The organism is Collinsella sp. LCP19S3_B11, from assembly GCF_052121915.1.
Classification (GTDB): domain Bacteria; phylum Actinomycetota; class Coriobacteriia; order Coriobacteriales; family Coriobacteriaceae; genus Collinsella.
The window spans coordinates 1-56,199 of the sequence record NZ_JBQKDI010000014.1 but is presented as its reverse complement, the minus strand read 5'-3'; the positions used below and the strand labels follow the sequence as shown (position 1 = coordinate 56,199).

Genomic DNA, 56,199 nt, shown 5'->3' with positions numbered 1-56,199 from the left:
GGCTACCGCACGGGCCGATACTCAAAGCCCATTGTGGCATCCCGAGCCCGCGAAAAGAAGCTGCGCCGCGGGGGAGGCGACCCAAATGGCTTTCTCATATCGTCTTGCTTCGTACGCTGCTTGAGTGCCTCGGTAAGTCCGATAAGCGCCGTGAGGAGCGAGACCAAAGAGGTCAGGAGCTTCACGAAATCAATCAGATCGGTCATGGGCATCACCTCCCGTCGCATGGAGGGCGCTGCCCGGCACATGGAACTGCCGTCAACAATAACCAGTCTATCAAACTGCAGTCATAAATACGAATATATGTTCGATAATAACAGCGATCTGACCATCTCAAAACGCAGCTTTACGCAAGGGTGCCGGGTGGCCGCGCTGGGCGCTTTCATGTCCGCACGAGCGCCTATCCTTACGGCAATGTAGCCGCCTATGTAGCAAGCGGCAGGCAACGGAGAGAGGCCATAACCGTGTCAGCTGAAAAGACGCCGGGTATCTCGGCTATCGATACGACGAACTTTGCGCGCCAGATTGTGCTGGACTTTGAGTTTGCGCCGGTGCCAAAGCAACGCCAGCGCCGTGGGCTGCGCAACGAGATTATCGAGGTCGGCGCCGTCAAGCTCGATTACCACGGCAACGTTATGGGCGAGTTCTCGCAGTTTGTGCAGACGGAATTTACCGAAGGCGTTGCGTATCCCGTCCGCGAGCTCACGGGGATATCGGCCGTGGACACCGCGATGGCCGATCCGCTCTATGTGGTGATCAAAAGGCTCAGCGATTGGATTGGTCGCTACTCCGCCCAGGTGGTTTGCTGGAGCGGGACGGACCGTCAACAGCTTTTGACCGAGTGCCAGGCAAAGCACATCGACCTTTCCGCATTTCCTACGGACTGGGCCGACCTGCAGGCGTTTTACACCTCGATTATGGACGTGGGCAGCCATGGGCGCGTCTCGTTGGGTGACGCGGCGATGTGGTTTGGCATCGAGTTCGACGAGTCGACGGGTCACGCCCACAGCGCCCTTGCCGATGCGCGTGTGACCGCCAAGCTGCTCAAGCAGGTGATGGACGGGGACTATCACGTGAGTCCGCGCGCCCAGGAGATCCGCCAGCGGTGGGGGATGGGCGAGCGAGCCCAGACGCGCCTCTCCAGCAAGTGCCCCGAGCTGGGCGACCTGCTGCTGAAACTGAAGGCGGAGGGGAGGTAGGCAGGGCTCCGGAATGAACTCTGACTCAAGTCATCGAGCCCAAATTCTTTTTACACGCCATTTTCATGGGCTGAATAGTGCCGAGATTCAATCGTCGAAGGCGCTGTTAGTGGGCTTGCGGGGCCAGTTATCTTATTTGCCCGCCATTTTCATGCTGCCCTACCTGTAGGCTTAATTAGCTTTGGTCCCTCTCCGTCATCAAGATGGGCTTAACTCTGGTGTCAGGTATGGACACCGCTCTCGTTTGTTTGACCTTCGCCGCGCGCTCTGCCGCTACGAGAGCCGATGCGTTCTCCCGCCTTCTGGCCTCGGCGGCGGTGGGATAATAACCGCAACTACATCCGTCCCATTAGGAGCTGCCTCATGTCTTTCCTAGACCGCCTCTTCGGTACCGAAGAGGCCGATGAATCCGCCAATGACGTTGCCGCCATCGAGCTCGCACAGGAGCAAGCTCTTTCGAGGATATCCGAAAATGAGTTGGCGGCTCTCAAGGATTCTGCAGTGAGGACCGTTAGTCTTCCTGTAGGAAGCAAGGCTGCTATCGCGGCAGATGCTCTCATACCGTTTGGCGCCAACGTCGCACAGGGCGTTAACGAGATCGGCATGGCGATGGTCAGGTTCCCAGAGGGCGTGGGCTGGGCGGACCTCTGCTCACGCAAGGCACCCGAATGGGATGGTTATAAGCTCCTTTCCAGTTTTGACAGTGACGGTAAGTTCAACGAGATGGCTGGTATCAAGCAGGCTGGTCTTCAACCCGCTGCGGTGGCAAACCTTGCGCTTCAGGGTGCCGCGGTGGCGGTGGGCATGGCGTATATGAACCAGATAAACGAGAAACTTGACGGTCTTCAGTCCGGCATCGAGGCGATTCAGCGAGATATGCAGCGCGAGCGCGATGCCGAGCTCAAAGCGGCATATGACGCCCTTGATCGCCTTATTCTCAAGTGCCAGGAGTACGGCGCCAGCACCGAGAAGCGTCAAGTCGCGCTGCAGATTATTGAGGACGCACAGCGTGAGGCAAACAAGGCGTGGAACTATGAGCTCAAGTGCATGAAGGACTTTTCAGCCGAGGTGCGGGCAAGGAAGCGCCTCTCGGCGGAAAAGATAGCCGAGGAGGCGGAGAAGCTCTCCGCGATGGAAACGCGAGCCGCCGTGGCATTCCAGCTTTTCGTTATGGCTCAGCAGATAGGCATGCGTTTCGAGGGCGACTACACGAGGCAGAGAATTGAAACCGACGGGCAAATAACAAGACGGATGGCGGACGGGTTTTCTTCCGTTCGAGGGGAAGCGAGGCTCGCCCTTTCGGAGAAAATCTCCAAAGTGGGAGGAAAACCGCTCGCTATCGCTGAGCGCTCGGAAGACGACCGTGAGGTCGAGAATGTTGTCCTGGGGCTGCTCCGCGAAGCGGGGAAAACGTGAACCGCCTCAACCCGATGCGCATGCGCGCTAAGGCGAAGGCGGACATCTCTGAGAAGCGCGCAAAGCTGCAGGATGTGGTCTCAAACGAAAACGTTGTCCGAGAAATTGCCGATCGAAATGAGGAGGAGCTCGAAACGATAAACTTCGCCTTCAATGAGGCTGACACGATTGTCATCGGACCCGACAACGTCACAATTTTCAAGGTGTTAGAGGAGAACGCCGAGACGGGCGATGGTTCTGAGGAAGTGATTGTGTAGATATCTTCGAGATGGGACGCAGGTAGGGCCTAGCGCCAGACCTCCAACGCCTTGTCCGCAAGCCATTCGGCGCGCTCTGCGATGTCGCCCTCGTCCCAAGTCTTCTTCTCCAAGGCATCGGCCATGGTCGCAAGGCCGGCGGCGCAGAGGGCCAAGCCGTCCTTGTATCCCTTTCCCTGCTTCTTGGTGGTCCAATCGGCATCGCGGATGGAGGCGTTGAGCGAATGCGTGATGATGGCGAGGTTGCCGAGCGTGAGGAGCTTCCGGTCCCTTCGCGTGGCGGCTTCGTCGTCGAGGGTTCCCCATTTGTTTCGCCACTTCTTGGGCATCATGTGCTCGAGGGTGTACTGGTTGAATCCGAGCAGGGCTGTGCTGCTCATGCCTGGGCGAATGGCGCTTTCCAGCAGATAGAGGACGCCCTTGGACTGGAGGTTGTACAGACACGATTCCTCGAATGCCGCTCGAACCTCGGCGTCGCCGGGCATGTATGTCGTCGCCTCGTCATTGGCTTCGAGAGCCTTCCTCAGCGCCTCCGCGTCCTTCACCTCGTTCAGGATCAGCGAGGTGAACAGCCTGTTGTAGTTCTTCGTGGTCGCCTGAACCAGCGTTCGGCGGATGATGTAGGTCTCAAGCAGGGCGAAGACCTCGGATTCCTCGCCCGAAGACTCCGCGTTCTTGCGAACGTAGAGCACGTACGGGATGAGCGTCGAGTTCTTGAGGCCGAATATGAGCACGTTCAGGCGCTCGATGCCGGGGGCGGAGGGGATGTCCGCGTCGCAGCAGCTTGGGTCAAACGTGGACTCGAACACCTTGGCATACGCCTTCATGCTGCTGAGGATCTCGTCCTTGTCTCCGTTGCAGTACCTGCCGATAAAGTCCTTGTAGGACTGGAAGAGGTTGGACGTGCGCGAATAGAAGAGCTTGTCCTCGGTCGTGACGCCACGCCTCTTGTCCTGAACCAGGATCTGGAGGAACGCGTCGAAGAACAGGTCGACGAGCGTGCGCTTGATGCGCCCGGTCACGACCTCCTGCTCCCAATACTCCCTCTTCTCAGCCGTGGGCTCGAAGACGTCTTCCCAGCACTCCTTGAACGCCTGCTCGTTCTCGCGGTTGAAGAAGTAGTTCTTGAGGAGCTCCGCCGTCGTCAGGCGCACCCCGAGCGAGTTGATGGTGTCGAATATCTGCTGCTCGTCCTCGCCCTCGGTAAGGTCGATGCAGACGAACTGGACGTTCGACTTGATCGTGTTCCTGTCGACCCTCTCTGGGTCGATATTCTTGAGGAAGTAGTTGTAGGCGCGGATGATGGCCGAGGTGCCCTTGATGGGCTCGCAGTCCGTGGCGCTGACGACCCTCTCGAAATCCTGCCGGTCGTACTTGCCGTGCCTTAGGGCGATTTGGCCGGTCTCCAGGACGAAATCTCGCTCAAACAAATTGTTTGTGACGTTTTTCGCACAGAGTGCCTTGAAGAAGATGACCATGGTCGTGAGTCGCTGCTGGCCGTCGATGACGGTGCGAACCTCGGACACCTCGGACCAGGTGTTACCGGAGGAGGCCTGCTTCAGGATGATGGAACCAAGGAAATAAGGTCGCTTAGAGGCCGTGACGAATTCCATGTCGCCAAGGAAGCGCTCCCATTGCTCTTCTCCCCAGACGTACGCCCTTTGGTAGAAAGGTATTTCGAGCAGGCGCGATCCGTTGAACACGCCGCTTATCGTAGATTTTCCTGCATCCATCCTTAATGACCTATCTATCCTTCGCGGTTATTGCTGGTGAGCCGATTTCGGTAGTGTCGAGAAAGTTGGTGTAAGGGCCTTGCGGCCCCTGTGTCCGATATCCGGAATCAGTTGATATCCTAGGCCGCCTCCACGCTGTCGGCAAGTTCCAGGCTGGATTCGATCATCTTCCTGGCCGCCTTCTCCAGCTCCGCCCAGTCGTGCTCGCCCGCGGCACCCATTCTGAACGCGGCGTCATGTATCTCGGCCATCCTCCTCTCCGAGAAGTAGCGCGAGCCGGACCATGTCTCGGCCTGGTCGCACATGACGGCGCCCACGAGCCTGAGCAGCGAACTCTCCGACGGGAAGACCTGCACCACGCGCGAGCGGCGCTTGATTTCCCTGTTGGCGCGCTCCTGCACGCTGTTGGTGCGCAGGCGCTTCCAGCGCGACGGCGGGAAGTCCAGGTACGCGAGCGCGTCGGGCTCCGCCTCCTCGAGCACCCTCGCCGCCCTCGGGCAGCACCCCTCCAGCATCTCGCATGCCGCGTGGTACATGGCCACGGCGGTGGCGGCGTCCCCGGCGCGGAAGACCGAGGAGACGATGCGCCCCACGCGGCGCCCCAGCTGCCGGGAGCCGGCCTCGCGCATGCAGTCGCGCACCAGGTGCACGGCGCATCGCTGCCAGGCCGCCCCCCCGGAAGACCTCGCCTATGGCCCTGACCAGGCCCCCGTGGGCATCGGATACGACGAGCTCGGTGCCGGTCGCGCCGCGGTCGCGCAGCTTCCGCGGGAAACCGAGCCACGAGTCGAAGGACTCCGTGCCCGCCACGGATACCCCCAGCACCCGCCTCCAGCCGGACTCGTCGCAGCCTATCGCCGTGGCCACCGCGGTCGAAGCCACGCGGCCCCCGCGGCGGCACTTGACGCAGGTCGCGTCGAGCCAGATGCAGGGTATCGCGCGCGCATCGGGCGGCCCCTCCGCGAGGTCGGCTATCTCGGCGTCGAGGGTCGCGGCGATCGCGCCCACTCGGTCCCTGCCGAGCCTCTCGATGCCCATCTTCTCGGCTATCCTCTGCACCTTCCTGGTGCCGGTGCCGGTGGCGTACATCTCGGCCACCGGCGCGACGAGCGCGCGGTCGACGCGCCGGCGGCGCTCGAGGACGTCCTCGGGGAAGAAGCTGCCCGTCCTGAGCTCGGGGGTTCTCAGGTTGGGCGTGCCCGCGCACGTCTCGAGCGTGCGGTTGCGGTAGCCGTTCCTGCTGTTGGCCCCGTCGCCGCAGAGCTGGTCGGCCTCCTAGTCCATGATGGCGTTGACCACCTGCTCGGCGAGCAGCCTGAGCAGCGACGGGATGTCGACCATCCCGTCGGTCGACCTCGGGATGGCGGCCTTCTCCGGCATCGCGTCCGCTTATATCTCCATAGCGGTCCCTGTCCTTTCCCAGAACCTGTGTTATGTAGCGATTCCAGATTCTGGGACAGGGGCCGCTTGCGTTTAGCGGTCAGCCGTCGGCGCGCTTACACCAACATTCCCGACACGATCCAGCCTTTTGACACCGTGTGATCAAAGACTGCGCGCCACCATGATGCCGCCTGTGTCTGCCTACATCCCCGCAATCCCGCGGGCAGCACTCAGCAGCTCATACTCCCTCTGGCTCCACTGGTGCAGTTCGGCCGCGCGCACGGCGTCGCGGCACAGGTCCAGGAATACCTCGGCCCCCTCGCAGAAGCACTCGTGGGCAAAGGCGCCGGATCCGTCCGCAACGCACATGCCGTCTGCAAACAACTTCCAACTCGACGGCTCGCGCGAGTCGTCTCCGAACAGCTTGATCTGCAACACATGCGGGTCGCCGGCGGCGCAGAGCTCTTCCTCGAGTACCTGCACCGTAAAGCGCATCTGGTGGGAGAGACTGCTCTTGACCATGGCCGAGGCATAGCCGTTCGGCTCGTCTAGAAGATGCATTCGTTTTGGCTTGGCTGCCAGATTGTGGAAGTTGCGCTCGCTGCGCACGGAGAAGTTGTCCATACGGACTCCTTTCATCGATGTTGGCAGGGCCACCGTGCCTCTTGGCCGGTTGGCGTCGGGATCGTGGAGCCAACTCTCTACCCCGACTCTGGATAAAACACGCCCGCTCCTTGCGGGCACGATGGAGTCTACCAGCGCGCGCGGACACAAATCAAGCGTTGACTGCGAAATGATGTGCAGACGGCGCTTGATTACGCGGCAATTATTCGGCCAACATTCGGAAAAGTGTCGAAATCAGCCTTATAAAAGTACGGAAAAGTGTCAAATTCGAGACACTAAAATTACCGAAAAATGTCGATTCGACCGTCATTCAACTACGGAAAAGTGTATCCTAGTGCTAAAACAGCACGTAATAAGGGGTGCGCTTATGCTGCAGAGAAAAGCGAAAGCACAGTTTGAATCTTGGCTTGCCTCGTCGCCTAACAAGGCTCTTTTGGTCAAGGGTGCCCGACAGGTAGGAAAGTCATATCTGGTCAACGTCTTTGCAAACGAATCGTTCGAAAAAGTCGTGACGTTCGACCTTATCGCCGACGCGTCCGTGCGCGATTCGTTTTTGGCGGCGAAAAGTGCGGACGACCTGCTTATGCGCATGTCTATCGCTGCGACGCAGCCGATGGTTGCGAACAAGACCGTCGTGGTTATCGATGAGGTGCAGCGATGCCCCAACGTGGTGACGTTTATCAAATACCTGGTCCAGCGCGGCGACTTTCGATACATCCTTACCGGATCGCTCCTTGGCGTTGAGCTCGAGGGCATCGATTCCCTGCCGGTGGGCTATGTCGAGCAGGTCCAGATGTATCCGCTCGACTTTGAGGAGTTTTGCTGGGCAAATGGCGTTGGTGCCAGCGTCTTTGACATGCTCAGGGGCTGTCTAAAGGATGAGGAGGAGCTCCCCGGCTACCTGTATGACCGCTTGCTCGATCTGTTCCATCAGTATGTGGTGGTGGGAGGCATGCCCGACGCGGTCAATTCCTTCTTGGCGACGCGCAATGTCGACGAGGTTCGAAACATCCACCGCGATCTTCACGCCCTGTATCGCGATGACATCGCAAAGTACGCTCCGCCCGAGCTACGCTTGGTTATTCGCGATATCTACGATTTGATTCCCAGCGAGGCTGGCTCCAAAAACAAGCGATTCAAGCTGTCGTCGATTAACGGCGTCAAACGTTTTTCGCAGGTGACAGATCATTTTCTCTGGTTGTCGGAGGCAGGAGTTGCGCTTCCCGTGTTTAACGTAACGGCGCCCGTGGCACCCCTTTTATTGGGGGAGCAGCGAAATCTGTTTAAGCTGTTTTACTTGGACACCGGAATGCTCATGTCGTCGTATTCCAAGAAGGTTGCCCAAGGGGTATTTGATGGAGAGGCAGAAGGCCCCTTTGGCATGAATATGGGGGCGGCGTTTGAGGGCTTTGTCGCGCAAGAGCTCAAAGCCCACGGATTCAGATTGCGCTACTTTACGTCTAAAAAGGTCGGCGAGCTCGATTTTGTGGAGGAGACGCTCGATGGGGAAGTGCTTGCTATCGAGGTCAAATCGGGCAAGAGCTTTAAGTCCCACGCGGCACTCGACAACGCGCTCGCGACGAAGGGCTACGGCATCGATCGCGCCCTGGTACTTGCGGAATGTAATCTTCACCGCGATGGTAACGTGCTGTATCTACCCATCTTTATGGCAGGGCTTTTGGAGCCGTAACGTGCCGCCGGCTCTTCCGGCCCTCCCTCAGCCCTCGCTACTCGTCCCCGTCGTTGGGGTCGCCCTTGAGGTTGTTGACGTCGAGGTAGTCGTTGCTCTCGTCCTCTTTTTGCTGCGTTGCCGATTCGGACTCGACAGGGCTGCGGAACAGCTGGAATCCCTCAAACGCAATGACGCCAAGCAGCACTACGACGATCGCTATAAAGATAATCTTTGCTACTGGATTGAAATCCAAAAAGCGCGGCGCCTCTTCTGCGGCGTAGTAGTCGCCATAATAATCGTCGTTATCAGTGTGGCTATCGGTGTATGAGGATGTGGGTATAGCTTGCGCATGGTCGTCCGGCTCGTATTCGGAAGCGGACGCGGCGACAAGCGGATTTACCGGCTCGCCGAGCGTCGGCGCGCCGGAAGATGTTTCGTCCAGATCGGCATCAGCCCAGGAATCGAAGGCAAACTGACGGGTCGCAAAGTCGTCGAGATCTGCAACGGGCGGTTCGGGCGCAAGATGCTGCGCCGCGGCGATAAACGATGCCGTCTCGGAAGGATCGCCTGCCGAATGGGTTCCGTCGCCCATGAGCTCGTCGGCGGTCCAGGGGCGGTCGCTCATCACGTCGTCGAGGCTCAACGCAAACAGATCGTCTTCGCCCTCGTCAAACGCGCGTTTCGCATGCCTGGCGCCAGAAGCGAAGCCTCTGCGGTCGTTGCGTAATGCGCTGTTCGACCCCATCTTGCTCCATCCTTTCGAACTGTCTCGTCCTTCGATTATATGGAACTTGCCTTGCGGCCGAGTCTTGGATTCGTGCATTCCAGAACTCACGCCCAAAAGGGGAGGGCGATCCGGCCGAGTTGCCTACTTGTCGCCGGCGGCAGCCTTTGCCTCGTTGAGGTAGCTATAGAAGCTGTACTTAGAGATGCCAAAGAACTCGCAGGCACGCTCGCTCGACTTGGAAATGAGGAAGGCGCCGCGACGGTCGAGGTAGCCAATGGCGCGAATGCGCTCATCTTTGGTCATAAGGGCTGCGGGCTTGCCCACGTATTGCTCGCACTCGCGCAGCAGATCTTCGAGCAGGTCGCCGATGGTTTTGGTAATGGGCTCGGGCTCGGTGTAGCCCGTGCCGTCGGTGCCGGTAAAGGCATCGAGCGAGCGCTCAAAAGCTTTCATGAGCGTAATGTCAAAGTTAATGCCCAAAATGCCGACAGGCTTGCCCTCGTCGTTGCGGATAAAGATGGTCGAGGACTTAAGCAGCTTGCCATCGGCGGTTTTGGTGAGGTATGGCTCGCGGTCGTGCACGTCGGTGGTGTCCTCGTGCATGGACTCAAACACAATATGGCTGGGACCGTCACCCAGCTTGCGCCCGCTTACATGGCCGTTTTCGATTACCACGATGGAGTGGTCCACGTCCTCGGTCTCCAGATCGTGGACGACGATTTCGCAGTTGGGGCCAAACTGGAGCGCCAGGCCGTGTGCAAGGCGCTTAAAAAACTCAATCTGTGCGGGGGTCATGGGTGCCTTCCTAAAAATTAGTTTGGGCACACTTTGCCATAAACCCCACTTGTTCGCAAATAACGAAAGTGCCGCTGCGTTATGTAACCGTTCGTCGGCGAAAAGGTACCGATTACGGCAACAAACAATTTGTTAGGTTTACCAATCAAAAAGTGTGATAGAACATTGCTAACAAACTTTTTGTTTGGCATCCACATAAAAGTTCAGTCTCATGAATGGGAATGGGCTGAAACGCGTATGCGGGGGCCGGCAAGAGAGGACTTAAGGAGTTCACCGTATGGCCGATAAGATCCAGTGGGCGGGCAACACGATGCCCAAGAGCGATGACAAGCACTTGGGAATCATGAGCCTCGACCACGTGAAGAAGGCCCGCGCCTTCCACCAGTCGTTCCCCCAGTACACCGTCACTCCGCTTGCCCGCCTGGACGGCCAGGCCGCGCGCCTGGGCCTGTCCAATCTGTGCGTCAAGGACGAGAGCTATCGCTTTGGCCTTAATGCCTTTAAGGTCCTGGGTGGTTCGTTTGCCATGGCCAACTACATTGCCGACGAGACCGGCAAGGACGTTGCCGAGTGCACCTTCGATTACCTGACCTCCGATCAGCTTGCCAAGGACTTTGGCCAGGCCACATTCTTTACCGCCACCGACGGCAACCATGGCCGCGGCGTGGCATGGGCTGCCAACAAGTTGGGCCAGAAGGCTGTCGTGCACATGCCCAAGGGTTCCACCAAGCCCCGCTTCGATAACATCGCCGCCGAGGGAGCCACGGTGACCATCGAAGAGGTCAACTACGATGAGTGCGTGCGCATGGCCGCCGCCGAGGCCGATGCCTGCGAGCGCGGCGTCATCGTCCAGGACACCGCCTGGGAGGGCTACGAGAAGATTCCGTCCTGGATTATGGAGGGCTACGGCACCATGGCTTCCGAGGCTGCCGAGCAGCTGCGCGAGATGGCCATCAACCGCCCGACGCACGTCTTTGTCCAGGCTGGCGTAGGCTCGCTGGCCGGCGCCGTGGTGGGCTACTTCACCAACCTGTATCCCGATAACCCGCCCACCTTCGTCGTGGTCGAGTGCGCGCCTGCCGCCTGCCTGTACAAGGGCGCTGCCGCCGGCGACGGCGACCCGCGCATCGTGGACGGCGACATGCCCTCCATCATGGCCGGTCTGTGCTGCGGCGAGCCCAACATTCTGGGCTGGGATATCCTGCGCAACCACGCCACCGCCTTCGTGTCCTGCCCCGACTGGGTTACCGCTCGCGGCATGCGCATCCTGGGCGCTCCCGAGAAGGGCGACCCGCGCGTCATCTCCGGCGAGTCCGGCGCTGTGACCACCGGCCTGGTCGAGACTCTCATGCTCGACCCCGAGTACACCGAGCTCAAGGAGCTCATCGGCCTGGATAAGACGAGCTCCGTGCTCTGCTTCTCCACCGAGGGCGACACGGATCCGGATCAGTACCGTCGCATCGTCTGGGAGGGCGAGTATCCCACCTGTTAGCGAGCCTAACCTGTCCGGGTGGCGGAGCATATGTTTACTCCCTGCTCGAACAGTCCTGCGCAAGACGGAAAGCACATTAAGTGCTTTCCTTTGCGTGCGGAACTCGCGACGGAGCAAACATATGCTCCGCCACCCTACGTTTACTTGCTTGCCGGGTACTCGACCTCACGCTGCTTGGCACAAGTGATCTATCTGAAAGAAATCCACCTGTAGGTAAACCCTTGTAGAAAGGTTGACTGTTATGGCTAAAGAACTCGATTTTGACGCTATCAAGGCTGCTGCTGAGTCCCATCGTGCTGATATGACTCGCTTCCTGCGCGCTATGATCTCCCATCCCTCTGAGTCTTGCGAGGAGGGCGAGGTTGTTGCCTGCATCAAGGCCGAGATGGAGAACCTCGGCTATGACGAGGTCAAGGTCGACGGCCTGGGCAACGTCATGGGCTTTATGGGCGAGGGCGACAAGATCATCGCCATCGACTCCCACATCGACACCGTCGGCATCGGCAACATCGAGAACTGGGACGCCGATCCCTATGAGGGCTACGAGACCGACGAGATCATCTACGGCCGCGGCGGCTCCGACCAGGAGGGCGGCATGGCCTCCGCTACCTACGCTGCCAAGATGATGAAGGACATGGGCCTTATCCCCGAGGGCTATAAGATCATGGTCGTCGGTACCGTCCAGGAAGAGGACTGCGATGGCATGTGCTGGCAGTACATCTACAACAAGGACGGCATTAAGCCCGAGTTCGTCATTTCCACCGAGCCCACCGACGGCGGCATCTATCGCGGTCACCGCGGCCGCATGGAGATCCGCGTCGACGTTCACGGCACTTCCTGCCACGGCTCCGCTCCCGACCGCGGCGACAACGCCATCTACAAGATGGCCGACATCATCGCCGACGTCCGTGCCCTCAACAACAACGGCTGCGACGAGTCGACCGACATCAAGGGTCTCGTCAAGATGCTCGACCCCAAGTACAACCCCGAGCACTACGAGGATGCTCGCTTCCTGGGCCGCGGCACCTGCACCGTCAGCCAGATTTTCTACACCAGCCCCAGCCGCTGCGCCGTGGCCGACTCCTGCGCCATCTCCATCGACCGTCGCATGACCGCCGGTGAGACCTGGGAGTCCTGCCTGGACGAGATCCGCAACCTGCCGGCCGCCAAGAAGTACGGCGACGACGTGAAGGTCTCCATGTACATGTACGACCGTCCGTCCTGGACCGGCGAGGTCTACGAGACCGAGGCTTATTTCCCCACGTGGATCAACAAGGAGACCGCTCCGCACGTCAAGGCCCTCGTCGACGCCCACAAGGCCATGTTTGGTGACGAGCGTATCGGCTGCGAGCCCAGCATGGACAAGCGCACCGGTCGCCCGCTGTGCGACAAGTGGACCTTCTCCACGAACTGCGTCTCCATCCAGGGCCGTTACGGCATCCCCTGCGTGGGCTTTGGCCCGGGTGCCGAGTCTCAGGCTCACGCTCCCAACGAGGTCACCTACAAGGACGACCTGGTCACCGCTGCCGCCATGTACGTTGCTGCCCTGAACCTCTACGATCCGAGCCAGGCCGATGGCGACGCCACCGTGTTCCGCGCCGGTCTGACCAACAACAAGATCGATTAGTCCCATTCCTCGATTTTGTTGAGCCGGGGGCCGCTCGTGTCCCCGGCACCCCCTGTTGACTTGGGGCCCGCGGTCGTTATCTCCCATGCTTCCTCAACGGTGGCGGGTCCTCGTCATGGTGCTCTGCATGTTCTAGCCACACGCGCATGCCGGAGCACATCTACTCATTGCGATCGCTTCACCTTTAGAAAGGATATTTACATGGACGCTAAGTTTACCGAGCTCGTCGAGCAGCTGAACGGCCTCGATTTTAAGGGTATGTACGGCAGCGACTTCCTGCACACCTGGGACAAGACCACCGATGAGCTCAAGGCTCTCTACATCGTCGCCGACGCCCTGCGCGAGCTGCGTGAGAACAACGTTTCGTCTAAGATCTTCGACTCCGGTCTTGCTGTCTCGCTGTTCCGCGACAACTCCACCCGTACACGCTTCTCCTTCTCTAAGGCCGCCAACCTGCTTGGCCTTGAGCTGCAGGACCTTGACGAGAAGAAGTCCCAGATCGCCCACGGCGAGACCGTCCGCGAGACCGCTACCATGATCTCCTTCATGGCCGATGTCATCGGCATCCGCGACGACATGTACATCGGCAAGGGCGATGCCTACATGGCCGAGGTCTCCGAGTCTGTCCAACAGGCCTACGAGGACGGCGTTCTGGATCACCGTCCCACGCTCATCTCCCTGCAGTCCGATTCCGACCACCCCACGCAGTCCTCTGCCGACATGCTCTACCTCATCAACGAGTTTGGCGGCCTTGAGAACCTCAAGGGCAAGAAGGTTGCCGTCACTTGGGCCTATTCGCCCTCTTACGGCAAGCCGCTGTCCTGCCCGCAGTCGCTGATCAGCCTGCTGCCCCGCTTTGGTATGGACGTCACCCTGGCTCACCCCGAGGGCTACGACCTCATGCCCGAGGTCGTCGAGCGCGCTCGCGGCTATGCCGCCGAGTCCGGCACCACCTTTAAGCAGGTCAACACCATGGCCGAGGCCTTCGAGGGTGCCGACATCGTGATCCCCAAGAGCTGGGCTCCGTTTGCCGCCATGGAGAAGCGCACCAACCTGTACGCCGAGGGCGACGACGCCGGCATCGCAGCGCTCGAGAAGGAGCTGCTCGCTCAGAACGCCACCCATCAGGATTGGTGCTCCACGACCGAGCTCATGGAGAAGACTGCCAACGGCCAGGACACCATCTTTATGCACCCGCTGCCCGCCGACATCTCCGGTGTCTCCTGCGAGCACGGCGAGGTTAACGCCGACGTCTTCGACATGCACCGCGTGGGCATGTACAAGGAGGCCAGCTACAAGCCGTATGCCATCGCTGCCATGATGTTCCTGCAGAAGGTTGCCGATCCCGCCGCCACCCTCAAGGCCCTCGACGAGCGAAACACCGCCCGTTGGTTCCAGGCCTAAAGCCGGGCTGAGAAATGGCTAAGCGTATTGTTGTCGCCTTGGGCGGAAACGCCCTCGGCGCCAACCTTCCCGAACAGATGGAGGCCGTCAAGACGACTTCCAAGGCCATTGTCGACCTGATCGAGGAGGGCAACGAGGTCGTCGTCGTGCATGGCAACGGCCCCCAGGTGGGCATGATCGCCAATGCGATGGCCGAGCTCACGCGCTCTAACCCTCAGAAGTACATTCCCTGCCCGTTGTCCGTTTGCGGCGCCATGAGCCAGGGCTACATTGGCTATGACCTGCAAAACGCCTTGCGCGAGGAAATGCTCGACCGCAATATCGACAAGGGTGTCGCCACCGTGCTCACCCAGGTCGAGGTTGCGGCGGACGACCCGGCCTTTGCCGACCCGGTCAAGCCGATCGGTCCGTGGATGAGCGAGGCCGAGGCCAAGGAGCTGGAGGCCGACCGCGGCTATCAGTTCATCCACGACGAGAAGCAGGGCTTCCGTCGCGTGGTTGCCTCGCCCAAGCCCGTGAACATCGTCGAGCTCGACACCATCAAGTCGCTCGTCGAGTCCAACCATGTGGTGATCTCCTGCGGCGGTGGCGGCATTCCCGTCACCAAGTCCCAGGGCAACCACCTTAAGGGCGCTGCCGCCGTCATCGATAAGGACTTTGCGGCCGAGAAGCTCGCTGAGCAGCTCGACGCCGATGCCCTGATCATCCTGACGGCTGTGGAGAAGGTTGCCATTGGCTTTGGCACCGACCACGAGCAGTGGCTCGACACGCTGACCGCTGCCGACGTTAAGCGTCTGTCCGAGGCCAACGAGTTCGGTCGCGGCTCCATGCTGCCCAAGGTTCAGGCCGCCTCGACGTTTGCCGAGAGCAAGCCGGGCCGCACGGCGCTCATCACGCTGCTCGAGAAGGCGCGCGATGGCCTTGCCGGCAAGACCGGTACCACGTTTACTGGCAACGCCGAGTAGGCATATCGTACTGATGTAGAGGAGGGTGTCCTGCGCTGCGGGATGCCCTCCTTTGTGTTACAGAGAGCCGAGGGGCGCTCGCTGGAAAAACGAGCGTGCGCCTGTTCCGACGGAGTGCGAGCTTGGTATGGTGGGTATAGCAACTATGGTGTCCAAGGCAACCAGGGGAGGTTTGCGAAGATGAAACTTGGTTGCGTCATTATGGCTTCGGGCGAGGGCAAGCGGTTTGGCTCTAACAAGATGCTTGCCGATATCTATGGCGAGCCGCTGATTGCCCGGACCATCGATTCGGTTCCCCGGGGCTTTGACGTTGTGGTTTCGACGCGTTGGCCCGAGGTTGCTCAGATTTGCGAGGACAAGCATTGCCCGTGCGCGCTGCACGATGGCGAGCTGCGCAGCGAAAGCGTCCGTGCGGGCCTTTCGTGGGGAGTCGATCACAACTGGAAAGGTTGCCTCTTTTTGCCGGGCGACCAGCCGCTTGTGAGCGCGGATTCTTTTGAGGCCATGGTTCGCGCGTTTGACGAGCGCGGCCGCAAGCACCCGGTACGTCTTGCGTGCAACGGTGAGCCTTCGAGCCCGGTGCTCTTTCCGACGGAACTGTTCGATGCGCTTATGTGTCTTGAGGGCAAGGACGGCGGCGGTTCGATCCTCAAGGACCGCACCGACGTGGTGCTGGTCGAGGCGCGTGCCTACGAGCTGTGGGACGTCGATACCGCCAAGGGACAGCGACGCATAACGGAGCATATCGCGGCCTGCTCGTATTTTGATCGCGTGGCCAACTGTATGAATCAATAAGGAGCAACATGATCATCATCAAAAACGGCGCGCTCGTGACGCCCCAGGGGCTTCGCCGCGCCGATCTTGCCATGGAGGGCGACAAGATTGTGCGGATTGCCGCATCAATCGAGCCGGCCGAGGGCGATACCGTCCAGGACGCCACCGACTGCTGGGTGTTCCCCGGCTTTATCGACGGCCACACGCACATGCAGTGCTGGACTGGCATGGATTGGACGGCCGATAGCTTTGAGACCGGTACGCGCGCGGCTGCCTGCGGCGGTACGACGACCATCGTGGACTACGCGACGGCCGATCGCGGCGTGACCATGCCCGATGCCTTTGCCGAGTGGCATCGCCGCGCCGACGGCACCTGCACGGCAAACTACGCTTTTCATATGGCACTCGCCGAGTGGAATGAGCGCAATCGCGCCGACCTTTCGGCCATGCGCGAGGCGGGTGTATCGTCGTTCAAGACCTACTTTGCCTACGACCACCTGCGCTTGGACGATGTCGAGACGCTCGAGGTGCTCGAGGAGCTCAAGCGCGTGGGCGGTATCCTGTGCGTGCATTGCGAGAACGGCACGTTGGTGAATGAACTGCAGAAGCGCGTGTACGAGCAGGGGATTCATGGGCCCGAGGGGCATGCGCTCAGCCGGCCGGACGTGTGCGAGGCCGAGGCCGTGAGCCGTCTGCTGTATCTGGCGCACTTGGCAGGGGACGCTCCGGTCAACGTGGTGCATCTTTCGACCAAGCTGGGGCTCGAGGCCATTCGCGCTGCCAAGGCGCGCGGGCAGAAGAACATCTATGTCGAGACCTGTCCTCAGTATCTGATGCTCGACGACACCTGCTATCTGGAGCAGGGAGAGGACGGCTTTGCGGGTGCCAAGTATGTGATGAGTCCGCCACTGCGCCATGCCGGCGACCGTGCGGCTCTGCGCGAGGCACTTGTGGCCGGCGAGATCGATACTATCGCCACCGACCACTGCAGCTTTAATCTGCACGGGCAAAAGGACCGCGGGCGCGACGACTTCCGCGCGATTCCCAACGGCGGGCCCGGCGTGGAGCATCGTCCCGTCGCGATTGCCACGAGCTTTGAGGGACAGCTGGGCCCCGAGGACCTCTGCCGCCTGATGAGCGAGAAGCCGGCGCGCGTGTTTGGCATGTATCCGCGCAAGGGATGTCTTGCCGAGGGCTCCGATGCCGATGTGTGCGTGTGGGATCCCCGGGCGCGCTGGACCATTAGCGCGGCGACGCAGCATCAGGCTGTGGACTACACGCCGCTCGAGGGCTTTGAGGCGCATGGTCGCGCCAAGGCCGTTTACGTCAACGGCGTGCTGGTGGCGCGCGATGGCGAGCCCACCGGAGCCCAGCCCGGTCGCTACGTGCCCCGCTAGCAGGGGGTGCCGCCAGGGTAGCTAATTTGGGACGGGGCTCTTTTAGCTACCCTGCCTACCTGATGATTTTTCTCTCAACATGGGGTAGCTAAAAGAGCCCCGTCCCAAATTAGCTACCCCTGGAGGCTGGTGGCGATGATGGAGCGGTCGAGAGCTGCTTCGAAGCGGGCGGCCATAGCCGGGTCGCTGAGCGTGTCGACTTGGTTGAGCATGACGCGTGCGGTGCAGAGTCCCAGCGCCTGCATCTCGGCATTGAGCACCTGGGCGACGCGCTCGGGCGTGGCGATGTCGGTGGTCTCGCAGCCGCAACGCTCGCAAAAGAGCTCGGGGCGGTGGACGGCTTCGTTGATGGGCTTGCCGAGCCCCGAGGCGCCAACGATCCAGACGATGTTGGCCGTGCCAGAGGGAATCACCGGCTCCCAGGCGGCGTGGGCTTTGAGCGGGAGCCGCTTGCTGCCGTCCGCCTCGGCCAAGACGTAGTTAAAGCGCTGTGCCAGCTCGCCGAGCGGCTCGGCGGGGGCGGAGAGCTTGCCCGTCTCGGGGTCCAAGACACCTGCTTGGCAGATGCTTCCCCGCGCAAGGCCCTCGCAGGCCTCGCAGGTGCAACCGGGGACATGTGCGGCGCCCGGCTTCCAAGGTACGGCGTCCAGGCGACGACCCGTCCCGTCCCATGGCACGCCGGCGACGGGAAACATATGCGTGGTGGTGCAGAGGAGCACGCGGCCGCCCGCGCGCATAAGCTCAAGGCCGAGCGCCTTTAGCAAGGTCGACTTGCCGCCACTGCCGATAATTGCGGTGATGCCCGGCTCGATCCTGAGCGACGAGGCAAGATTGCCGCTAACCGTTTCCATCTGTTCACCGCCGTATAATACTGTGATAATAAATAATCATCAGAGTAGCGGTCGAACCGCTTTTGCTCTGCTCAAACCGTAGCACAGGGAGGTGCCCCGGAAATGCTCGTTTATGTTCGCGGCGCCGGCGATATCGCCACGGGCGTCGCCGCCCGTTTGGTGCGCGCCGGCGTGTCGGTTGTCATGGCCGATATCGCGGTTCCCACGTGTATCCGTCGCACGATCAGTTTTTGCGAGGCCATTCGCCTGGGCGAGGTTCAGGTCGAGGGCATTCGCGCTCGCTTGGCACAGACGCCGGCAGAGGCGCTTGCAATTACCCAGGCCGGAGATGTTGCCGTCGTGGTGGATCCCCAGGCCAAGATGCTCGACGAACTTAAGCCCGCTGCCGTGGTCGACGCGATCCTGGCCAAGCGCAATTTGGGCACCACGCGCGATATGGCGCCTGTCGTCATCGCCGTAGGACCGGGCTTTACCGCGCCGGTCGATTGCGATGCTGTGGTCGAGACCATGCGTGGGCATTTCCTCGGCCGCGTCATCACCCAAGGCTCGCCTCAGCCCAATACGGGCGTGCCGGGTGTCATCGCCGGCTATGGCAAGGAGCGCGTTATCCACAGCCCCGCCGCCGGTGTGTTTAGGTCCGACCGCGCGATCGGCGACATCGTGAGTGCCGGCGATGTGATCGGGTATGCGGGCGACACTCCCATGGTCACGCAGATTGACGGCTGCTTGCGCGGGCTTTTGGCCGACGGCGTTCTGGTGACCGAGGGCTTTAAATGTGCCGATGTCGATCCACGCGGCGATGCCAGCTATATCAACTATATTTCGGACAAGGCGACGTCGGTCGGCGGCGGCGTGCTCGAGGCGCTCGCCATGTTCACAGACGTTTTTAGGGGATAGGAAGCGACGATGGAAAAGCTCGATGTGGTGAATGCTGCGCTTGGCGCTCTGAAGGCTGGTAAGACGTGCGAGCTGGTGGTAGTGGCCGGCACGGCAGGGTCGTCACCGCGCGGTGTGGGTGCCTGGATGGCCGTCTTTGCCGATGGCAGCCAAGCGGGCACCATCGGCGGCGGTAAGATCGAGCTCTTTGCGCTGGACGAGGCGCGCGAGCTCCTGAGCGCGGGGCAGTCGCGCCTGGTCCGCTACACCATGGGCGGCGAGAACTCCGATACCGGCATGATCTGCGGCGGAGCCATCTGCCTGTGCTATCTGCACCTGGATGCATCGCAGGCGCCGTTGTTCCAGTCGGTTGCCGACGTCTTGGCGTATCGACGCATCGGCGACTTCGTCATCGACTTTGAACCGTTTATCGCAAGCGCGCTCGAAAGCGACGCCGCCGAATACCATGGCGAGGAGTCGCGCCGCACCATTGCCGGCTGCCCCGGGCTTTCGCTGACGGAAGAGGGGAGTAAGGTCACCTACACCAACGCCGCCTCCGAGATTCCCCCGGCGCACATCGAGACGCTTTGCCCCGAGGGCCTGACATACATCTTTGGCTGCGGTCACGTGGGCGCCGCGACGGCGCGCGTGCTCACGGCGGCGGGCTTTGCCGTCGTGGCGTGCGATGACCGCCCCGGCACGTTGACGCCCGAATGGGTACCCGGCGTCTACGACCGTCGTCTGGTCGACTACAAGAACCTGGACGAGTTATGCCCCATCGGTCCGCGCGATCTGGTAGTCGTCGCCACGGCGGGCCACAAGTCCGATATCGATGTGGTGATTCAGGCCTTGCGCGCCAAGCCCGCCTATTTGGGATGCCTGGGTTCGCGCCGCAAGACGGCCTTTGTGCGGGCTCGCTTGGAGCAGGAGGGCTTTACGCAGGACCAGATCGACGAGCTGCACCTGCCGATCGGCGTTGCCATTCAGGCCGAGGACCCCGAAGAGATCGCCATCTCCATCGCCGCCGAGATGATCCATCTGCGTCGCACCAAGCTCGTCCCCCGCAAGCGCTAGTCGCATCCCAGGGGTAGCTAATTTGGGACGGGGCTCTTTTAGCTACCCTGCCTGCTCGATGATTTTTCTGGGACGGGGATTTAAAAATCATTAGGTACGCAATGATTTTTAAATCACCGTCCCAGAAAAATCATCTCGAGGCGTTCGCTCACTGTTGGGTAGCTAAAAGAGCCCCGTCCCAAATTAGCTACCCCAGCCCTCTGCCGCATGCGGGTCAAAATGCTACCTGTGCCATATGCCCTATAATGTCCGCCCGTTGGGCGGCATAGGGCCGCTGCCTAGGGTATGGGAGGCGCAAATGGCAGAGTCGGTGGCAGGGGACGCCCTGTTCGAGCGTACGGGAAAAGTTTCGTTTGTGCAGGTATTGCCCCATGCACTGCAGCATGTGCTGGCGGCATTCGCGGGTATCGTTACGCCCGCTATCATCATCGCGTCGGTCTGCGGCTTTACCCCTCAAGAGGAAGCCGCCGTCATTCAGGCGTCGCTGGTCCTCTCGGCGCTTGACATTTTCCTTCAACAGTTCCCCATAAAAGGCATCGTCGGCTCGGGCTTGCCCATTGTGATGGGTGCGAGCTTTACCTTCGTGCCGGCACTTAAAGCGGTCGGTCTTGAGCTTGGTTTCGAGGCCGTGCTGGGCGCTCAAGTTATCGGCGGCGCGCTCGTCGTACTCTTCGGTCTTTTGTTTAAGCGCGTGAGCTTTCTGTTCCCAGCTCCGGTGCTCGGTACCGTCATCTTTGTCATTGGCCTGTCGCTGTGCCCGGTTGCCGTGGCGTCCATGGCAGGCGGGGAGGGCGCGGCCGATTTTGGCAGCGTCACCAACTGGACCGTCGCGCTCGTGACGTTTGTCGTCACCTTTATGGTTGGTAACTACGGCAAGGGCGCGCTCAAGCTGGGCAGCATCCTGGCCGGTATCTGCGCAGGTTTTGTCGTTGCGGCGGTGTTGGGCATGGTCGACTTATCGGCTGTCGCGACTGCAAGTTGGTTTGCCCCACCGGCGTTTGGCGCCCATCGTCTGGTGTTCGATCCAGCGGCGTGCGCCGTGGTGGGCGTTGTGGCCATCGTGAACGCCGTGCAGGTTATGGGAGAGTTTGCCGCCGTGTCCTCTGCGGCGCTCGATACCCCCGCGACCGATAGTCAGATCTCGGGCGGATTGATCGCCAATGGTCTCGTCGGTATGCTCTCGGGCTTTTTGGGCGGCGTCCCCACGGCAACCTTTGGCCAGAATGTGGGCATCATCGCCGAGAACAAGGTCGTCAACCGTATGGTCTTTACGCTCGCAGCCGCCATTCTGCTCGTCGCGGGCCTGCTGCCCAAGTGCGCGGCAGTGCTCACGTCCATTCCGCAACCGGTGATTGGCGGCGCCACGATCGGCGTGTTCGCAACCATCGGCATGAACGGTGTGGTCATGTTTTCCCGCCACGGCCTGTCTCAGCGCGATACCACGCTCATGGGTCTCTCTATCGCCTTTGGCACGGGCATTGAGCGCACGGCCGGCGCGCTTGCCGGCGCTGGATTCCCCGCATGGGTCGACACCGTCTTTGGCGGATCCTCCATTGCCGTCGCCGCACTTGTCGCCGTCGTCCTCAACCTGGTCCTGCCTCGCCAAAAATAACGCCCCATATATGAGTTGCGGTGAAATACGGATTGTTTAAGCCGGTTAAGCCGTCAAACAGTCCCTATTTCACCGCAACGGCTTTTTGGGACCCATTTGTGCGGGGGAGTTGTGGAGTTGTGCAGGCAGACGATGTTTTTCTGGAAATACGCACCCAATGCGCGTATAGTACCGATTGTTTTGTCGGCTCCTGCTGCGTCGAGTCCAAACCGCGAAATGCCATGAGCGGCGCGGATGCAGTCAGGAGGCACGAGGACAACCCACCGTGGCCACGCCCCGTGCTTAAAACCCCAAGAAGGAGTGAACAATGGCAGAAGAGAAGTATGTGCCGCGTCTGAAGGCCAAGTACAACAACGAGGTCAAGCAGCAGCTTCAGGACAAGTTCCAGTACGAGAACGTCATGATGATCCCCAAGTTTGAGAAGATCGTCGTGAACATGGGTGTCGGCGAGGCCGCTACCGATTCCAAGGCCATCGACGGTGCCGTGCGCGACCTGCGCGCCATCACCGGCCAGCAGCCAATGATCACCCGCGCCCGCAAGTCCATCGCTACCTTCCGCCTGCGCGCTGGTATGCCGATCGGCTGCAAGGTTACCCTGCGTGGCGACCGTATGTGGGAGTTCTTCGATCGTCTGACCTCCGTCGCTATCCCCCGTATCCGCGACTTCCGCGGCATCTCCGCCAAGAGCTTCGACGGCCGTGGTAACTTCTCCATGGGCGTCACCGAGCAGCTCATCTTCCCCGAGATCGACTTTGACTCCGTCGATCACCAGCGTGGTATGGACATCACTTTCGTGACCACCGCCAACACCGATGAGGAGGCCAAGGCCCTTCTGGACGCCTTTGGTTTCCCGTTCAAGAAATAGGTTCACCTGCCCTATAAGCGCCGTTCCCACAAGGGGGCGGCGCTTGGGGCGAACAATACTCTATGTGAGGAGGATATAAGTGGCTAAGACATCGATGATCGTCAAGTGCAATCGCAAGCAGAAGTTCTCTACTCGTGAGTACACGCGCTGCCAGCGCTGCGGCCGTCCGCACTCTGTGTACCGCAAGTTCGGCCTGTGCCGTGTCTGCTTCCGCGAGCTTGCACTCAAGGGCGAGCTTCCCGGCGTTAAGAAGGCCAGCTGGTAAGTCACTACCAGCGTTTCAAGCATCCGTTTGGAACAGGGAAAACGTGCTAGTTAGGCTTTGCCGTTAAGGGCGGCGAAGAACCAAGAGCACGTGTTCATCAAGAACGAAGGAGAATCTGTATGAACCTTACAGACCCGATCGCAGATATGCTTACGCGCATTCGTAACGCTAACTCTGTGAACAAGGCCACGGTCTCCATGCCGAGCAGCAAGAAGCTCGTCGAGATCGCTCGTGTTCTGCACGAGGAGGGCTACATCGAGGGCTACGATGTCGAGGACACCGTTCCCCAGAAGACTCTGCACATCACGCTTAAGTATGGTCCCAAGAAGGCTAAGGTCATCAACGGCATCCGCCGCATTTCCAAGCCGGGCCTGCGTAAGTACACCGGCGTTGCCGACATGCCCCGCGTCCGCGGTGGCCTTGGTACCGCCATTATTTCCACCAGCCATGGCGTCATGACCGACCGCGATGCTCGCAAGCACAACGTCGGCGGCGAGATCATCGCTTACGTCTGGTAATTCGCTCGGTAGGTAGAAGGAAAGGAGATCACCGTGTCTCGTATCGGTAATAAGCCTGTCCAGATTCCCGCCGGAGTCGAAGTGGCAGTCAACGGCAACAACGTTGTCGTCAAGGGCCCCAAGGGCCAGCTCGAGCTCGATGTCTATGAGAAGCTCGCTATCAACATCGAGGACAACGTCCTCACCGTTTCCCGTCCCGACGACGAGCGTGAGACCCGTGCCCGCCACGGCCTCACCCGCGCCCTCATCCACAACATGGTTGTTGGCGTTTCCGAGGGCTTCGAGAAGAAGCTCGAGCTCGCCGGCGTCGGTTACCGCGTGCAGCAGAAGGGCAAGAACCTCGAGTTCTCCCTGGGCTTCTCGCACCCCGTGATCGTCGAGGCTCCCGAGGGTATCACCTTCGAGGTTCCCGACAACACCCACGTGAACGTCAAGGGTATCAACAAGCAGCAGGTCGGTCAGATCGCCGCTGAGATCCGCGGCCATCGTCCTCCCGAGCCTTACAAGGGCAAGGGTATCCACTACGTTGGCGAGCACATCCGCCGCAAGCTGGGTAAGGCCGCCAAGTAGTCGTAACCGACTCACTCGCATAAGACCAGCACCCCGTTAGGTGCTGGCAAGATCAACCTTTTTAGGAGTTTACGTATGAACAAGCATAAGGCGAAGCTGGAAGGCCTCAAGCGTCGTCAGCGTCGTGTTCGCGGCAAGATCTCGGGTACCGCCGAGCGTCCGCGTCTTCGCGTGACCCGTACTAACGCCAACATCTATGCCCAGATTATCGACGACAGCAAGGGCTCCAGCCTGACGCTCGTCTCTGCCTCGACCCTCGAGGCCGAGTTCAAGGGCACCCACACCTCGAACAAGGAGGCTGCGGAGAAGGTCGGTCAGCTCGTTGGCAAGCGTGCCATCGAGGCCGGCATCACCAAGGTCGCCTTCGATCGCGGTGGCCGTATCTACCATGGCCGCGTCAAGGCCCTCGCCGACGGTGCTCGTGCCGCCGGTCTCGAGTTCTAGGAGGTATGTAGCACATGGCTCGTAATCAGAAGCAGCAGCGCGAGGCCTCCGAGTTCGAGGAGCGCGTCGTTTACATCAACCGCGTGTCGAAGACCGTCAAGGGCGGTCGTCGCATGAGCCTCGTCGCTCTCGTCGTCGTTGGCGATGGCAAGGGCAACGTCGGCGTTGGCATGGGCAAGTCCGCTGAGGTGCCCATGGCCATCTCCAAGGCGTCTCTCGATGCCAAGAAGAACATGTTCCACGTGCCGGTGACCGAAGAGGGCACCATTCCGCACGAGGTTATCGGCCACTTTGGTGCCGGTCGCATCATCATCAAGCCCGCTGTCGAGGGTACCGGCGTTATCGCCGGCGGCGCTGTGCGTCCCCTCTTTGAGCTTGCTGGCATCAAGAACGTCCTGTCCAAGTCCCTCGGTACCGACAACGGCCTCAACATCATCAAGGCTGCCGTCGAGGGCCTCAAGGAGCTCTCCAGCCCTGAGGACGTCGCGGCTCGCCGTGGCCTGACGGTCTCCGAGATGTTCGTCGGTAAGGAGAACTAAGCATGGCTGACACCATCAAGATCAAGCAGGTCCGCAGCACCAACGGTTGCAAGCAGGACCAGGTCCGTACTGTCCGTGCCCTCGGTCTCCACAGGATCCGCGAGGTTCGCGAGATTACTGACAACGAGTCCGTCCGCGGCATGATCTTCAAGGTCAAGCACCTTGTCGAGATTGTAGAGGAGTAGCAAATGCAGCTTCACGATCTTACTCCCGCGCCCGGTTCCACCAAGAACCGCAAGCGCGTTGGCCGTGGCAATTCTTCGGGTCACGGCACCACTTCTGGCCGCGGCCAGAAGGGCCAGGGCTCTCGCTCTGGCGGCACCAAGGGTGCCGGCTTCGAGGGTGGCCAGACTCCGCTGGCTATGCGCCTGCCCAAGCTTCCGGGCTTCCGCAACCCCCGTCGTATCGAGTACACCGCTGTTAACGTTGAGCGTCTCGAGCGTAAGTTCGAGGATGGCGCTGTGATCGACGGTGCCGCTCTTAAGGCCGCTCGCATCACCAAGAGCGAGTTCGAGCCCGTCAAGGTGCTCGGCAATGGTGAGCTTACCAAGAAGTTCACGGTCAAGGTCGACAAGGTCAGCGCTTCTGCGCAGGCCAAGATCGAGGCCGCCGGCGGAAAGGTCGAGCTGCCGTGCTAAATGGTCTTAAGAATGCTTTCCGCATCAAAGAACTGCGCGAAAAGATTCTTTTTACCATAGCTATGCTCGTCGTGTACCGCATTGGTGCGCACGTTCCTGTGCCCGGCATTCCCTTCCAGGGGATGCTGGGCCTTTTCTCGACCGATAACAATTCGGTCGCCGCAGGTGCTATGGCCCTCCTGAATCTTTTCTCTGGCGGCGCGTTGAGCTATGTGTCGGTGTTTTCGCTGGGCATCATGCCTTACATCACCAGCTCGATCATCCTCCAGATGCTCCAGGCCGTTGTGCCTTCCCTGCATGAGCTTGCCCGCGAGGGCGAGGTCGGTCAGACCAAGATTACGCAGTATTCGCGTTACCTCACCCTGGCTCTGGCAATCCTCAACTCCGTGGGTTACCTCTTCCTCTTTAAGAGCTTCGGCATCAGCTTTAATGGCGCCGCCGCTCCCGAGATCATCTTCGACCTCATGATCGTCGGCACGCTCACCGCGGGCGCCATGCTGATCATGTGGATTGGTGAGCTCATTACCCAGCGCGGTATCGGCAATGGCATGTCGCTGATCATCTTTGCGAACATCATGGCCGGTCTGCCGCAGGCGATCTTCTCCAGCACCGAGGGCAATGGCGGTGGCATCATCACTATGGTGATCATCTGCGCCATCATCCTGCTGGTTATCCCGCTGATCGTTTTCCTTGAGCGCGGCCAGCGCCGCATTCCGGTCTCCTACGCTAAGCGCGTCGTGGGCCGTCGCATGATGGGTGGCCAGACCACTTACCTGCCCATCAAGGTCAACACCGCGGGTGTCGTGCCGATCATCTTCGCTTCGGCGCTGCTGTACTTCCCGGCTCAGGTTGCCGTGTTCTTCCCCGGCATCGGCTGGATTCAGGCAGTTGCCTCTGCGCTTTCGACCGGTTGGCTCAACTGGGTGCTTAACGTTGTCCTCATCGTGTTCTTCGCGTACTTCTACACCTCCATGGTGTTCAATCCCGATGACACGGCCGACAACCTTAAGAAGCAGGGCGGCTTTATTCCGGGCGTTCGTCCGGGTAGGGCTACCGCGGCCTACATCAAGAACGCGCTCAACAAGATTACGCTTCCCAGCGCTGTCTTTTTGGCGCTCATCGCCATCGTGCCTTCGATCATCTTCTCCTTCACGGGCAATCAGCTGATCCAGGCATTTGGCGGCACGTCCATCCTCATCATGGTCGGCGTCGTGCTCGACACGGTCGACAAGCTCGAAGGCCAGATCAAGATGTATGATTACGATGGATTCTTTAAATAGGCTAGAGGAGGATTGCTCATGAACCTCGTATTGCTCGGAGCTCCGGGTGCCGGTAAGGGTACCGTTGCACAGGAGCTCGTCGCCGAGTTTGGCGTCGCCCACATCTCCACGGGCGACCTGCTGCGTGCTGCCGTCAAGGGTGGCACCGAGCTTGGTATTCAGGCTAAGAAGTACATGGACGCTGGCGAGCTCGTTCCCGACCAGCTCGTGATCGACCTTGTCAAGGAGCGCCTTGCCGCCGATGACGCCCAGCAGGGCTTCATCCTCGACGGCTTCCCGCGCAACACCGCCCAGGCTGTGACGCTCGATTCCGAGCTCTCCACCATGGGTCGCGAGATCGACTGCGCCCTTCTGGTCGACGTTGCCCCCGAGGTCATCATCGATCGTCTGTCTTCGCGTCGCACCTGCCGTGCCTGCGGTTACACCGGCACTGCCGCCGATGTTACCTGCCCCAAATGCGGCGGCGAGATGTATCAGCGCGACGACGATAAGCCCGAGACCATCAAGAACCGTCTCGACGTCTACGAGAAGTCCACGAGCCCGCTTGTCGATTACTATCGTGGCCAGGGTCTGCTCAAGTCGGTCAACGGTGACCAGGCTCGCGAGACCGTATACGGGGATGTCAAAGAGGCCCTCGGTCTATGATTAAGATTAAGTCTGCAACGCAAATCGAGCAGATGAAGAAGGCAGGAGCGCTATCTAAGATGGCGCTCCGCCACGTTGGAGCCATGGTGCGTCCCGGCGTTTCGACTTTTGAGCTCGATCAGCTCGCGGAGCAGATTATCCGCATGCATGGCGGCACCCCGGCCTTTAAGGGTTACGGCGGGTTCCCGGGGACCATTTGCGCATCGATCAACGATGCCGTGGTCCACGGTATTCCCAACCCCGATATGATCCTGCGCGATGGCGATATCATCTCTATCGATACGGGAGCCGTTGTCGACGGTTGGGTTGGCGATAACGCATGGACGTTTTTCGTCGGAACCCCTACGCCCGAGGCCAAGGCCCTGTGCGAGGTTACGCGCGATTGCCTTAAGGCTGCCATTGAGCAGGCTGTTCCCGGTAACCATATCGGGGATGTTGGTTATGCCGTCCAGTCTCTCGCCGAGTCTCACGGTTATGGCGTGCTTCGTGACTATGTGGGCCATGGCATTGGCCGCGTGATGCACGAGGACCCCAACGTTCCTAACTATGGAAAGAAGGGGAGGGGCGTTCGCCTCCAGGCTGGTATGGTCATTGCCATCGAGCCGATGGTAACGATGGGTTCCAACCATGTGAGTACGGGCTCCGACGGTTGGATCGTCACTACCAACGACCACCTGCCCGCCGCGCACTACGAGAACACCGTCGCCATCACCAATGACGGTCCGGTGATTCTCACCGCCGATGCGCAAGGATCCTGGTGTTCGCTCCAAGGCGGAGAAATGTAAAAGTCGCCGCCCCCTGATGCCCAACCTCGCCTTTCAATTTCGAAGGCATGACCCCAAGGTCTATGCCTTCTCATTTCAAGGCGATCTTGGGCATCAGGGAACGGCTTTGTTTTACATTTCAAATGTAACAAGTTCCACGTAGTTGTGGAGCCATTACGAAGTTATTACGATGCGTGTATACGTGTTGTAGAATACTCAATCGCTGTCGTTTTCTAGAGAAAGATGATTGCTTGTGAAGAAGGAAGACGCAATTGAGCTCGAGGGTACGGTAAAGGAACCGTTGCCTAATGCCATGTTTAAGGTCGAGCTCGAGAACGGTCATTCGGTTCTGTGCAACATTTCTGGCAAGATTCGAATGAATTACATCCGTATTCTCCCCGGTGACAGGGTTGTCGTGGAGCTTTCCCCGTACGACCTGACCCGCGGCCGCATCACCTATCGCTACAAATAGCGGCACGCATACACGCACTCTATTTCCGACTGCAGGCTTAGCTCAACCTACGGTCGGATTGTGTGTGAAGACCAGCCATAGTTTTAAACGCCTGCGGCTGGGCGAGTAGATAGTAGGGAAGTAGTTTGAGCGCTACCGAAAGGAAGAACGATGAAGGTACGTCCTTCGGTCAAGAAGATGTGCGATAAGTGCAAAATCATTAGGCGCCATGGCAAGGTCCTCGTCATTTGCGAGAACCCCCGTCATAAGCAGCGTCAGGGTTAAGAGAGGAGACTACGTTGGCCCGTATTAATGGTGTCGACCTCCCGCGTGAGAAGCGCGTTGAGATCGGTCTGACCTACATTTACGGCATCGGCCGCACCACTGCGACGAAGATTTGCGTCGAGTGCAACGTTAACGTGGATACGCGCGTTAAGGACCTCACCGAGGATGAGGTTAACGCCATCCGCGAGTATATCGACAAGAACCAGATCATGGTTGAGGGCGACCTCCGCCGTGAGCGCAACCAGAACGTCAAGCGCCTTATGGACATCGGCTGCAACCGCGGCCTTCGTCACCGCAAGGGCCTCCCGGTCCGCGGCCAGCGCACCCACACTAACGCTCGTACCCGCAAGGGCCCGAAGCGTCAGATCGGTGCTAAGAAGAAGAAATAAGGAGCGCTAGATAGATGGCTACTGCTAAGAAGAACGTTCGCGCTGCCCGTCTGAAGCGCGCGGACCGTAAGAACATTTCCGTGGGCCAGGCTCACATCCGTTCTACGTTCAATAACACGATCGTTTCGATCACCGATCCCCAGGGCAACGTCATTTCCTGGAAGTCGGCTGGCCAGGTGGGCTTCAAGGGCTCCCGTAAGTCCACGCCGTTCGCTGCCCAGATGGCTGCCGAGGCTGCTGCCAAGCAGGCCATGGAGCACGGTATGAAGAAGGTTTCCGTCTTCGTCAAGGGCCCCGGCTCCGGTCGTGAGACCGCCATCCGCTCCCTCCAGGCTGCTGGCCTCGAGGTCTCGAGCATTCAGGACAAGACCCCCATCCCGCACAACGGCTGCCGCCCCAAGAAGCGTCGCCGCGTGTAACTGAAAGGATCGTATCAATATGGCAATCGACAGGACTCCTGTTCTTAAGCGCTGCCGTCAGCTCGGGATCGATCCCGCTGAGCTCGGTTACAGCAGCAAGAAGGAATCTATCCGTCAGCCCAAGCGCCGTCGCAAGGAATCTGAGTACGGCATGCAGCTGCGCGAGAAGCAGAAGGTCAAGTTCATCTATGGCGTTCTGGAGAAGCAGTTCCACGGCTACTTCAACAAGGCCCGTAAGATGAACGGCGTCACCGGTGAGAACCTCATGATCATCCTTGAGTCTCGCCTCGACAACGTTGTTTTCCGTCTTGGCTTCGCTCGCACCCGTAAAGAGGCTCGTCAGTCCGTCCGCCACGGTCACTTCACCGTGAACGGCAAGCGCGTAGACATCCCGTCCTACCGCGTCAAGGCCGGCGACGTCGTCGCTGTCGGCGAGAAGTTCCGTGACCTCCTCCCCATCAAGGAGGCTCTGATTTCCTCCGAGCGCTTTGAGGTCCCTGGCTGGCTTGAGGTCGATATCGAGAAGCTGTCTGGTAACGTGCTCGCTCTGCCGACGCGTGAGCAGATCAGCGGTGATATCAACGAGCAGCTCATCGTCGAGCTCTACTCTAAGTAGTCCATCCGGGCTGCTGAGGCTGGAGGTAATACATGTCAGAATTCATTAGGCCTCAGGTTCAGGTCGAAGAGATCAACGAGACGTCTGCTCGTGTCTCCGTCGAGCCGCTCGAGCGCGGTTACGGTGATACGCTGGGCAACTCCCTGCGTCGCGTTCTTCTGTCCTCGCTCGAGGGTGCCGCCGTCGAGGCTATTCAGATCGATGGTGCGCAGCACGAGTTCATGACCATCCCTAACATGGTCGAGGATGTCACTGACATCGTCCTGAATGTCAAGGGTCTTGTCTTCAGGGCTCTCGGCACGACCGACGAGGCGACCGCCACCATCTCGGTTGACGGCCCCTGCGAGGTCACCGGTGCGGACTTCTTTATTCCGTCCGAGTTTGAGTTGGTCAACCCCGAGCAGCACATCGCTACGCTCACCGAGGGTGGCCATCTCACCATGAGCATGCGCATCGGCTATGGCCGCGGCTATGTCTCTGGCGAGGCCAACAAGCGCGACAACGATCCCATCGGTGTGATCCACGTCGACTCGCTGTACTCGCCGGTATCCCGTTGCGCCAAGCTCGTTGAGGCTTGCCGTGTCGGTCAGCACACCGACTACGACCGCCTTGTCCTCGAGATCGAGACCAACGGCTCCATCGCCCCGCGCGACGCCGTGGTCCAGGCTGCCAATATCATCAACCAGCATATGGCTGCCTTTATGAACCTTGCCGAGACCCCCGAGGTCGAGGAGGAGGTTTCGATCTTCGCTCCCGAGGTCACCAACGACAACGCCGAGCTGGACAAGCAGATCGAGGATCTGGACCTTTCTGTCCGTTCCTACAACTGCCTTAAGCGTGCCAGCATTCACTCGGTCCGTCAGCTCGTTGAGTTCTCGGAGAACGATCTTCTGAACATCCGCAACTTCGGTGTTAAGTCGATCGAGGAAGTGAAGGACAAGCTTGAGTCCATGGGCCTGAGCCTGAAGGCTTAATGCTTCGCATATTTGAGGAGAAACTAGACCATGCGTCACAACGTTAAGAAGGGCCTGAAGCTCGGCACCGATGCGAGCCACACCAAGGCCATGAAGAAGAGCCTGGCCAAGGCCCTCTTCGAGAACGACCGCATCAAGACCACCGAGACCCGCGCCAAGGCGCTGCGTTCGGTTGTCGAGCCGATCATCACCTGGGCCAAGAAGGGCGACCTGCACTCTCGTCGTCTGGCTATCGCCAAGCTCGGCGATAAGCAGCTCGTTGCCGAGATCTTCGACAAGGCTGCTCAGGGCATGTGGCAGGATCGCAACGGCGGTTACACCCGCATCATGAAGCTCGGTAACCGTAAGGGCGACAACGCTCCCATCGTTATCATGGAGCTCGTCACCGAGCCTTGCACGCCCAAGGCCAAGAAGGCTGCTCCGGCCCCCAAGAAGGCCGCTGCTCCCAAGAAGGTCGAGGCTGTCGAGGAGACCGCTGCCGAGGAGGCTCCTGCTGAGGAGACCGCTGAGTAGACAATTCGTCTGCATAGGCTATATTCGAGGGGTACGTTCGCGTACCCCTCTTTTTTTGTCGCGATATCGTTGTTTGTTTGTTGGGAGCGCCCATGACCGCGCCGTCTGATTTCAATTTGACTCCAGAGCTCGATGCCACGTTGGTGTTTCGTGTTGCCTATGACGGCTCGTCCTATAGCGGATTTGCCGAGCAGCCGGGGCAGACGACGGTTGCCGGAGAGCTGCGTCTTGCCATAGAGACGCTCTTGCGCCGCTCAGTCGATTTGACGTGTGCCGGGCGCACCGATGCAGGGGTGCATGCGGTGGCCCAATACATCAGCGTGCCCGTTACGGACGCAGAGCTCGCTTTAACGCGCCGCAGGTGGCTGCGAGCTATGGATGCGCTGCTGCCCAAAGATATCGCCGTTAATGAGGTCTACAAGGCCCGTAAGGGCTTTTCTGCGCGTTTTGACGCACGTTCTCGTACCTATACCTACCGCATTGCCGATCGCGATGCGCGTCCGGTGCTATCGCGTGGTGCGGTATGGTGGCATCGTTATCCTTTGGACGTGGATGCGATGGCAGCCGCCTGCCCAGCGCTTTTGGGCGAACAGGACTTTAAGAGCTTTTGTAAGGTCGCTTCTGCCGTGGGCAAGCCAACGCATCGTTGCGTGATGCGTGCCGAGTTTGGCCACGAGGTCGCCTTTGGCGAGGATATCCTCACGTTTACCATCGAGGGCAATGCGTTTTTGCATTCGATGGTGCGCACCATCGTGGGAACGCTCGTCGAGATCGGCATGCATCGCCGCGATCCCGAGTGGATGCGCGAGGTGATTGACGCTTGCGATCGTACTGCTGCGGGTCCCACGGCGCCGGCGTGCGGCCTTACCTTTATGGGCGTAGATTATGACCCCACCGAGCTCGTCGCGCTCGAATAGGAGAGAAGCGAGAGCCATCTAAGTATGCTGCTCGTGTGGGCGAGCCGTGTGCAACATCTGTTCTTGGCGTGCAGCGCATCAGGCGACTCATTGCGTTTATTGCCGGGGTGTACCATGAACGGCAGTTGATTATTGCTGTCGAGAGGATGGACAACTTGCTTCGACGTGGCTCGCTTCCGCGACTTTCGGTGATCCTTGTTGTGGAGGGTTCACCCAGCTACGCGATGCGTGCACTCGAAAGCGTCCAAAACCAAGACCTCTACGATATGCAGATTGTCGTTGCATGTCGCAACGCTGCGCCGGGCGTTCGTCATTCGCTCGATGTTGCCGCGGGCAGAGATATTCACATCGATTTGATAGACGTTGACGATCCGTCGAGCGGAGCTTGCCTTCGCGAGGGTTTTGCCGCTTCGCGCGGGGCCCACATTATCGCAATGAGCGCCGACGAGTGGTTTGCGCCGCACGCGTTTTTGGCAATGCTCGATGTCGCTTGTGAGACCTCGGCAGATATCGTATTTCCCTCGGTGTCGCTCGATCGCTACGATACGCATCGGGAACGCCATTCTCGTATGTTGGATGCGCAATCCATTGCCCTTGCCGACGATGGAGACCGGGCTTCAGGCCTGGCCAAGCTGGTCGAGAGCGGTCTGGTTTGTCAACATTCCGGTGTGATGTATGAACGCGCCCTGTTTGAGTTGTGTCTGCAGCATGCCGAGTCGTATCGTGCGATCGCCTTTTTGGCGCCTGCCCTTTCGCATGCGGAACGCGTATTTGGGTGCGCCGAAGCTTGTTTCCATACGGCCGCGCCATCGGTTGCGGATTCATTCGACCCCACCATGTTCTCGCGACTTTCCGATGACGCCAAGGCGCTTGAAGAGCTTTGCGTGCCATTTGACGCAATAGATGACGATAACCATCTAAAGCTGGCCTGCCAACGGTTTTACTATGGCCGCTTGGTTGCTTGTATCGAGAATTTGTGCCTGAGCCCCCATGGGGTGTCTTCAATTGAGCGCACGGCACGATTGCGTGATATGCTCAACGACGTGCGGACCCGCCAGATGGCGGTGGCCCTTAAGGGAGAGCGCCGAGGCCTTGGGCTTTTGTTTGGGCCGATTGCCAACGTTAAGCCTATGCGCTGCGTTATGTATGCGCATCTGGCTGCTTTTTTGAACAGAACGGGCGCAAGGATAGCCTAGCTGTGTCATATTCGAAAATAATTTGCATATAATTGTTTCGAAATGCGTTCTTATTCACAAATAGCCTCAAATAGCGCTAAACTATTCAATCACTGATAGATTGTCTTCGCCATCTATGGAGTGAGGTTTTATATGGCTAAAAAACGCAACGGGCGCCAGGATGCCATCAGAGATATCGTGCGCAATAAAGACGTGCGTACGCAGCGCGTGCTGGTGGACGAACTCCGCGCCATGGGCTTTGATTGCACGCAGGCGACGGTTTCGCGTGACATCGCCGATATGGGGCTGCGCAAACTGCCCGAGGGCATCTATGTTCTGGCTGAGGACCTGCACCTGCAGCGCATGGTCTCCGAGCTGGTTACCGGTGTGTTGCGTACCGACAACCTGGTTATGATTAAGGCTCAGCCCGGCACCGCCTCGGGCATTGCCGCGGCTGTCGATGCGGCCGAGCTGCCCGATGTGCTCGGATCGCTTGCCGGCAATGACACGATTTTGGTTATCGCTCAGACTGCCGAGGATGGCGAACGCCTCGAAGCGCTGATTAACAAGCTCAGTGCCGCGCGTAAATAGCTTTACGCACGTAAACAACGCCAGCTAAGACGGTAGAAATACAGGGGCGTCGGTTTTGAGCTGACGCCCTTTTTGTGACAGTCCTGTCGTGGCATCTCGATTGCGCGCGATATGCCATGTATGTCCCAACAAAAAGCGCCCGAGCATTTGAGCTGCTCGGGCGCTTTGCTATCTACTGACCTGTGGAGGGATCGGGGGTCGGGCTAGGGCTGGGATCGGGGGTCGGGCTAGGGTCGGGGCTGGGGCTGGGGCTGGGGTCGGGGCTGGGGCTGGGGTCGGGGTTGGGAGTAGGGGTGGTACCGCCGCCATCGCCTTCGCCGCCGGTGTTACCGCCCTCGCTGCCGCTCCCGCCGGTGGTCTCCTCCTCTTCTTCCTCGTCTTCGTCCTTATCCTCGCCCTCTTCCTTCTTCTTGTTGTTTGTGCCGTAGAACTTCCAGACGTTATTGTTCTTGTACGTGGGAGCCGTTCCGGTCGGGAACTCCTCGCGCACGGCGCCCGCAAGAACGGTGTTCATGAACTTCTTAAAGACGGGCAGGTTGGTGCTGTCGCCCAGCAGGTCCGAACCGTACTTTTGGATGGGAATCTCGCCTGCGGAATAACCGGTCCACAGGGCGCATGCCAGTTGCGGCGTGTAGCCGCAGAACCACAGGTTGGTGGTGTTGTCAGTGGTGCCCGTTTTGCCGGCATAGGGCTGGTTGACGTTCAGCGCGCCGGCGGCACCCGTGCCGCTGCCCTGCATGACGCCGGATAGAACGTCGGTAACCGCGGCAGCCTCGCCTTCGGTGAGCACCCGCGTGGGATTGTCGGTGTGCTGGTACAGAACCGAGCCGGTACGCGAGTCGATCTCGGTGATGGCGATCGGCTGGCGATAATAGCCGCCGTTGGCAAAAGCGGCGTAGGCCGATGCCATCTCGAGCGGTGAGATGGACCCGGTGCCGAGCGTCATGACGGGAACGTCCTCGATATTGTCCTTGGCGGGATCGATGCCGAGCTTTTTGACGAGCGACATGATCTTGTCATTGCCGATGGCTTCGGCCACCTGAATGTAGCCGGTGTTGGATGAGTATGCCGTTGCCTGCTTAAGCGTGATGTTGCCATAGCTCTGGTTGCCATAGTTTTGCACCTCGGTCGTGGTGCCCTTGGCCTTGAGTGGCGAGTTGCAGTTGAGACTGACGTTGGGGTTCATGCCGTTTTGGATGGCAGTTGCCAGCGTAAAGGCCTTAAACGTGGAGCCCACGGGGCGCTTTGCCGTAGCGTGGTTCACGTGATTCTCGTCGGCGTTGTAGTCGTAGCCGCCCACCATGCACTTGATGTAGCCGGTCTTGGGGTCAACGACAACCATGCCCATGTCCAGGCCATCGAGCGAAAGCGTGTCGAGCTGTGAGCGCACAGCCTCCTCGGCTACCTGCTGCATGGTGGGGTCGATGGTGGTCTTAACAGTCAGGCCACCCTTAAAGAGCACGTCGGTGGAGAACTCCTGCTCGAGCAGCTGCTTGACATAGGAGACAAAGTAGGGCTGTGAGTACACATCGACGCCGCTGCCCGAGATCTCGGTCACGTTGAGGGTGATGGGCTCAGCCTGCGCGGCATCGTGCTCTTCCTGCGTGATGTGGCCCAGGCGCAGCATGTTGTCGAGCACCTTATTGCGGCGGGAAAGCGCCAGGTCGGGATTGACCGTGGGGTCGTACTGCGAAGGCGAGTTGGGCAGACCGATGAGCAGCGCGGCCTCGCTCAGGGTGAGGTCGGAAGCACTCTTGGAGAGGTAGGTCTCGGCGGCGGCCTCGATGCCATAGGCGCCGTGGCCATAGTAAATGGTGTTGAGGTACATCATGAGGATCTCGTCTTTGGAGTACATGTCCTCCATCTTGATGGCGATATAGGCCTCGCGCACCTTACGCTCGATGGTCGAGTCGAACTGCTCCTCCTGCAGGATGGTGTTGCGCACCAGCTGCTGGGTGATGGTCGAGGCTCCTTCGTGGCCGCCGGCAAGGGTTGCCACCGAGGCACGCGCGATGCCCAAGAGGTCGATTCCGCCGTGCTCGTAGAAACGCTCGTCCTCGACGTCGATCGTGCCCTGCAGGACGTACGGGGAGACCTGGTCCTTGGTGATGGACTTGCGGTTTTGGGTATAGAAGCTGGCGATCTTGTTGCCGTTGCAGTCAACAATCTCGGTAGGCTCGCTGACCAGATAGGCGTTGGCGTCGGTGTAGTCGGGCAGGTCGGACAGCCAGCGGTTGACGTTGCCGATCATGCCGATGCCAAATGCTACGCCCGCGATGAGCAAAAAGCCCAAAAGCGAAAGCAGGATGACGGGCAGGACGTGCGTCTTAGAGCGACCGTGTCCCTGTCGTTGGCGAGGACCCATATGTTGACCTCCAAGTATGTCGTGCCAGGCGGCGGGTGTGCGTCGGGCAGGATGGACATAAGTTATTACACGATAAACCAATCGAGCCGCGCGAAGCCTCGTGTATGCTGGTTGACGGCAATTAACAGAGCGATTGCATACCTTGGTAAGGAGTTTGCCGATGGCGATTTGGGCGACTGAGCCTAGCAGACAATGCGGGAATGGGACGCCAACATCGGGGCTGGCACTGCCCGAGCTGTTGGCTCCGGCTGGCGGGCTCAATCAGATGCTCGCCGCGATCGCGGCAGGTGCCGATGCCATTTATGCCGGGTTGAGCGGATTTAACGCCCGCGTGAGTGCGCACGGGTTTAGTGATGACGAATTTGCGCGCGGGTGTGCCGTGGCGCACGCCCATGGTGCGCGCGTGTACGTGACGCTCAACGTATTCGTGTTCGACGATGAGCTGTCCGAAGCCGTGGCACTGGGGGCACATGCGCATGCGCTGGGCGCCGATGCATTGATCGTGGCAGATGCGGGCCTAGCCCGCGCGCTGCATGCGGCAATTCCGGGGGTCGAGATTCATCTGTCCACCCAAGCGGGCGTCCATAGCAAGGGGGCCGTGCGTTTGGCGGCTGACGAGCTGGGGGTCGAGCGCGTGACGACGGCGCGCGAGCTGACCGTGGCAGAGATTGTGACGCTCTGCGCTACCGGTGTGCCCATCGAGGTGTTCTGCCATGGCGCCATATGCATTGGCTATTCGGGCGCGTGCGAGTTTTCGGCTCTGCGGCGCGGACGGTCGGCGATGCGTGGCGACTGCACGCAGCCGTGCCGCCTGGCATACGATTTGGTGGATGAGGCTGGGGAGAGCGTCGTTGCCGTCGAAGGCGATCGTCTGCTCTGCCCGCGTGACTATCTGGGCATTGCTCATTTACCCGAGCTTGTTGCTGCCGGGGTGGCGTCGCTCAAGATTGAGGGTCGTATGAAGAACCCCGACTACGTCTACAACGTGGTGCGGGCGTGGCGCCGGGCGCTCGATATGCTGCGTGATGGCGCGTGGGATCCCGATGCCGTGCAGGCGCTCGAACGTGAGCTGGGAAGGTCGTTTAACCGCGGGTTTACCGACGCGTATCTGCGAGGCCTCTCGGGCGCGGAGCTTATGAGTTTTGAACGCGCGATCAACCAGGGCGTGCGTGTGGGCCGTTTGGTTGCCGTGGGACACGAGGAAGTGACCGTCGAGCTCGATGCCGCCGTGGCGGCGGGCGATACGCTCGAGATCAGGTTTTACCCGGGCGCCGACGCGCGTCCCGATGTACCTAAACGCTGGCCGCAAGTTCCCTGTCCGGTGGATGCCGAGGCGGGGGAGCGCATCGTTGTCCATTGCAAGCGCAAGGTCGACGCGGGCTGCGAAGTGTATCTGATTCGCAGTGCTGGTGTGCTTGAGCAAACGGCGGCGGCACTGGAGCGCATGCGGGCCGAGGCCGATGCGGTCGTGCTTGCGAAACGCGCTGTCGAGACGCTGCCGTTTGCGGGCGTTCTGATGGATAGCGGAACGCAGCCGGAAGAACCTGCAGAGTCTGTCGCCGCTCGCTTGGTCTTTGCCTGGCAGCTGATGGACCAGGACCCAAACGAAGAGCTCGACCTGTCCGATGCGACTGTTGTGCTCGACGAGGTCTGCCGTGTGGGCGATATCGAGCGGACTCGGTCGCTCATGCAGCGCGCCGGCCGCATCGTCTGTCGTAATCTGGGACAAGTGGCGATAGCTCGCGAACTGCGCGTCGTCTTTGACGTGGCAGCGCCGGTGTTCTGTGCGAACCGGGCAACGCTCGCCTGGTTGCGAGGGCTTGGGGCGCAGCGCGTGTTTTTGCCTGCCGAACTTGTCGCTCACGATGCGAAACGCGTTGCCGAGCTTGCCGCCTGTCCTGGCGTCCTGGGCCCCGTCGATACCGATCGTCCCGAGCTCATGGTGTGCGAGCACTGCCTGCTGACCGCCGAGGGCGTCTGTGCCACCGATGCGACGGGACAGGCCTGTTGCCGCGACTGCTTGCGTCGCCGGCAGACGCGCTATCTGGTCGATCGTGACGGTACACGTTTGCCAGTTGCCATCGACGCATGCGGCAGGACGAGGATTTTCCTGTCGTAGGTGCTGCGTCGCGTCAGTTTGTTATCATATGAGAGTTTATGGACTTCCAGCACCGCCGTTTTCGGCGAGGGTGCTATAGCAAAAGGAGGATACCCAATGCTGTCTGTTGACGAGCAAATGCGTATCATCACCTCGGGCGCCGCGAAGATCGTCCCCGAGGCCGACCTTCGTAAGAAGCTTGAGAAGGGTGAGCCCCTCAACATCAAGCTCGGCGTCGATCCCACCAGCCCCGACCTGCACCTGGGACACGCCGTGCCCCTGCGCAAGATGCGCCAGTTCCAGGACCTGGGCCATAACGTCACCCTGATCATCGGCAACGGTACCGCGCTGATCGGCGATCCTTCGGGCAAGAACTCCACCCGCCCGCAGCTTTCTCAGGAGCAGATCGAGGCCAACGCCGAGACCTACGTGAGCCAGGCCATGAAGATCTTGGACCCCGAGAAGACCACCATCGTGCACAACGGCGACTGGATCTTGTCGATGGACCTGGCCGGTCTGCTGCAGGTGTGCTCCAAGTTCACCGTCGCCCGCATTCTTGAGCGCGATGACTTTACCAAGCGCTATCAGTCACAGACGCCGATCGCCCTGCACGAGTTCCTGTATCCCGTGATGCAGGCATACGATTCGGTCATGATCAAGGCTGACGTGGAGATGGGCGGCACCGACCAGCTTTTCAACCTGCTCGCCGGCCGTGAGCTCATGGAGAAGATGGGCATGGAGCCGCAGATCGCGCTCACCATGCCGCTGCTCGAGGGCACCGATGGCGTCCGTAAGATGTCCAAGTCCTATGGCAACTACATCGGTCTGACCGACGCGCCCAAGGATATGTTCGGCAAGACTATGTCCATCCCCGACGAGATGATCGGCAAGTACTACCGCCTGGCGAGCTCGCTCACCCCGGCCGAGGTCGACAAGATCGACGCTGCCCTGGCCGATGGCTCTGCCGATCCCTATGAGCTCAAGCGCGCTCTGGGCCGCGACCTGTGCGACACCTACCACGGCGCCGGTGCCGGCGACGAGGCTCAGGCCGAGTTCGACCGCGTGTTCAAGGAGGGCCAGCTCGCCGACTTCCCCGAGAAGCATATTGAGCTGACTGTAAACGACGAGGGCCAGATTTACCTTGCCGGCCTGCTCAAGGACCTGGGTCTTTCGGCCAGCGCCGGCCAGGCTCGTCGCGACATTGACGGCGGCGGTGTCAAGATCAACGGCAAGGCCGTGGCTCCCAAGAGCTACAACATCGACCCCAGTGCCCTCAAGCTGGGCGACACCCTCTCCGTGGGCAAGCGCAAGGGCTTCAAGTTGGTCTAACGAGCAAGTTGACCTCACAAGTGCAACAAGGCCGCAGCCGGGATTTCCGACTGCGGCCTTTTTGGCACTTAGGGACGATCCTTTTGTGCCGGCACTTTGGGACACTCCTTGTCAGTGGTGCAAAGCAGCCTGTCCCCATTGCGCCAAGCGGTGTGTGCCGTTAAGCAGAGGGGCGTATTGCTGGCCCATCGTTTGGGCATACAATGGCTATTGGCTTGCTGCGGTGAAGGTCTGTCCGCTCCGCAGCTTTTTTTCTACGGTTAAAGGAGTATGTATGTCCGTTGAGGTCATGAGGTCTGTGATCGATGCCGCCGAGGGCCGCGTGCCCGTCGACACGCTGTTTGCCAACGCACAGATCGTTGATGTGTACGGTCAGCGCGTGGCGCCCGGTAGCGTCGCCGTCAAGGACGGCGTGATCGTCGGTGTTCTCTACGATGGTCGAGATGACGCTGCTGGTACGTACGAGGCAGCTGAGGTCATCGACTGTCAGGGTCGCTATCTCGCACCCGGTTTTATTGACGGGCACTTGCATATCGAGTCTTCGAACATCCGCCCTGCCGAGTATGCGCGCATGGCGGCGACGCGTGGTACCACCACCGCTATTGCCGACAGCCACGAGATCGCTAACGTTTCCGGCCTAGACGGCCTGCGCTTTATGATCGAGGACGGTTGTCGCGCGCCCATCTCCATCAAGTACATGATGCCTTCGTGCGTGCCCGCACTGCCCGACGAGCAGGCCGGTGCCGTCATCACCGCTGCCGATATGCAGGCGTTTTTTGCCGAGCATCCGGGCGACGTCTTTGGTCTGGGCGAAATGATGAACCTGCCGGGTGTCTTTATGGCCGACCCCGAGACCTGCGCTCGCATCGATGCTGCCAACCAGACACCGTCCAAGCAGGTTGACGGTCATGCTCCGCTTGTTGCCGGCAAGGATCTCAACGCCTATGCCGCGGCGGGTATTATCGCCGACCACGAGTCGACGATTCCCGAGGAAGCGCTCGACAAGCTATCCCGCGGCATGTATGTGATGTTGCGCGAGGGTACGTGTAGCCACGACCTGGCCAACCTGTCGCCGATGCTGCTGGAAAACCCCGCCCGTGCTCGCCGCTGCTGCTTTGCGACCGACGACCGCGCCCCCTCCGACGCGCTTTCGACCGGCATGATCGACAACGCCTGCCGCGTGGCCATCGAGGCCGGCATCGACCCGGTGGTCGCCATCTCTATGGCGTCCCTTTCCACGGCCGAGGCCTTTGGCCTGGACCACGGCTGTCGTGACCCGCATGAGCTCCGCGGCGCCATCGCTCCGGGCAAGCGTGCCGACCTGCTGGTGCTCAACGATCTGACGTTTGCCACGGCCCCGCATCGCGTATATGCCGCCGGTGCTCTGGTGGCGCAGGATGGCACCTTTGTGGGCGAGATCGCACCCGAGATGGCTGAGGTTGCAGCCCTTGCCGACGAGCTGCGCGCCTCTGTTAAGCTGCCGAAGCTTTCGCTCGACGTGTTCGACTATGCCTTTAAACCGGGCGAGGCTGTGATTGACGTGGTGCCGGGTAAGGCCATCACGGGTATGGCTCGCCCCGAGAGCGCCGAGGGCCTGCGCCGCATTATGCTGATTGAGCGCCATGGCCGCGGCGTGTCGCTGCAAGCCGAGGGCGTCGACGGCGACGGCCCCGCTGGCCTGGGCCTGGTCGGCAAGCATATCGGTCGCGGCTGGGTGCGCGGTTTCACCATCACCGGTGGTGCCATTGCCTCCACGATCGGCCACGACTCGCACAACGTGTGCGTGGTGGGCGACAACGCCGCCGATATGATGGCTGCTGTTGAGGCCGTGGGCCAGGGCGGTCACGTGCTGGTGCGCAACGGCGAGGTCGTGGCGCGCATTCCGCTAGCGCTCGGTGGCCTGATGAGCGAGGGCACGGCCGAGGATGTCGCAGCGCAGCACGACGACTTTATGGTCAAGGCGCGCGCCATGGGTATTGAGCCGCCGCTCGACCCCATCATGGGCATCATCTTCCTGCCCCTGCCGGTCATCCCGACGCTCCGCATCCGCCCCGAGGGCATGTTCGACGTCACCACCTTCACCTACGCCGACTAGTCATCGGGGACGTTCTTAAACGACTAGTCGCTGGGGACACTCTTTGGCGTGTCGCCTGACGCCGCGACCGTGGGCTCTCTGGCGCGCGTGAGCTATTTGCCAGGTCTATGTAACGTTTATGACTGCGGGGTCTTATTTGAGCTCCCTTTGGGTACGTTGGAATCGGATACACGTTCGATTCCAGCAAGCCCGAAGGGAGCTTTTCTATGTTTAAGCTGATTGCATCCGATATGGACGGCACGTTGCTTGACGAAAACGGCCAGGTGCCTCCCGAGACCTACGAACTGATTTTGGCGCTACGCGAGCATGGCGTGCATTTTGCCGCATCGTCAGGCCGCCGCTACGATCGCCTGTGCGAGTTCTTTGCGCCCGTTCGCGACAAAATGGACTTTGTCGCAGCTAACGGTGCCCAGGTCTACGCCGACGGCAAAATGGTAGGCCGTGAGGTGTATTCGCACCTGGCGATTCGAAAGCTAGCCCAGGCCGTCGCGACGTTTCCCAATCTGCATCTTGCGCTCTTTGACCGAACCAAGTCCTTCTTGCTCGATGACGAGAGTAAGTTCGTGCGCGAGGTGGATAAGGACCTTCCCAATGCCGAGCGCATTTGGGAGCTGCCCGATCCCAGCGTAAATATCATCAAGGCGAGTATCTTTTGCGACGATGGTGCCGTTATGGACAGCGCTTACGTACTGCAGCGCGAGCTCGGCCAGTTCTTTACCTTTGCGCCTTCGGGCAACGCGTGGATCGATGCCATGCAGCCCGGTGTGTCGAAGGCCTCGGGCATCGCACAGCTCATGGAGCACTATGGCGTCGAACGCGACGAGGTCATGGCGTTTGGCGACTCGATGAACGACTACGAGATCATTCGCTTTGTCGGCACGGGCTGCGCGATGGAAAACGCGCGCCCCGCGCTCAAGGCAGTCGCCGATCGCGTGGTGGGGTGCAACCGCGACCACGCCGTCCAGCAGGAGCTCCGTCGCGTGCTGGAGAGTCTCGCCTAATTCGGCAGATGGGGACAGTCCTTGCAGCGCCCCGCGAAGAGTGCCCCCAACGACTACTGTGACCAGGGTAGCTAAAAAAGCCCCGTCCCAAATTAGCTACCCTGCCGGGTTGCTGCTGCTAGGCGAGGGCGGCCATGATGGCGCGGGCGACGCCGTCATGGTCGTTGTCGTATTCGGTGATGGCGCCGGCGGCTTCGCGGTCCTCGGGCTCGGCATTGATCATCGCCGTACCGTGGCCCGCTGCCTGCAGCATGGGGATGTCGTTGATGTTGTCGCCGAACGCCCAGGCGTCGGCGAGAGGCTCGCCCAGATGCCCACATAGCCAAGCCAATGCCGTTCCCTTGGTGGCGCCCCCGCCCATGACCTCGATATTCATGGCGTACGAACGCGTGACCTCAATGCCTTCGAGTGTGTCGAGCGCCGCCACGATAGCGTCGCGGTCGGCTGAGTCGTGCCAGTACATGGCGATGCGTTCGAGCACCTCGACCTCGTCGATTTTGCTGTCGATATCCATGTCGATCGGCGTTCGCGTGCGCTTGAGCGAAGCCGCGATGTGAGGATCTCCGCCGCAGAATTCGTCCAGGCGCGTGTAGAGCGAGCGGGGGAGGAAGCACTGCCCGTCCGCGAAGATATCGAAGGTCACATCGTGGCCAGCGGCAATGCTATGGACGCGGTGGGCGATGGCGCGGTCGAGCGGTCGGCTCAATATGCGCGTGGCGCGTGAGGCATCGGTGGGCACATCCTCGTCGAGCTGCCAGACGCTAGCGCCATTGGCGCAGACCGCGTAGTGCACGGCGGGATGGGCGAGGATGGCCTCAAAGACGCCCGACAGTGGACGCCCCGTGCACGGTACAAACTCAATGCCGCGACGTGCGAGCTCGTCGAGCATCGCCCAGGTGGCGTCGCTCATCTGCTTGTCACTCGTCAACAGTGTTCCATCCATATCGGAAAAAACAATCATTCGATGCAGCCCTTTCTGCTGGCATAAAAAGCGTGGCCGAGGGCGGTGATGCCCTGGCCACGCTCGTGTTCTATAACGGTGCGCGTCCTAACGGTCGGCGAGCGGCTTGTACTCCAGTGGCTCGATCACCGGACGGTATGCCGGGCGAATAATACGGTGTGCGCAGAAGAGCTCTTCCATGCGGTGTGCCGACCAGCCTGCCATGCGGGCCACGGCGAACATCGGCGTAAAGAGCGTCTCGGGTACGCCGAGCATCTTGTAGATAAAGCCCGTGTACAGGTCAATATTGGCGCAGATGGGCTTGGTCATGCCATGGTCGCGCATGACCTGGGGCGCCAGGCGCTCGATGCGCTCGATCAGCGCGAATTCCTCGCCCAGATCTTTCTTGGCGGCGAGCGAACGTGCGTAGTGGCGGCAGACCTCGGCGCGCGGGTCGCTGAGCGTGTAGACGGCGTGCCCCATGCCGTAGATGAGCCCCGTGCCGTCAAAGGCCTGCTTGTCGAGAATCTTGCTCAGATATGCAGCGACCTCGTCATCGTCTTCCCAGTTGGAAACATGCGCGCGAATGTCCTCGTGCATGGATACGACCTTGGCGTTGGCACCGCCGTGACGCGGGCCCTTGAGCGAGCCGATAGCCGCGGCGTAGGCGGAATACGGGTCGGTGGCCGAAGAAGACAGCACGCGGCAGGCGAAGGTGGAGTTGTTGCCGCCGCCGTGCTCGGCGTGGAGCATGAGCATCACGTCGAGCAGCATGGCCTCGTCGCGGGTGAACGCCATGCCGCCGCGCAGCACCTGCAAAATGGTCTCGGCCGTGGACAGGCCGGGCGTGGGGTGCGGCACATGCACCTCGGAGCCGCGACGCTTGGCGACCGAAGCCATGTGCGCGAAGGCGGCAATACGGGGCAGACGGGCGAGCATGGAGATGGCAACATCGATCTCGTGCTCGGGGGTGATCACGTCGGGCTCGGCGTCGAAGGCATAGAGCAGCAGCACGGCGCGCTGAAGCACGTTCATGATGCTCGACGACACCGTGGTCATCGGGAATTCCTTAACGTACTCGTCGCTCAGGTGCCTAAACGCGCCCAGACGCCCGCAAAAGCCGTCGAGCTCATCCTTGTTGGGCAGCGAGCCCGTAATGAGCAGGTAGGCGACCTCTTCGTAGCCATAGCGGTCCTCGGCCTGGGCATTGTTGACGAGGTCCTCGATGTTGTAACCACGCAGCGTGAGTCGACCCTTGTCGGGCACGACCTGGCCGTCGACCTTGTTGTAGCCGTGCACGTCCGAGATACGGGTGAGGCCCGCGACCACGCCCGATCCGTCGGCATTGCGAAGACCGCGCTTAACATTGTGCTCGACAAACAGGCCCTCGTCATAAGGCTCGGTGGGCATGCCGTAATACAAATTTTCGCTTTCGGGCGCAATCTGGCGGCTGGCCTCGTAGTCCAGGACCAGGCGGCTCAGATGGTCATCGAAGCGGTAGTAGATTTTCTTGGCGTCGTAGGCCATGCGCGCTCCTCTCCATGCTACGTCGGGACGGTACGCTTGGACGCAGAAGCGCCCGCCTGCCCCGGGCGGCTCGTTCGCTACAGGCGGTACATAAAGTTAAAGACGTCCTCGCGCTGGATGGACACGTTGACGCCCGAAAGCTCGCCGGCCTCGGCCAGCGCCTTCTGCAGCTCGGCGAAGTCGAGCTTGGACTCGGCGGTGTCGGCCAGCATGGTCATGGTGAAGATGTCCTCGATAATGGACTGCGTAATGTCGCGGATGTCGACATTGGCCTCGCCCAGGACACGGGTGACACCGGCGACGATGCCGGGGCGGTTCTTGCCAAGGACGGTGATGACGATGCGGGAGGACGAGATCTCGGCCATGGGAAACCCTTTCGCGTGTTGGCGGCGCGCGCGGGCGCTCCGCTACGGTACAGTGTTCATCATTGTACCTGTCTGGCGCAAAAAGGGGCACGCTCGCTGCGGCGTTACACGTCTGCAACATGGAGCGCTTGTCTCGTAGGGTGTTTTTTTGGCACCCTGGACAGATCGGGCGGCTCTGTTGGCGCCGCGATCGGGTAGATTCGCCTGTGCGCTCCGGCGTAAAGACCGTGAACCTTTTGTGGGACGCTCTACACCGTGGTAACATAGCCGAGTTTGTTGTCTTGGTCGGAAACCAAGACGCCTTATGCGCTGATCGGTAACCAGCGCCTGACCAATAAGGAGTCCTACCATGAAGCAGGGTATCCATCCCCAGTATGTCGAGTGCACGGTGACGTGCTCCTGCGGCAACACCTTCAAGACGCACGCTACCGTGTCCGAGATGAGGGTCGAGCTTTGCAACGAGTGCCACCCGTTCTACACCGGCCAGCAGAAGTTCGTCGACACCGGTGGACGCGTCCAGCGCTTCGCCGACAAGTTCGGTGGCGCCGCTGCCGCCCAGCTCAAGAAGGCCGAGGAGGCCAAGGCCGCCAAGGCCGCCAAGGCTGCTGAGGCCGAGGCCGCTCGCAAGGCCGCCGCTGAGGCTAAGGCTGCCGAGAAGGCCAAGCGTGCCGCTAAGTTTGCCGAGGAGGCTGCCAAGCAGGCCGCCGAGGCTCCCGCAGAGGCTCCCGTCGAGGAGGCCGCTGCCGAGGCCGAGACCACCGAGGCTGCTGAGTAAATAGCTCGCCGAGGAATCGCTCGCATTCATGGCAAAAGGGCCGTGCATCCAATTGGGTGCACGGCCCTTTTCTTATCGACGCAAAGTAGCACGTCCTCTTTGCACCGAACGGTGGGGATTTTTCGTTTGCCCAGATAAAACCTGCCAAAATAAACCTGTCCCTTTTTGGCAGGTAACCGATAGGAGGCTACGTGGACACATCGACGTCCTTGGGCAATCGCGAGCTCGCGGTGGCAAAGAAGCGTGCGCTCGATGCTGCCTATTTTAGGAAGGGTATCGCTGTCGCGGCGCTTTCGAGCTGCATGTATGCGCTGTACACGGCCTTTGTTACCGCCGGTCAGCTCTTTGGCGTTTGGGCCGGTTGGTTCGATGCATTTGCTCCCTCCGGCCTTTTGGCGGTATTCATCTTGCCCACAATCGCCTCGGGCGTCAATGACGTGTTGAGTGCCGTCTGGGCCACGTTTTTCACTGCCGGTCAGGGCAAACTCGCCGACCTAGGCCGCTGCATCGCCTCAAAGCCCGGCGTCATCGTTATCGCCGCCGCCTTCATTGGCGGGCCCATCGCTTCTGCCGCCTACGTTATCGCGCTTTCGCAGGCAGGCACGCTTGCCGTGCCCATCGCCGCGCTCAACCCCGCGATCGGTGCGGTGCTCGCCCGCGTGCTCTACCGACAGCCGCTTAGCCCCCGTGTCGTTACCGGCATCGTTGTCTGCGTGGTCGCCGGCGCCATGATCGGTAGCGCCGGCCTGAGCGGGCAGGCATCTTTCGGCATGGCGCTTGGCCTGGGCCTGGCGCTGTTAGCCGCCCTGTGCTGGGGCGTCGAGGGATGCGTGGGCGGCCGCGCCACCTGCATGATCGATCCTCAGATCGCCATCAACATCCGTCAGCTTGTCTCGGGGGTCGGCAACCTGTGCTTGGTACTGCCGGCCCTAACCTTGGCATGCGGAGAGCCCCTTGGTCAGAGTTACGTCCTTGTCGCCCAAGCGCTCACCGACAAATCCTCCGTCGTGTTTTTCGCCTGCTCCGGTTTTGCCGCCTACTTTTCGTTTATGAGCTGGTATCGCGCCAACTCCATGTGCGGCACGGCGCTGGGCATGGCCATCAACGGCACCTATACCTTTACAGCGCCGCTGTTTACGTGGATTATCGTCGGCCTGGTCTTGGGCTTTGACGGCTACGCGCTTCCGTCCGTCGCATGGGTGGCGGCCGTCGTCAACCTCGTCGGCATTTGCCTGATCGCCGTGAATCCCCTCGACATGGTTAAAAAGGACGGTGATCGGGATGCTTCCGCTTAACTATGCCATGCTCGATTATTTTGTTTGCCATGACGAGGCTTGCGTCGACGATGTGATGGCCGATCTCGCGGCCGAGTATGCATCGTTTGCCGCCTTTGCAAGGCCGCGCATGCAGGAGGCGCTCATGACCGCGCACAAGAATGGCCTGATTGACGAGGCGCGCTTTGATTTGAATGCCGAAGGCGAGCTTCGCGTCTACTATCGGGCGAGCGCCGAGCAGCGCAAAGTTATCGGCGCCTATCTGGGCCGTAGCCACTAAAATAAAACGTCCCTTTTTGGCAGGTCGGTCGTAGTTATTACGTGGGGGATGAGGTCGAGCGTATAGCGTGCGTCCCGTTTGGCTAAAGTACAACTATCTGTGTTTAACTCGCCCAGTGCAGTGCGCTACGGGCGATGGCCAAAAAAGGAAAACCACATGGGATTCATGTCAAAGCTGCTGTCCTTTGGATCCGATAAGGACCTTAAGCGCTACTACAAGATCGTTGACCAGATCAACGGGCTTGAGCCTCAGTTTGAGAAGATGACCGAGGAGGAGCTTCGCGGCCAGACCGATAAGTTCCGCGAGCGTTATGCTAACGGCGAGTCGCTTGACGACATGCTCCCCGAGGCCTTTGCCACCGTGCGCGAGGCTTCAAAGCGCATCACGGGCATGCGTCACTTTGACGTACAGCTCATCGGCGCCATGGCGCTGCACGAGGGTCATATCGCCGAGATGAAGACCGGCGAAGGCAAGACGCTCGTCTCCACCCTGGCCGGCTATCTTAACGCCATCGCCGGCAAGGGCGTGCATGTCGTTACCGTCAACGACTACCTGGCAAAGCGCGACTCCGAGTGGATGGGCCGCATCTACAAGTATTTGGGCATGACCGTTGGCCTGCTGCAGAACAACATGCCGCTCGAGCTTAAGCGCCCGGCCTACCAGGCCGATGTCACCTACGGCACCAACTCCGAGTTTGGCTTTGACTACCTGCGCGACAACATGGTCACCCGCCCCGAGCAGCGCGTCCAGCGCGGCCACAGCTACGCTATCGTCGACGAGGTCGACTCCATCCTGATCGACGAGGCCAGGACCCCGCTGATCATCTCGGGCGCCGGCACCAAGTCGGCCAGCACCTACAAGGACTTCGCGCGCGCCGTGCGCGGGCTGGAGCGCGGCGAGGACGTGTCGCACGATATGCTCACCGCCACCGAGGACGTGGAGCCCACGGGCGACTACGTCATGGACGAGGCCAAGCACACCATTGCCGCCACCGAGCGCGGCCTCAAGAAGATCGAGCGCCGCCTGGGTATCGAGGACATCTACGCCGACCTTTCGGGCCAGCTGGTCAACCACCTGCAGCAGGCGTTGAAGGCCCAATACATGTTCCACCGCGACAAGCAGTACGTCGTTACCAACGGCGAGGTCAAGATTGTCGATGAGTTCACCGGCCGCATCATGGAGGGCCGTCGCTACTCCGAGGGCTTGCATCAGGCTATCGAGGCCAAAGAGGGCGTGCTGGTGCGCGAGGAGAACCAGACCCTTGCCACCATCACCCTGCAGAACTACTTCCGTCTGTATGACAAGCTCTCCGGCATGACCGGTACGGCGCTTACCGAGGACGCCGAGTTCCGCGAGATCTACAAGCTGCCCGTCGAGGTCATCCCCTCCAACAAGCCCGTGCAGCGTGTCGATCACGAGGACCTGGTGTACCGCACCATCCAGGCCAAGTACAACGCCGTTGCCAATGATGTCGAGCAACGTCACGCCAAGGGCCAGCCGGTCCTGGTCGGTACCGTCTCCATCGAGAGTTCCGAGAAGCTGTCGGCAGCCCTTACCAAGCGCGGCATCGCGCACGAGGTCCTCAACGCAAAGCACCACGAGCGCGAGGCTCATATCGTTGCCCAGGCCGGTCGTTACGGCGCCGTGACCATCGCCACCAACATGGCCGGTCGTGGTACGGACATCTTGCTGGGCGGCAACCCCGACGAGCTAGTGCGCGAGCGCCTGGAGTACGAGGGCCTGACCATGGAGGACGTGACGCCCGAGCAGCTCGAGCAGTTTAACGTCGAGGCCAAGGAGACCTGCAAGGCCGAGCGCGAGCGCGTGCTTGCCGCCGGCGGTCTGACCGTCATCGGCACCGAACGCCATGAGTCCCGCCGTATCGACAATCAGCTGCGCGGCCGCTCCGGTCGTCAGGGCGATCCGGGCGAGACCCAGTTCTACCTGTCGCTCGAGGACGATCTGATGCGCCTGTTCGGTGGCGACAAGATGGACCGCGTCTCCAAGATGATGGTCACGGCAGAAATGGGCGACGACATGCCCATCCAGCACAAGATCATCTCCAAGGCCGTCGAGAGCGCCCAGCACAAGGTCGAGAGCATCAACTTCTCCATGCGCAAGAGCGTTCTTGAGTACGACGACGTGATGAACAAGCAGCGCCAGGTTATCTACGCCGAGCGCAACAAGATTCTGGACGGTAAGGACCTGACCGACCACATCACCGAGGTCATGCACGACACCGTGTACCGCTGCGTGCAGGAGTTTTGCACTAAGGACAGCCACGACGGCGAGCGCGACCTCGATGGCCTGCGCAAGTGGGTCGTGGAGCTGACCGGCCATATCGATACGCCCAAGTTCCCCGACGAGGATTACGAGGCCCTGGCCGCCGATGTCCTGACCTACGTTGAGAAGTGCTACAACATGAAGGCCGAGCGCTTGGGCGAGGACCTCATGCGCGAGCTCAATACTCAGGTTATGTTGCGCGTTATCGATACCCGCTGGATGAACTACCTGCAGGAGATGGACTATCTCAAGACCGGTATCGGACTGCGCGGCTTTGGTCAGCGCGACCCGCTGGTCGAGTACAAGACTGAGGCCTATGGTGCCTTCCAGATGCTCGTTGACACCATGTACGAGGATTACCTGCGCACCGTCCTGCGCATCGAGATCAAGGCCGCCCCGCAGGCTGTGGAGCGCAAGGAGGACCCCGCGCTCGAGGGTGCGCGCTTCTCCGGCCCCGCCGACGTCGATGGCGACAACGGCAACTCGGTCCTGCGCAAGGAGGCACGGGCGCAGGCTCGCACGGCCGTCCAGGGCGGACCGGCAGCTGTCAACAACGGCGCTAAGGTGACCACCTACCGCAAGTCCGAGAGCGACGACCCGTATGTCAACGTGGGCCGCAACGAACCGTGCCCTTGCGGCAGCGGTAAGAAGTTCAAGTACTGCCACGGCAGGAATCGTTAATGGCGGATGCTTTAGAGGTAACGCCCGCCGAGCTGGACAAGTTTGCGGACCGGCTCGGCGAGGTTGAGTCGTATCTTCATTTGGACGAGAAGCGCACCCACGTGACCGAGCTTGAGGCCAAGAGCGTCGCTCCCGGCTTTTGGGACGACGCCGATGCCGCTCGCGCCACGATGGAAGAGATTGCGCGCGCCAAGGAGGATATCGCCGCCGTGGATACCGCGCGCGGCGAGCTCTCCGATGCCCGCGCGGCGCTGGAACTTGCCGAGGAAATGGGCGATGACCCCGATGCCGCTGCACTGCGTGAGGAGGCTGCCGCCACGGCTGATCGTCTGGCGCGCGCCATCGATGAGCTCGAACTTTCGAGCTGGTTTACCGGCGAGTTCGATCACGGTGACGCGATTGTGACCATCAAGCCCGGACAGGGCGGCTTGGAGGCGCAGGACTGGACCTTCATGCTCTTTAAGATGTACATGAAGTACTGCCAACGCCGCGGCTGGAAGGTCACCATCAACGATTGCCCCGCTGCCGAGGTCATTGGCATTGATCGCGCGACCTTTACCGTTGAGGGCAAGGATGCCTTCGGTATGCTTCGTGCCGAGGCCGGCGTTCACCGTTTGGTGCGCATTAGCCCCACCGATGACAAGAAGCGTCGACAGACTACGTTTGCCGGCGTCGAGGTCATTCCGGTGCTGCCCGACGATATCGATATCGAGATCAACCCCGACGATATCCGCGTCGACGTGTACCACGCAAGCGGCCCGGGCGGCCAGGGCGTCAACACCACCGACTCCGCCGTGCGCGTGACGCATTTTCCCAGCGGCATTGTAGTGACCTGCCAAAATGAGCGCAGCCAGATTCAGAACAAGGCCGCGTGTATGCAGATTCTCAAGGCCCGCCTGTACGAGATTGAGCTCGAGAAGCGCGCCGAGGCGCTCGACGAGATCCGCGGTCCCAAGACCACGATTGGCTTTGGCAACCAGATCCGCAGCTACGTGCTCTATCCGTATCAGATGGTCAAGGACCTGCGCTCGGGCGTGGAGACCAGCAACGTCGACGCCGTTCTCGACGATGGCGACTTGGATCCGTTTGTGATCGGCTACCATCGCTGGGCTACCGGCAATGCTGATGCGGAGTCTCCGTCCGCTTAAGCCCCGGGTGAGTCACGGACCGACACTAAACTCTGGACAGGCGGTTTTATATCCAGAGCAAACCCGCCGCGGGGTGGTTTTTCCTCGGCGAATCGGTAGAATCGAATACGGTAAGAAGTTCAAAGCGCACCCAAGGGGGTGCGCTTTTTTGAGGGAGGTAGCATGGCATATCGTCTGGATATCAAGCGCATTCTTTCAATGAACTTCTTCCGCGATCTACCCCAGATCATGCTTGGATGCGCTTTGGCGGCCATCGCGACCGACCTGTTTTTGATTCCCAACGGTCTTGCCGCCGGTGGCGTTACGGGCCTTGCGACTATTATCCAGGCGGTCGGTGCCGCGCGGGGCGTGTCGCTGCCCGTCGGTATCCAAACCATCGTGATGAATGCCTTGCTGTTGCTGGTCGTAATGCGCGAGGGCGGCATGTTCTATGTGGTACAGACGGCGACAGGCTTTGTGCTACTGGGCTTCTTTACCGACCTGTTTGCCCCGTTTGTAGCGCCTCTGGCAGATGCAGACCTGATGCTTCCCGCTATGTGGGGCGGCATTATCACGGGCATTGGTTACGGCATGGTGTTACGCGCCGGCGCCAACACCGGCGGCTCCGACACCATCGGCCAGATTATCTCGCGTAATACCTCGCTGCCGGTGGGTTCGACCGTCATGGCGATCGATGTCGCCGTATGCGCGGCATCGGCCCCCGTCTTCTCTCTGGAGAACGCGCTGTATGCAGGGCTTTCGATGGTAATTAGCGGCTATGTGATCGACGCTGTGGTCGACGGCGGCAACAAGCGCCGTATGGTGCTCATCATCTCGGAGAATTTCCCCGATATCGCGGCCGATATCATGTATGGCCTGGGTCGCGGCTGCACTAAATTTAAGGCGACCGGCATGTATTCGGGCGCGGAGAAGCCGGTGATTATGGTGATCGTTAGCCGCCGCGAGCTCAATACACTCAAGACCATCGTGCGCGAGCGCGATCCTCAAGCTATCGTGACGGTCGCCGACGTTACGGAAGCCTTCGGCGAGGGGTTCAAGGACATTAACGCGTAGGGCAGACTGCGCTCCATCCAAAAGACGTTCACATTGATAAACCGATTCATCAGCGGTTCTGCCTGCTAAATTATTCAAATAATGATAAAAACTCTGGTAAAGCCTTCAGTTTCCAGCATAATGAATGGCGCACGTGCATTGTGGCAGGGTTGGGATTACCTTCTGCGCCGTGCGCATCTTGTCTAAAGAGGATGAAAGGAAGGCACAATGAGCGACGAAGAGCTCAAAAAGGTTGCCAACGAGGTAAGGAAGGGCATCGTCACCGGCGTGCACGCTGCCAAGTCCGGCCATCCGGGCGGTTCGCTCGGCTCTGCCGACATCATGACTTATCTGTACTTTGAGGAAATGAATGTCGACCCGGCCGATCCTCGCAAGGCCGACCGCGACCGCTTTGTGCTCTCCAAGGGCCATTGCGCTCCGGGTCTGTACGCCGTGCTCGCCGAGCGCGGATTCTTCCCCAAGGAGGACCTCGAGACGCTGCGCCATATCGGCAGCCACCTGCAGGGCCACCCCAACATGAACGATACCCCGGGCGTCGACATGTCCACCGGCTCGCTGGGCCAGGGCATCTCCGCCGCCGTGGGCATGGCCGTCGCCGCCAAGCACTGGGGCGATACTTACCGCACGTACGCCCTGCTGGGCGACGGCGAGAGCGAGGAGGGCCAGGTCTGGGAGGCCGCCATGTTTGCCGGCAATCAGCAGCTCGACAACCTCTGCGTGATCGTTGACCACAACGGTCTGCAGATTGACGGTCCCGTCGAGGAGGTCAACGATCCCATGCCGCTCGCCGACAAGTTCCGCGCCTTTAAGTTCCACGTGGTGGAGCTCGCCGACGGCAACGACTTCGGTCAGATTCGCGCCGCCTTTGCCGAGGCTCGCGCCACCAAGGGTCAGCCTACCGCCATTATCGCCGAGACCATGAAGGGCAAGGGCGTTTCCTTTATGGAAAACCAGGTTGGTTGGCACGGCAAGGCCCCCAACGATGAACAGTTTGAGCAGGCCATGGCAGAGCTCACGGCCGCCGGAGAGGAGCTCTAGGATGGCAGACGTCAAGAAAATCGCCACGCGCGTAAGCTACGGCGAGGCCCTCGTTGAGCTCGCTGCCGAGCACGACGACTTTGTGGTCCTCGACGCCGACCTGGCTGCCGCCACGCAGACCGGTAAGTTTAAGGCCGCCTGCCCCGACCGCTTCTTTGATGTGGGCATTGCCGAGAGCAACCTGATGGGTGTCGCCGCCGGTATCGCGACCACCGGTCGTACTGCCTTTGCGAGCACCTTTGCCATGTTTGCCGCCGGCCGCGCTTTTGAGCAGGTCCGTAACTCCATCGGCTATCCGCACCTCAACGTCAAGATCGGCGCCACGCACGCCGGTATTTCGGTGGGCGAGGACGGTGCCACGCACCAGTGCTGCGAGGATATCGCCCTTATGCGTGTTATCCCTGGCATGACCGTGATTGTCCCGGCCGACGACGTAGAGGCCCGCGCCGTGGTCCGCGCCGCCTACGAGTGCGACGGCCCCGTGTACATGCGCTTTGCCCGCCTGGCCTCGCCGGTCATCAACGACCCCGAGACCTACAAGTTCGAGCTGGGCCGCGGCATCGTCATGCGTGAGGGCGCCGATGTGACCATCATCGCCTGCGGCCTGATGGTTGGCGAGGCTCTCGAGGCTGCCGAGCAGCTCGCTGCCGAGGGCATCGACGCCGAGGTCATCAACATGCACACCATTAAGCCCATCGACGCCGATCTAATCGTCAAGAGCGCCGCCAAGACCGGCCACGTCGTGACCGTCGAGGAGCACTCCGTGATCGGTGGCCTGGGCAGCGCCGTTGCCGACGTGCTCTGCGAGCAGTGCCCGACGCCGCTCAAGAAGATTGGCGTCAACGACACCTTTGGCGAGTCCGGTCCGGGCGCCGAACTCCTGCACAAGTACGGCCTGGATGCCGCCAACATCGTGGCAACCACCAAGGAGTTCTTGGCCTAGGGCAAGACGAGGCAAAGTATCGCTTCAGCAACCGTAAGCAAGCCAGAACAGGGGCGCACCCAAAGAGGGCGCCCCTGTTTTTTGTCGGTAACAAACAAATCGGGCCCGCATCAAGCAAGGGCTTCCTCCGGGAAGCGGGCCCCGTCCGGAGGCTGGTGGGGGTTGATTTCCGATCTCAGCCGAACACATTGAGCTGATGGCACGCTCCCGCAGTCAACCGAACGCCCCCGAGGTCCTATCCGGGACCCGGGGGCGGCATTTTCCCAGTTGA

At 60.5% G+C, this 56,199-nt stretch carries 56 protein-coding genes, 1 pseudogene and 1 riboswitch; of the genes and pseudogenes, 46 read left to right on the top strand and 11 right to left on the bottom strand.

Annotated elements, in window-relative coordinates:
- Window positions 1-2: 2 nt before the first annotated feature.
- A complete protein-coding gene (locus ACTQV4_RS08105) occupies window positions 3-206 on the bottom strand; it encodes a hypothetical protein (protein ID WP_441569598.1) in 204 nt (67 codons plus the stop codon).
- A gap of 258 nt (window positions 207-464) precedes the next feature.
- Here ACTQV4_RS08105 and ACTQV4_RS08100 point away from each other — a divergent pair, with 258 nt between their 5' ends.
- The 3 genes from ACTQV4_RS08100 to ACTQV4_RS08090 all read left to right on the top strand — a co-directional run bounded on the left by ACTQV4_RS08100 (window position 465) and on the right by ACTQV4_RS08090 (window position 2,872).
- Window positions 465-1,199 carry an exonuclease domain-containing protein gene (locus tag ACTQV4_RS08100; protein WP_441569597.1) on the top strand — a complete coding sequence of 245 codons (735 nt, stop codon included), beginning with the start codon at window positions 465-467 and terminating at the stop codon, window positions 1,197-1,199.
- A gap of 363 nt (window positions 1,200-1,562) precedes the next feature.
- A complete protein-coding gene (locus tag ACTQV4_RS08095) occupies window positions 1,563-2,615 on the top strand; it encodes a hypothetical protein (RefSeq protein ID WP_441569596.1) in 1,053 nt (350 codons plus the stop codon).
- A 20-nt stretch (window positions 2,616-2,635) separates the two neighbouring features.
- Window positions 2,636-2,872, top strand: coding sequence for a hypothetical protein (locus ACTQV4_RS08090; protein WP_441569595.1), 237 nt, complete (start codon window positions 2,636-2,638; stop codon window positions 2,870-2,872).
- Window positions 2,873-2,901: 29 nt separating this feature from the next.
- Here ACTQV4_RS08090 and ACTQV4_RS08085 read toward each other — a convergent pair whose 3' ends face one another.
- The 3 genes and pseudogenes from ACTQV4_RS08085 to ACTQV4_RS08075 form a co-directional block, all read right to left on the bottom strand.
- Complete coding sequence (locus ACTQV4_RS08085) at window positions 2,902-4,605, bottom strand: DUF262 domain-containing protein (RefSeq protein WP_441569594.1); 1,704 nt, start codon at window positions 4,603-4,605, stop codon at window positions 2,902-2,904.
- A gap of 119 nt (window positions 4,606-4,724) precedes the next feature.
- A pseudogene (locus ACTQV4_RS08080) lies at window positions 4,725-5,985 on the bottom strand (IS256 family transposase).
- Window positions 5,986-6,186: 201 nt separating this feature from the next.
- On the bottom strand, window positions 6,187-6,609 hold the full coding sequence (locus ACTQV4_RS08075) for a hypothetical protein (RefSeq protein ID WP_441569593.1): 423 nt from the start codon (window positions 6,607-6,609) through the stop codon (window positions 6,187-6,189).
- 8 nt (window positions 6,610-6,617) lie between these two features.
- Window positions 6,618-6,708, bottom strand: a riboswitch (SAM riboswitch).
- 268 nt (window positions 6,709-6,976) lie between these two features.
- Between ACTQV4_RS08075 and ACTQV4_RS08070 the strand changes: the two genes are divergently transcribed.
- Entirely contained in the window at window positions 6,977-8,299 is a 1,323-nt protein-coding gene (locus ACTQV4_RS08070; RefSeq protein ID WP_441569592.1) for an ATP-binding protein, read from the top strand.
- 37 nt (window positions 8,300-8,336) lie between these two features.
- Here the strand turns inward: ACTQV4_RS08070 and ACTQV4_RS08065 are convergent, their stop codons facing one another.
- Together ACTQV4_RS08065 and ACTQV4_RS08060 are read right to left on the bottom strand one after the other, a co-directional pair.
- A complete protein-coding gene (locus ACTQV4_RS08065) occupies window positions 8,337-9,104 on the bottom strand; it encodes a hypothetical protein (RefSeq protein ID WP_441569591.1) in 768 nt (255 codons plus the stop codon).
- A 45-nt stretch (window positions 9,105-9,149) separates the two neighbouring features.
- Window positions 9,150-9,803 (bottom strand): helix-turn-helix transcriptional regulator, encoded by a 654-nt coding sequence (locus ACTQV4_RS08060; RefSeq protein WP_441567432.1) that lies wholly within the window; start codon window positions 9,801-9,803, stop codon window positions 9,150-9,152.
- A 277-nt stretch (window positions 9,804-10,080) separates the two neighbouring features.
- Here ACTQV4_RS08060 and dpaL point away from each other — a divergent pair, with 277 nt between their 5' ends.
- The 6 genes from dpaL to hydA all read left to right on the top strand — a co-directional run bounded on the left by dpaL (window position 10,081) and on the right by hydA (window position 17,462).
- Window positions 10,081-11,295 carry a diaminopropionate ammonia-lyase gene (dpaL, locus tag ACTQV4_RS08055; RefSeq protein ID WP_441569590.1) on the top strand — a complete coding sequence of 405 codons (1,215 nt, stop codon included), beginning with the start codon at window positions 10,081-10,083 and terminating at the stop codon, window positions 11,293-11,295.
- Window positions 11,296-11,536: 241 nt separating this feature from the next.
- Complete coding sequence (locus ACTQV4_RS08050) at window positions 11,537-12,922, top strand: YgeY family selenium metabolism-linked hydrolase (protein WP_441567428.1); 1,386 nt, start codon at window positions 11,537-11,539, stop codon at window positions 12,920-12,922.
- 201 nt (window positions 12,923-13,123) lie between these two features.
- Window positions 13,124-14,326 (top strand): knotted carbamoyltransferase YgeW, encoded by a 1,203-nt coding sequence (gene ygeW, locus ACTQV4_RS08045; protein WP_441032356.1) that lies wholly within the window; start codon window positions 13,124-13,126, stop codon window positions 14,324-14,326.
- Between the two features lie 14 nt (window positions 14,327-14,340).
- The gene (arcC, locus tag ACTQV4_RS08040) at window positions 14,341-15,291 is read left to right on the top strand and encodes a carbamate kinase (protein WP_441567424.1); all 951 of its coding nucleotides are present in this window, start codon (window positions 14,341-14,343) and stop codon (window positions 15,289-15,291) included.
- Between the two features lie 180 nt (window positions 15,292-15,471).
- Window positions 15,472-16,086 (top strand): nucleotidyltransferase family protein, encoded by a 615-nt coding sequence (locus ACTQV4_RS08035; RefSeq protein ID WP_441569589.1) that lies wholly within the window; start codon window positions 15,472-15,474, stop codon window positions 16,084-16,086.
- A gap of 8 nt (window positions 16,087-16,094) precedes the next feature.
- On the top strand, window positions 16,095-17,462 hold the full coding sequence (hydA, locus tag ACTQV4_RS08030; RefSeq protein ID WP_441569588.1) for a dihydropyrimidinase: 1,368 nt from the start codon (window positions 16,095-16,097) through the stop codon (window positions 17,460-17,462).
- Between the two features lie 113 nt (window positions 17,463-17,575).
- Here the strand turns inward: hydA and yqeC are convergent, their stop codons facing one another.
- Window positions 17,576-18,313 (bottom strand): selenium cofactor biosynthesis protein YqeC, encoded by a 738-nt coding sequence (gene yqeC / locus ACTQV4_RS08025; RefSeq protein ID WP_441569587.1) that lies wholly within the window; start codon window positions 18,311-18,313, stop codon window positions 17,576-17,578.
- Between the two features lie 102 nt (window positions 18,314-18,415).
- Between yqeC and yqeB the strand changes: the two genes are divergently transcribed.
- The 24 genes from yqeB to ACTQV4_RS07905 all read left to right on the top strand — a co-directional run bounded on the left by yqeB (window position 18,416) and on the right by ACTQV4_RS07905 (window position 34,733).
- Entirely contained in the window at window positions 18,416-19,210 is a 795-nt protein-coding gene (gene yqeB / locus ACTQV4_RS08020; RefSeq protein ID WP_441569586.1) for a selenium-dependent molybdenum cofactor biosynthesis protein YqeB, read from the top strand.
- A 9-nt stretch (window positions 19,211-19,219) separates the two neighbouring features.
- A complete protein-coding gene (locus ACTQV4_RS08015; RefSeq protein WP_441569585.1) occupies window positions 19,220-20,263 on the top strand; it encodes an XdhC family protein in 1,044 nt (347 codons plus the stop codon).
- A gap of 298 nt (window positions 20,264-20,561) precedes the next feature.
- A complete protein-coding gene (locus ACTQV4_RS08010) occupies window positions 20,562-21,875 on the top strand; it encodes a uracil-xanthine permease family protein (protein WP_441015023.1) in 1,314 nt (437 codons plus the stop codon).
- Between the two features lie 307 nt (window positions 21,876-22,182).
- Entirely contained in the window at window positions 22,183-22,740 is a 558-nt protein-coding gene (gene rplE / locus ACTQV4_RS08005) for a 50S ribosomal protein L5 (protein WP_154516073.1), read from the top strand.
- A gap of 79 nt (window positions 22,741-22,819) precedes the next feature.
- Window positions 22,820-23,005: a type Z 30S ribosomal protein S14 gene (locus tag ACTQV4_RS08000; RefSeq protein ID WP_022094280.1), complete on the top strand. Its 186-nt coding sequence runs from the start codon at window positions 22,820-22,822 to the stop codon at window positions 23,003-23,005.
- Between the two features lie 119 nt (window positions 23,006-23,124).
- Window positions 23,125-23,523 carry a 30S ribosomal protein S8 gene (rpsH, locus tag ACTQV4_RS07995; protein WP_006235262.1) on the top strand — a complete coding sequence of 133 codons (399 nt, stop codon included), beginning with the start codon at window positions 23,125-23,127 and terminating at the stop codon, window positions 23,521-23,523.
- Window positions 23,524-23,556: 33 nt separating this feature from the next.
- On the top strand, window positions 23,557-24,093 hold the full coding sequence (gene rplF / locus ACTQV4_RS07990) for a 50S ribosomal protein L6 (RefSeq protein WP_370450587.1): 537 nt from the start codon (window positions 23,557-23,559) through the stop codon (window positions 24,091-24,093).
- A 75-nt stretch (window positions 24,094-24,168) separates the two neighbouring features.
- Complete coding sequence (gene rplR / locus ACTQV4_RS07985) at window positions 24,169-24,537, top strand: 50S ribosomal protein L18 (protein WP_118270231.1); 369 nt, start codon at window positions 24,169-24,171, stop codon at window positions 24,535-24,537.
- Window positions 24,538-24,551: 14 nt separating this feature from the next.
- Window positions 24,552-25,076 (top strand): 30S ribosomal protein S5, encoded by a 525-nt coding sequence (rpsE, locus tag ACTQV4_RS07980; protein WP_154516070.1) that lies wholly within the window; start codon window positions 24,552-24,554, stop codon window positions 25,074-25,076.
- 2 nt (window positions 25,077-25,078) lie between these two features.
- Window positions 25,079-25,261 (top strand): 50S ribosomal protein L30, encoded by a 183-nt coding sequence (rpmD, locus tag ACTQV4_RS07975; RefSeq protein WP_154516067.1) that lies wholly within the window; start codon window positions 25,079-25,081, stop codon window positions 25,259-25,261.
- Between the two features lie 3 nt (window positions 25,262-25,264).
- Window positions 25,265-25,714, top strand: coding sequence for a 50S ribosomal protein L15 (gene rplO / locus ACTQV4_RS07970; protein WP_006235267.1), 450 nt, complete (start codon window positions 25,265-25,267; stop codon window positions 25,712-25,714).
- Window positions 25,708-26,994 (top strand): preprotein translocase subunit SecY, encoded by a 1,287-nt coding sequence (secY, locus tag ACTQV4_RS07965; protein ID WP_370450586.1) that lies wholly within the window; start codon window positions 25,708-25,710, stop codon window positions 26,992-26,994. Before rplO ends, secY begins: the two co-directional genes overlap by 7 nt.
- A gap of 18 nt (window positions 26,995-27,012) precedes the next feature.
- Window positions 27,013-27,639, top strand: a complete 627-nt coding sequence (locus tag ACTQV4_RS07960) for an adenylate kinase (RefSeq protein WP_154516064.1) — start codon at window positions 27,013-27,015, stop codon at window positions 27,637-27,639.
- Window positions 27,636-28,424, top strand: a complete 789-nt coding sequence (gene map / locus ACTQV4_RS07955; RefSeq protein ID WP_441569584.1) for a type I methionyl aminopeptidase — start codon at window positions 27,636-27,638, stop codon at window positions 28,422-28,424. Before ACTQV4_RS07960 ends, map begins: the two co-directional genes overlap by 4 nt.
- A 232-nt stretch (window positions 28,425-28,656) precedes the next feature.
- Entirely contained in the window at window positions 28,657-28,875 is a 219-nt protein-coding gene (gene infA, locus ACTQV4_RS07950; RefSeq protein WP_035137443.1) for a translation initiation factor IF-1, read from the top strand.
- Between the two features lie 150 nt (window positions 28,876-29,025).
- The gene (gene rpmJ, locus ACTQV4_RS07945; protein WP_006363204.1) at window positions 29,026-29,139 is read left to right on the top strand and encodes a 50S ribosomal protein L36; all 114 of its coding nucleotides are present in this window, start codon (window positions 29,026-29,028) and stop codon (window positions 29,137-29,139) included.
- A gap of 14 nt (window positions 29,140-29,153) precedes the next feature.
- Entirely contained in the window at window positions 29,154-29,528 is a 375-nt protein-coding gene (rpsM, locus tag ACTQV4_RS07940; RefSeq protein ID WP_154516058.1) for a 30S ribosomal protein S13, read from the top strand.
- A gap of 14 nt (window positions 29,529-29,542) precedes the next feature.
- Window positions 29,543-29,947, top strand: coding sequence for a 30S ribosomal protein S11 (gene rpsK, locus ACTQV4_RS07935; protein WP_006235274.1), 405 nt, complete (start codon window positions 29,543-29,545; stop codon window positions 29,945-29,947).
- Between the two features lie 19 nt (window positions 29,948-29,966).
- A complete protein-coding gene (gene rpsD, locus ACTQV4_RS07930; protein WP_006235275.1) occupies window positions 29,967-30,563 on the top strand; it encodes a 30S ribosomal protein S4 in 597 nt (198 codons plus the stop codon).
- Between the two features lie 32 nt (window positions 30,564-30,595).
- The gene (locus tag ACTQV4_RS07925) at window positions 30,596-31,537 is read left to right on the top strand and encodes a DNA-directed RNA polymerase subunit alpha (RefSeq protein WP_154516055.1); all 942 of its coding nucleotides are present in this window, start codon (window positions 30,596-30,598) and stop codon (window positions 31,535-31,537) included.
- A 30-nt stretch (window positions 31,538-31,567) separates the two neighbouring features.
- On the top strand, window positions 31,568-32,050 hold the full coding sequence (rplQ, locus tag ACTQV4_RS07920; protein WP_271742473.1) for a 50S ribosomal protein L17: 483 nt from the start codon (window positions 31,568-31,570) through the stop codon (window positions 32,048-32,050).
- Window positions 32,051-32,142: 92 nt separating this feature from the next.
- Complete coding sequence (truA, locus tag ACTQV4_RS07915; RefSeq protein WP_427717709.1) at window positions 32,143-32,967, top strand: tRNA pseudouridine(38-40) synthase TruA; 825 nt, start codon at window positions 32,143-32,145, stop codon at window positions 32,965-32,967.
- A gap of 68 nt (window positions 32,968-33,035) precedes the next feature.
- The gene (locus ACTQV4_RS07910) at window positions 33,036-34,163 is read left to right on the top strand and encodes a glycosyltransferase (RefSeq protein WP_441569583.1); all 1,128 of its coding nucleotides are present in this window, start codon (window positions 33,036-33,038) and stop codon (window positions 34,161-34,163) included.
- A 132-nt stretch (window positions 34,164-34,295) separates the two neighbouring features.
- A complete protein-coding gene (locus tag ACTQV4_RS07905; RefSeq protein ID WP_154516043.1) occupies window positions 34,296-34,733 on the top strand; it encodes an arginine repressor in 438 nt (145 codons plus the stop codon).
- A gap of 172 nt (window positions 34,734-34,905) precedes the next feature.
- On the opposite strand, the gene ACTQV4_RS07900 is transcribed toward ACTQV4_RS07905, so the two are convergent.
- A complete protein-coding gene (locus tag ACTQV4_RS07900) occupies window positions 34,906-37,098 on the bottom strand; it encodes a transglycosylase domain-containing protein (protein WP_441569582.1) in 2,193 nt (730 codons plus the stop codon).
- Between the two features lie 160 nt (window positions 37,099-37,258).
- Between ACTQV4_RS07900 and ACTQV4_RS07895 the strand changes: the two genes are divergently transcribed.
- The 4 genes from ACTQV4_RS07895 (at window position 37,259) to ACTQV4_RS07880 (ending at window position 43,621) form a co-directional block, all read left to right on the top strand.
- Window positions 37,259-39,217 (top strand): U32 family peptidase, encoded by a 1,959-nt coding sequence (locus ACTQV4_RS07895; protein ID WP_441569581.1) that lies wholly within the window; start codon window positions 37,259-37,261, stop codon window positions 39,215-39,217.
- A gap of 96 nt (window positions 39,218-39,313) precedes the next feature.
- Window positions 39,314-40,525, top strand: a complete 1,212-nt coding sequence (gene tyrS / locus ACTQV4_RS07890) for a tyrosine--tRNA ligase (RefSeq protein ID WP_154516034.1) — start codon at window positions 39,314-39,316, stop codon at window positions 40,523-40,525.
- 274 nt (window positions 40,526-40,799) lie between these two features.
- The gene (locus tag ACTQV4_RS07885) at window positions 40,800-42,620 is read left to right on the top strand and encodes an adenine deaminase (RefSeq protein WP_441044634.1); all 1,821 of its coding nucleotides are present in this window, start codon (window positions 40,800-40,802) and stop codon (window positions 42,618-42,620) included.
- A gap of 206 nt (window positions 42,621-42,826) precedes the next feature.
- Window positions 42,827-43,621 (top strand): Cof-type HAD-IIB family hydrolase, encoded by a 795-nt coding sequence (locus ACTQV4_RS07880; RefSeq protein WP_427794984.1) that lies wholly within the window; start codon window positions 42,827-42,829, stop codon window positions 43,619-43,621.
- A gap of 118 nt (window positions 43,622-43,739) precedes the next feature.
- Here ACTQV4_RS07880 and ACTQV4_RS07875 read toward each other — a convergent pair whose 3' ends face one another.
- The 3 genes from ACTQV4_RS07875 to ACTQV4_RS07865 form a co-directional block, all read right to left on the bottom strand.
- Window positions 43,740-44,582 (bottom strand): Cof-type HAD-IIB family hydrolase, encoded by an 843-nt coding sequence (locus tag ACTQV4_RS07875; protein WP_154516024.1) that lies wholly within the window; start codon window positions 44,580-44,582, stop codon window positions 43,740-43,742.
- A gap of 87 nt (window positions 44,583-44,669) precedes the next feature.
- On the bottom strand, window positions 44,670-46,088 hold the full coding sequence (locus ACTQV4_RS07870; RefSeq protein WP_441044635.1) for a citrate synthase: 1,419 nt from the start codon (window positions 46,086-46,088) through the stop codon (window positions 44,670-44,672).
- 77 nt (window positions 46,089-46,165) lie between these two features.
- Window positions 46,166-46,453, bottom strand: coding sequence for an ACT domain-containing protein (locus ACTQV4_RS07865; protein WP_006235289.1), 288 nt, complete (start codon window positions 46,451-46,453; stop codon window positions 46,166-46,168).
- Window positions 46,454-46,802: 349 nt separating this feature from the next.
- Between ACTQV4_RS07865 and rpmE the strand changes: the two genes are divergently transcribed.
- From rpmE to ACTQV4_RS07825, 8 genes are all read left to right on the top strand, one after another.
- On the top strand, window positions 46,803-47,228 hold the full coding sequence (gene rpmE / locus ACTQV4_RS07860) for a 50S ribosomal protein L31 (RefSeq protein WP_154516018.1): 426 nt from the start codon (window positions 46,803-46,805) through the stop codon (window positions 47,226-47,228).
- Between the two features lie 191 nt (window positions 47,229-47,419).
- A complete protein-coding gene (locus ACTQV4_RS07855) occupies window positions 47,420-48,523 on the top strand; it encodes a hypothetical protein (protein WP_441044638.1) in 1,104 nt (367 codons plus the stop codon).
- On the top strand, window positions 48,510-48,782 hold the full coding sequence (locus tag ACTQV4_RS07850; RefSeq protein ID WP_427794657.1) for a hypothetical protein: 273 nt from the start codon (window positions 48,510-48,512) through the stop codon (window positions 48,780-48,782). The genes ACTQV4_RS07855 and ACTQV4_RS07850 overlap by 14 nt, the downstream gene beginning before the upstream one ends.
- Before the next feature lie 156 nt (window positions 48,783-48,938).
- Window positions 48,939-51,746 carry a preprotein translocase subunit SecA gene (gene secA, locus ACTQV4_RS07845; protein ID WP_441569580.1) on the top strand — a complete coding sequence of 936 codons (2,808 nt, stop codon included), beginning with the start codon at window positions 48,939-48,941 and terminating at the stop codon, window positions 51,744-51,746.
- On the top strand, window positions 51,746-52,894 hold the full coding sequence (gene prfB / locus ACTQV4_RS07840; RefSeq protein ID WP_441540492.1) for a peptide chain release factor 2: 1,149 nt from the start codon (window positions 51,746-51,748) through the stop codon (window positions 52,892-52,894). Before secA ends, prfB begins: the two co-directional genes overlap by 1 nt.
- A gap of 162 nt (window positions 52,895-53,056) precedes the next feature.
- Complete coding sequence (locus tag ACTQV4_RS07835) at window positions 53,057-53,947, top strand: YitT family protein (RefSeq protein ID WP_441048319.1); 891 nt, start codon at window positions 53,057-53,059, stop codon at window positions 53,945-53,947.
- A 207-nt stretch (window positions 53,948-54,154) separates the two neighbouring features.
- Entirely contained in the window at window positions 54,155-54,985 is an 831-nt protein-coding gene (locus tag ACTQV4_RS07830) for a transketolase (RefSeq protein ID WP_154516003.1), read from the top strand.
- Between the two features lies 1 nt (window position 54,986).
- Complete coding sequence (locus ACTQV4_RS07825) at window positions 54,987-55,928, top strand: transketolase family protein (RefSeq protein ID WP_427793358.1); 942 nt, start codon at window positions 54,987-54,989, stop codon at window positions 55,926-55,928.
- Window positions 55,929-56,199: the final 271 nt, after the last annotated feature.

Bases quoted from the DNA above. Each gene is read 5' to 3' on its own strand.
- ACTQV4_RS07960 (WP_154516064.1), top strand. From the start codon at position 27,013: ATGAACCTCGTATTGCTCGGAGCTCCGGGTGCCGGTAAGGGTACCGTT.
- ACTQV4_RS07870 (WP_441044635.1), bottom strand. From the start codon at position 46,088: ATGGCCTACGACGCCAAGAAAATCTACTACCGCTTCGATGACCATCTG.
- rpmE (WP_154516018.1), top strand. From the start codon at position 46,803: ATGAAGCAGGGTATCCATCCCCAGTATGTCGAGTGCACGGTGACGTGC.
- rplQ (WP_271742473.1), top strand. From the start codon at position 31,568: ATGCGTCACAACGTTAAGAAGGGCCTGAAGCTCGGCACCGATGCGAGC.
- rplR (WP_118270231.1), top strand. From the start codon at position 24,169: ATGAACAAGCATAAGGCGAAGCTGGAAGGCCTCAAGCGTCGTCAGCGT.
- ACTQV4_RS07825 (WP_427793358.1), top strand. From the start codon at position 54,987: ATGGCAGACGTCAAGAAAATCGCCACGCGCGTAAGCTACGGCGAGGCC.
- yqeB (WP_441569586.1), top strand. From the start codon at position 18,416: ATGCTCGTTTATGTTCGCGGCGCCGGCGATATCGCCACGGGCGTCGCC.
- ACTQV4_RS07875 (WP_154516024.1), bottom strand. From the start codon at position 44,582: ATGATTGTTTTTTCCGATATGGATGGAACACTGTTGACGAGTGACAAG.
- ACTQV4_RS07835 (WP_441048319.1), top strand. From the start codon at position 53,057: ATGGCATATCGTCTGGATATCAAGCGCATTCTTTCAATGAACTTCTTC.
- ACTQV4_RS08095 (WP_441569596.1), top strand. From the start codon at position 1,563: ATGTCTTTCCTAGACCGCCTCTTCGGTACCGAAGAGGCCGATGAATCC.
- ACTQV4_RS08015 (WP_441569585.1), top strand. From the start codon at position 19,220: ATGGAAAAGCTCGATGTGGTGAATGCTGCGCTTGGCGCTCTGAAGGCT.
- rpmJ (WP_006363204.1), top strand. From the start codon at position 29,026: ATGAAGGTACGTCCTTCGGTCAAGAAGATGTGCGATAAGTGCAAAATC.
- ACTQV4_RS08050 (WP_441567428.1), top strand. From the start codon at position 11,537: ATGGCTAAAGAACTCGATTTTGACGCTATCAAGGCTGCTGCTGAGTCC.
- rpmD (WP_154516067.1), top strand. From the start codon at position 25,079: ATGGCTGACACCATCAAGATCAAGCAGGTCCGCAGCACCAACGGTTGC.
- secA (WP_441569580.1), top strand. From the start codon at position 48,939: ATGGGATTCATGTCAAAGCTGCTGTCCTTTGGATCCGATAAGGACCTT.
- ACTQV4_RS07885 (WP_441044634.1), top strand. From the start codon at position 40,800: ATGTCCGTTGAGGTCATGAGGTCTGTGATCGATGCCGCCGAGGGCCGC.
- rpsK (WP_006235274.1), top strand. From the start codon at position 29,543: ATGGCTACTGCTAAGAAGAACGTTCGCGCTGCCCGTCTGAAGCGCGCG.
- ACTQV4_RS08085 (WP_441569594.1), bottom strand. From the start codon at position 4,605: ATGGATGCAGGAAAATCTACGATAAGCGGCGTGTTCAACGGATCGCGC.
- rpsD (WP_006235275.1), top strand. From the start codon at position 29,967: ATGGCAATCGACAGGACTCCTGTTCTTAAGCGCTGCCGTCAGCTCGGG.
- tyrS (WP_154516034.1), top strand. From the start codon at position 39,314: ATGCTGTCTGTTGACGAGCAAATGCGTATCATCACCTCGGGCGCCGCG.
- map (WP_441569584.1), top strand. From the start codon at position 27,636: ATGATTAAGATTAAGTCTGCAACGCAAATCGAGCAGATGAAGAAGGCA.
- yqeC (WP_441569587.1), bottom strand. From the start codon at position 18,313: ATGGAAACGGTTAGCGGCAATCTTGCCTCGTCGCTCAGGATCGAGCCG.
- ACTQV4_RS07865 (WP_006235289.1), bottom strand. From the start codon at position 46,453: ATGGCCGAGATCTCGTCCTCCCGCATCGTCATCACCGTCCTTGGCAAG.
- rpsE (WP_154516070.1), top strand. From the start codon at position 24,552: ATGGCTCGTAATCAGAAGCAGCAGCGCGAGGCCTCCGAGTTCGAGGAG.
- prfB (WP_441540492.1), top strand. From the start codon at position 51,746: ATGGCGGATGCTTTAGAGGTAACGCCCGCCGAGCTGGACAAGTTTGCG.
- ACTQV4_RS07900 (WP_441569582.1), bottom strand. From the start codon at position 37,098: ATGGGTCCTCGCCAACGACAGGGACACGGTCGCTCTAAGACGCACGTC.
- ACTQV4_RS07850 (WP_427794657.1), top strand. From the start codon at position 48,510: ATGCTTCCGCTTAACTATGCCATGCTCGATTATTTTGTTTGCCATGAC.
- ACTQV4_RS08035 (WP_441569589.1), top strand. From the start codon at position 15,472: ATGAAACTTGGTTGCGTCATTATGGCTTCGGGCGAGGGCAAGCGGTTT.
- arcC (WP_441567424.1), top strand. From the start codon at position 14,341: ATGGCTAAGCGTATTGTTGTCGCCTTGGGCGGAAACGCCCTCGGCGCC.
- ACTQV4_RS08075 (WP_441569593.1), bottom strand. From the start codon at position 6,609: ATGGACAACTTCTCCGTGCGCAGCGAGCGCAACTTCCACAATCTGGCA.
- ACTQV4_RS07895 (WP_441569581.1), top strand. From the start codon at position 37,259: ATGGCGATTTGGGCGACTGAGCCTAGCAGACAATGCGGGAATGGGACG.
- ACTQV4_RS07925 (WP_154516055.1), top strand. From the start codon at position 30,596: ATGTCAGAATTCATTAGGCCTCAGGTTCAGGTCGAAGAGATCAACGAG.
- ACTQV4_RS08070 (WP_441569592.1), top strand. From the start codon at position 6,977: ATGCTGCAGAGAAAAGCGAAAGCACAGTTTGAATCTTGGCTTGCCTCG.
- ACTQV4_RS08060 (WP_441567432.1), bottom strand. From the start codon at position 9,803: ATGACCCCCGCACAGATTGAGTTTTTTAAGCGCCTTGCACACGGCCTG.
- dpaL (WP_441569590.1), top strand. From the start codon at position 10,081: ATGGCCGATAAGATCCAGTGGGCGGGCAACACGATGCCCAAGAGCGAT.
- ACTQV4_RS08010 (WP_441015023.1), top strand. From the start codon at position 20,562: ATGGCAGAGTCGGTGGCAGGGGACGCCCTGTTCGAGCGTACGGGAAAA.
- hydA (WP_441569588.1), top strand. From the start codon at position 16,095: ATGATCATCATCAAAAACGGCGCGCTCGTGACGCCCCAGGGGCTTCGC.
- rplO (WP_006235267.1), top strand. From the start codon at position 25,265: ATGCAGCTTCACGATCTTACTCCCGCGCCCGGTTCCACCAAGAACCGC.
- ACTQV4_RS07880 (WP_427794984.1), top strand. From the start codon at position 42,827: ATGTTTAAGCTGATTGCATCCGATATGGACGGCACGTTGCTTGACGAA.
- ACTQV4_RS07830 (WP_154516003.1), top strand. From the start codon at position 54,155: ATGAGCGACGAAGAGCTCAAAAAGGTTGCCAACGAGGTAAGGAAGGGC.
- ACTQV4_RS08105 (WP_441569598.1), bottom strand. From the start codon at position 206: ATGACCGATCTGATTGATTTCGTGAAGCTCCTGACCTCTTTGGTCTCG.
- truA (WP_427717709.1), top strand. From the start codon at position 32,143: ATGACCGCGCCGTCTGATTTCAATTTGACTCCAGAGCTCGATGCCACG.
- ACTQV4_RS08090 (WP_441569595.1), top strand. From the start codon at position 2,636: ATGCGCGCTAAGGCGAAGGCGGACATCTCTGAGAAGCGCGCAAAGCTG.
- ygeW (WP_441032356.1), top strand. From the start codon at position 13,124: ATGGACGCTAAGTTTACCGAGCTCGTCGAGCAGCTGAACGGCCTCGAT.
- ACTQV4_RS08065 (WP_441569591.1), bottom strand. From the start codon at position 9,104: ATGCACGAATCCAAGACTCGGCCGCAAGGCAAGTTCCATATAATCGAA.
- rplE (WP_154516073.1), top strand. From the start codon at position 22,183: ATGGCAGAAGAGAAGTATGTGCCGCGTCTGAAGGCCAAGTACAACAAC.
- ACTQV4_RS07905 (WP_154516043.1), top strand. From the start codon at position 34,296: ATGGCTAAAAAACGCAACGGGCGCCAGGATGCCATCAGAGATATCGTG.
- rpsH (WP_006235262.1), top strand. From the start codon at position 23,125: ATGAACCTTACAGACCCGATCGCAGATATGCTTACGCGCATTCGTAAC.